This is a genomic window from Cryobacterium sp. SO2, from assembly GCF_026151165.2.
Lineage (GTDB): Bacteria > Actinomycetota > Actinomycetes > Actinomycetales > Microbacteriaceae > Cryobacterium.
Genome location: NZ_CP117849.1, coordinates 857977 through 913826 on the forward strand (window position 1 = coordinate 857977; position 55850 = coordinate 913826).

Genomic DNA, 55850 nt, shown 5'->3' on the forward strand with positions numbered 1-55850 from the left:
TCACCCGCACCGAATTCGAGCGGATCGCGCACCGGTACAACTCGCCCAGGGGTGCATTCTGGGTGCTCACCGGCATCGGCCAGCCGTCGCGGTGGCCGGAGCTGTCGGCCCAACGGGTGGGCGACGCCATCCTCGCACTGCGGCGGTGGGCGGACTACGTCGTGCTCGACACCGGATTCAGTCTGGAGAGCGATGAGGAGATCTCGAGTGACCTCTTCGCCCCGCGCCGGAATGCGGCCACGCTGGCGGCGCTCGGCTCTGCCGACCGGGTCGTCGCCTGCGGCCTGGCCGACCCCGTCGGCATGGCGCGGTTTCTGCGAGCCTGGGCCGATCTCACGGAGGTGATCACCACCAACCGGGTGCACGTCGTGATGAACCGGGTGCGGGCCAGCGCGGTCGGTCTCGGCCCTGCCGGCCAGGTGCAGAGCGCGCTGCGCCGGTTCGGCGGTATCGACGCGGCTGCGCTGGTGCCGCACGACCAGGCCGGTGTGGACGCGGCGGTGCTGACCGGGCGCACCCTGCGGGATGCCGCGCCGCGGTCGCCGGCCAGGCTCGGCATCCTCGATTTTGTGCGGGACGACCTGCTGCCGGCCCCGGACCCGCAACCGGCGGCCCGACGGCGGCGGCCATGGGGTCGGCCGGCCCGGTGGCGAGGACCGGCGTCGGCAACCTAGGACGTCGTCAGGAGCCCGCGGTGACGGGGAGGACGGTGAGAGCGCCGTCGGCCCCGACCACCAACACCACCCGCTCCCCGGATACGCCGGCGAGAGCCTCGACGACCTGGCCGGGCGTCGGCAGCGTGACCGGCGCCGATGGAGCGGCATCGGTGCGCTGCCAGTAGCTGACGCGGGCCCCGGTGAGCTCTCGCAGGTGCGCCACGACGGGCTCGGCTCCCGGGCCCATGATGAGGATCAGCTCGGCGATTCCGGGTCTCACCGCGGGCGCCGGCGGAGCGGGGAGGGGTGCGGCGGCAGAGCCGGCGGCTGCGGCCCGGTCGCCGCGCCAGACGCTGAAGTGGTACCCGGCGACAAGGCCGGTGGCCACCAGCAGGCCGAGAGGCGCGCGGATGCGGTCGAGCAGGCCGGCGTCCCCGCCGAGAACCGAATCGAAGAGGCGGAAGCCGATGACGAGCAGGGTGATCAGGGCGACGACGGCGCTGATGCCGAACACCACCACCAGGTACACGCCACGGCCGGGGGAGCGCCGGCGGCGGGGGTCCAGTGCCGTGCCCGGACGCCAGGTGACCCACCACAGCGGCCCGCCGACCAGCACAGAGCTGATCCCGCCGAGGAGCAGAGTGCGGGGGTCGGACGCGGCGAGCGGAGTCGTCAGGGCGGCCAGGAGCGCGTTCACGATGACACCGATCCCCGTTGCCGTCGCGACCAGGGCGATGCCGCTGGTCACCAGGCTCGCCGCCTCCCGCACCGGGCCTGGCCGGAGGCGCACCACACCGCGGTGGTAGACCCAGACCAGGCCACCCACCAGGGCGGCGGCGACGGCCAGGCCGAGGGGATCGATGAGCGCGGCGAGCGGCTCCGACCTGTCCACGGCGAGTCGCAGCAGCACGAACAGTGTTGTGCCGGTACCGGCCAGGGCCAGCAGGGCACCGCCCAGGATGCCGACGCCCACCAGCGCCACGGCGGCGAGAGGCGTGCTGGTGTGTCGTCCGTTCTCGTGCCACCAGTGCCACCACCAGATGAGTCCGCCGCCGACCGCCCAGACCAGACCCTGCACGGCCGGGAACCACCACGGGTCACCGGCCAGGGCGGGAGCACCGTCAAGAGCCCTGTCGAGCACGATCGTGAGCGCCGTGACGGCGCCGCCGGTGCCGAGCACCAGTCCGAACGTGCCGCCCAGCACCGCGGCGGTGCCGGGGAGCCGGGTCGGGCGCCTGCTGCTGCGTCGCAGCACGAACCTGTGCCCGGCCCACACGCCGGCCCAGACCAGCCCTGTCGTGGCCTCCGCGGTGAACTCGTCGCCGGTCACGGCGGCCGCGCCGGCCGTGAGCAGCGCGGTGCCGGCGACGACCACGGCCACCGTGACCATGCCGACCAGATACAACGCCCAGGCCAGCGAGTTCAGTTCAGCCGGGTCGGCCAACCGGCGCCAGGCGAACCAGCCCAGGATCCCGGCCAGCGGGCCGCCGATCAGGGTGAAGGTCAGCGAGACGGCCAGGCCGCCGGTGTCGCCCACAAGCGTCGTGCCCGTGGCCAGGTCGGCCAACCGGTTGAGCAGGTCGCCCAGACCGCTCGCCACCAGCACGACGAGCACGAAGAGGATCGTGTACACGACGATCCTGCGCACGAGCGGCGCGGCGGATGCCCGGGCCGGAGCCGTCGACGAGGTCACGGTCATGGGGCATCCTCCTGATCGGCCGGACACACGGCCAGCTGCCATGGTGCGTCGGCGATGAGCCACTCGCCGGCGACCTTCTCCAGGTCGAAGACGTCGTCGCTCTGGTACTCGTCGACCCCGAACGGGCCGCTCCCGTACGACGTGACGATCGACACCCGCACGTCGGCGCTGCTGTCCCGCTCCGTGGCGCCCTGAAAGATCACTCGGATGTCGTCCGTGGTCGAGGGGGAAGTGCGCTCGCAGCCGGCCAGGGCGCTCTCGGTGAGGTAGCCGGCCGCCAGGTCCTCATCGCCGGCCAGTACGGCCGTGGAGTATCGCTGCACGACTCCGCTCGGGGTGCCGGCGTCGAGCGGGGCAGGCTGGCCGCGGCTGAACACCACGATGAGGGCGAACACGACGAGCACCACGAGCAGCCCCAGCACCACCAGCAGCGCAGGGTCGCGCCCCGCGACCGGCCCGGCGGCCCGTCCGGGTTCGGTGGAGGTCATCTGACGAGCATGGCGCATCCGTTGTCTGGGCGCCAGCGTCTCGGCTGCCGCCCGGCGGGAAGATGACGGCGCCGTGCACGGACGGCCTGCGGCGGCCGTAGGCTGTTCACGTGTCGACGCTCAGTGATCTCGTACTTGCCCAGGGCCGCAACAATGCGGAGGACGTCGACTGGCTGCACATGCTCGTCGCCGACGGCCAGCTGCTGGCCGACCTCGCCTTCGCCGACATCGTGGTGTGGGTGCCCACCATCGGTGGCAGCTTCGTCGCCGTCGCGCACGCAAGGCCCTCCAGTGCCGCCACCCTGTTCTACCGGGACTTCGTGGGCCAGGACATCAAGGCCGAGTGGCGCAAGCAGGTCACGGAGGCGTTCGACACCGCCAAGATCATCGACACGACTGCGCCGGACTGGTACGAAGAGACCCCCACCAGGGTGCGGGCCATCCCGGTGCGCCGTCGGATCAGCTCCAGCGGTGCAGAGATCACGCCAGAGCCGATCGCCGTGCTCACCCGGCACACCAATCTCAGCGAGACGCGCACCCCCGGCCGCCAGGAACTGACCTTCAACGACTGCGCCAACGACCTGTTCGCCATGATCGCCTCCGGTGACTTCCCCGATCTCGGCGCCCCCACCGGCCCGCGCCGCGGCGCGCCCCGCGCGTCGGACGGCCTGATCCGGCTCGACCTGGACGGGGTCACCACATTCGCCAGTCCGAACGCGCTCTCGGCGTTCAACCGGATGGGCTTCGCCGACGAACTCGAGGGTGAGTCGCTCGCCGAGGTGACCACCAGCCTGCTCACCGGCAAGGCCGTCGTCGACGAATCCCTGCCCCTCGTCGTCACCGGCCGGGCACCTTGGCGCACCGACATCGAGGCCAGAGGGGTGACGGTGTCGCTGCGCGCGATTCCGATCCGCAACCGGGGCGAACGGATCGGCGCCATCGTGCTGTCCCGCGACGTCACCGAACTGCGGCACCAGGAACGCGAACTGATCACCAAGGATGCCACCATCCGGGAGATCCACCACCGGGTGAAGAACAACCTGCAGACCGTCGCGTCGCTGCTGCGGATCCAGGCCAGGCGCACCCATTCGGACACCGCTCGCGAAGCCCTCAACCAGGCCATGCGCCGGGTCGCGGCCATCGCCGTCGTGCACGACACCCTCTCCTCCGGCCTGAGCCAGAACGTGGACTTCGACGCCGTGTTCGACAGGGTGCTGCTGCTCATCGCCGAAGTGGCCTCCGCGCACAACACGACGGCGCACCCCACCTCCTCCGGCAGCTTCGGGATCCTGCCCAGCGCCTACGCGACCCCGCTGGCCCTGGCCTTGACCGAACTCGTCACCAACGCCGTCGAGCACGGGCTCGCCGGGCGGGAGGGCGAAGTGGCCATCGAGGCGGAGCGCAACGAGGAGACCCTCACCGTGCGCGTGCGCGACAACGGGTCCGGCATGCCGGAAGGCAAGGTCGGATCGGGGCTCGGGACCCAGATCGTGCGCACGCTCATCCAGGGTGAGTTGAGCGGCACGATCGACTGGCACACGATGATGGACAGCGGCACCGAGGTCACCATCGAGATCCCGCTGCGCTTCATGGAATTCGACTGATCCCACCGCTGAACCCACCGCGGGGTCAACTGCTGAGCCGCTCGACCGCGCCAACACACGTCAAAACGGGCGAGCAGCCGAAGCTGCTCGCCCGTTTCGGGCACATCGTGACGCGTCTAGGAGGCGCGGCGGGCGCGTGCGGCGCGACGCTTGAGCGCACGGCGCTCGTCTTCGCTCAGGCCACCCCAGACGCCGGAGTCCTGGCCGGTCTCGAGTGCGTACTGGAGGCACACCTCGGTGACGTTGCAGCGGGCGCACACGGACTTGGCCTTCTCGATCTGGTCGACTGCCGGACCAGTGTTACCAACCGGGAAGAAGAGTTCCGGGTCAGCGGTGAGGCAGGCAGCTTTATCGCGCCAGTCCATAGGGGTGCTCCTTTATTGCGGGGGGATGCCTGGCCGATCGGCCGAAGATGCGGGGGAAGCCCAGGTTTCAGGAGGTCGGATCTGCATGGAGATCCGCTCACCACCCTGTGAGCGTGAACCGGGCCTCAAATATGGTTGCATAATAGGGGTGTCAAATCAATAGTTTTGTATGGGATATCGCTGTGAGCCAACCGTTCGACCCCGGCCTGGACGGCCAGAATGAGCCCCGTCGGGCCCCCCGTCCCCGGGCGCTCACGCTCCTGGCTGCCCTGCTCTTCGCGGAGGCCGCCCTCCTCTGGGCCGCCGTCGTCTGGCTGATCCTGGAGCTGCTCACCGACCAGCCCAGCTCGTTCGCCAGCGCGGTCGCGATCCTCGTGCTCACCATCGTCGCCGCGGTCTGGGTCTCGACCATTGCGGTGGCCACCCTCCGGGGCAGGTCGTGGATCAGGGCGGCGGCCATGACCTGGCAGTTCGTGCAGGTCTTCATCGCGATCGGCTGCTTCCAGGGCCTCTACGCCAGGCCCGACCTCGGCTGGGCACTCCTCGTGCCGTCGGCGCTGGTCGTCGTGCTGCTCTTCACCCGCAGTGTGCTCGAGGCCACGAGCGCCCGCGACCGTCATTCCCCGTCACAGGATTAGTAACCCGCGGGCCCCAGGCCCGAGAATTGTAAGGTTATGACCGTTCCGTCCCCCACCCCAGCCGCCGCACCGGTACTGTCCGACGACATCGTTGCGACCGCCGCAGCCGGCTGGCCGCAGTGGCGTTCCGGCCGTCTGGCCTCCGTCACGGCGCCGACGGGCAACCTGGCCCTGGTCGAGACCCGGTGGCTCGCCGAGGACGGCCCAGACCAGGACGCCGCCGTCGCCGAGGCCGAGGCCGCCGTGGCACCGGGCGTCACCGTCACGACGCTGCAGCGCACAGACCTCAGCACAGGCCGGCCAGAGCGAGGCCTCCGGATCTGGGACGCCGCGTCACCCGGGATCGTGCACTTCGACACCGTGACCGGCTGGGAATTCGACCCCGCCTGGGTCGTCAGCGCCCGGTTCACCCCCATCGACGCCGCCAACACGGTGTCCTTCGAGCACATCAGGGACAACGGCGGCACCAGGGACCTGGTCGTTCCCGGCGACATCACCTTCACGCTGCACGGCACCGACCACCGGCTCAGCGCGTTCGACGACGGCGGAACCCTGCTCCTCGTCTTCGGCGACACCACCAACTCGGCCGACGACGACACGGCCAGCTACGAGGCCGGCCGGTTCCTCTTCGTCGAACGGCCCCCGCACGCGTTCGGCGAGGCCGGCGATGTCGTGCTCGACTTCAACCGGGCGTTCGTGCCGCCGTGCGGCTTCTCCGTGCACTACAACTGTCCGTTGCCGCCGCGCAACAACCGCTTCGGGTTCCCGGTCACAGCCGGCGAGAAGCTGGTGCGGTTCCGCGACGGCCACACCCTCTACTGACCGGCGCTACCGACCAGCGCTACCGACCCGCGGCCGGATCCCCTCCGGCCCGACCCACGTCGACGTCGACGACCCCGGCACCGGATGCCCGGCCTCGACCGGCCGTCCGGCACGCCGCCGCAGCATCCCCGAACACAGCATCCCCACACACAGCACCCGCAGGAGTAGTCACGTGAAAACATCCGTCACCGCCGCCATCATCGCCGCCGGAGCCCTCGTCCTGACCGGCTGCGCCGCGTCGCCGAGCTCCGAGACCTCGGCCGACAGCATCGAGATCGGCTCGCTGTACGAGCCGCAGAACCTCGACAACACGGCCGGAGGCGGCCAGGGCATCACCGAGGCATTCAACGGCAACGTCTACGAGGGGCTGTTCTCGCTCGCCGACGACGGCACCGTCGCACCGCTGCTCGCGTCCGGCTACACAATGAGCGACGACGGCCTCAGCTACACGTTCACCCTCCGCGACGACGTCACCTTCCACTCCGGGGAGCCGCTCACAAGCGCCGACGTCGCCTCGAGCATCGCCAGGGTCACGGTGGAGGACTCGCAGTCCGCCCGCAAGTCGAGCCTGGCGGCCATCAGCGACGTCGCGACCCCCGACGAGCACACCGTCGTCATCACCCTGGCCACCCGCTCCATCTCGCTGCCGTACCTGCTCAGCTACGTCTGGATCTCCGGCGCCGACGCGACCGACCTGCAGAGCTCGGAGGACGGCACCGGCCCGTACACGCTGGACGAGTGGAAGCGCGGCAGCTCGCTGAGCCTGTCCGCGTGGGACGGCTACTGGGGCGACGCCCCGAAGTCCGACGAGGTGGTCTTCAACTACTTCACCGACGCCACCGCGCTGAGCAACGCGCTGCTGACCAACCAGATCGACATCGTCACGAGCGTGCAGAGCCCGGATGCCCTGAGCCAGTTCGAGGACAACGCCGACTACGTCGTGAGCGACGGCGACTCGACCACCAAGGAGCTGCTCGTCTTCAACGACCGGGTCGCCCCGTTCGACAACGTCGATGTGCGCAAGGCCCTGTACTCGGCCATCGACCGGGAGAAGCTGCTGGACTCCATCTGGGGCGGCTACGGCACCCTGATCGGGTCGATGGTGCCGCCGACCGACCCCTGGTACGAGGACCTCAGCGACACCAACCCCTACGACGTCTCCCTGGCCACGGACCTGTTGGCCTCGGCCGGCTACGCCGACGGCTTCGAGTTCACGCTCGACACCCCCACCTACGACCCGCACCCCGCCGTCGCCGAGTTCATCAAGAGCGAACTGGCCAAGGTGGGCGTGACCGTCACGATCAACCCGATCAGCTCCGACGAGTGGTACACCAAGGTGTTCAAGGACCAGGACTTCACGGCCACCCTGCAGGAGCACGTCAACGACCGCGACGTGGTCTGGTACGGCAACCCCGACTTCTACTGGGGCTACAACAACCCCCAGGTGACCCAGTGGGTGGCGGAGGCCGAACAGTCCGGCACCGAGGCCGAACAGACCGCGACACTGAAGAAGGTCAACGAGCAGATCGCCGCGGATGCCGCCAGCGTCTGGCTGTACCTCTACCCGCAGATCGTCGTCGCGAGCAGCGACCTCGAGGGCTACCCGGTCAACGGGCTCAACTCGCAGTTCTACGTCTACGACATCGAGGCGAAGTAGCCGCCCGGGCACAGGAGCGAGGCCGACCGTGACCCGCTACCTGCTGCGCAGGTCGGCCTTCCTGGTCGCGTCCCTGCTCCTGGCCCTTGCGGTGCTCTTCGTGCTGCTGCGGCTGCTGCCCGGCGACCCGGCGAACGCCCTGCTGTCGGTCAGCGCGACCCCGGCGCAAATCGCTGCCGCCCAGGCACAGGTCGGCAGCGACCGGGGACTCTGGGAACAGTTCTGGCAGTGGCTGGTTCCGCTGCTGCGGCTGGACCTCGGCTCATCGTTCATCAGTTCGCTCCCGGTCGGGCCCGAGATCCTCGCCAGGCTCGCCGTGACGGTGCCGCTGACCCTGCTGGCCTTCGGGCTCGCCCTGCTGCTCTCGCTGCTGGTGGGGTTCGTGGCGGCCTGGCGCGCCGACCGCTGGTACGGGACGGCGCTGTCGGTGCTGTCGCAGCTGGGCATCGCCGTGCCCGCGTTCTGGGTGGGCATCCTGCTCGTGAGCGTCTTCGCGATCGGCCTGCGGATCTTCCCGTCCGGCGGCTTCCCCCGCGACGACTGGGCCGATCCGGCGGATGCGCTGCACTCGCTCACCCTGCCCGTGCTCACCGTCGCCATCGTGATGAGCGCGTCGCTGTCCCGCTACGTGCGGAGCGCGACCCTGGACGTGCTCGGCAGCGACTACCTCCGCAACGCCAGGGCCCTGGGCTCCGGCTTCGGCCAGGCCATGTGGCGGCACGGCCTGCGGAACGCGTCGGTGCCGGTGATCGCGATCCTCGGCATCGAACTGGCCACCACGTTCCTCGGCGCCGTCGTGATCGAGAGCGTCTTCACCCTGCCGGGCCTGGGCAGCATGCTGCTCACCGCGATAGCACAGCACGACTACCCCAACATCCAGGGCATCCTGCTCGTGAGCACGGTCGCGGTGCTGCTCATCGGCTTCCTGGCCGACATCATCCAGCGCCTGGTCGATCCGCGCCTGCGCGCACGGGCGGGGGAGGCTCGATGACCCGGTCGTTCACGCTGACAGCGGGGCTGGTGCTCACCGCCGCCGTGGCGCTGCTCGCGCTGGTCTCGGTGGTGTGGCTGCCGTATCCGGTCGCCGACACCTCAGGCGGCCGGCTGGAGGCCCCTGACGCGACGCACTGGCTGGGCACGGACAAGCTCGGCCGCGACCTGTTCAGCCAGCTGATGATCGGCGCGCGAATCGCACTCACCGTTGGCGCGGGCGCCGTGCTCATCGCGGCCGTGCTGGGCATCACCCTGGGCCTGGCCGCCGCGTTCGCCTCCGCCTGGCTCGACGACACCCTCTCGGCCGTCCTCGACATCCTGATCGCCTTCCCCACCCTGCTGCTGGCCATGCTCATCGTCGCCGCACAGGGCGCCTCGCTGTGGTCCGCGGTGCTCGCGATCGGCCTGGCCCAGTCGGCCATCGTGGCCAGGCTCACCCGGGTGCTGGCCAAACGGGTGCTCACGCAGCAGTACATCGTTGCGGCCCGCACCTCGGGGACCGGCTGGCCCGGTGTGATCCGCCGGCACGTGCTGCCGAACATCTGGCCGACCCTGGGCGTGAACCTCGCCCTGCAGTTCGGTGCAGCGGTGCTGGCCGAGGCGAGCCTGTCGTACCTCGGCCTCGGCGCCCCTCCGCCCAACGCGTCCTGGGGGCGGATGCTGCAGGAGGCGCAGGCCACCGTGCTCGTCGCCCCCGTCGGCGCCCTGGCGCCCGGCCTCGCCCTCGTCGCCCTGGTGATCGGGGTGAACCTCGTCGCCGATGGCATCCGCGCCGTCGCCGACCCCACCAGAAGGAGCACCAGATGAGCCTGCTCTCCGTGACCGGCCTCGCCGTGAGTCAGACCGGCCGCCGCCCCGCCGGCACCGTGAAGTCCGCCAGCCTGCTGCGGGACGTCTCGTTCGAGCTGGCCGCCGGCGAGAGGCTCGGGCTCATCGGCGAGTCCGGGTCGGGCAAGTCGCTGACCGCCCTGGCCCTCACCGGGCTGCTGGCCGGCGGCCTGGCCGCCACCGGCAGCGTGCTCCTGGACGGGGTGCAAGTGGTCGGAGCGGCCGAGCGCACTCTCGTCGGCCTTCGCGGCCGGGTCGCCGCCACTGTCTTCCAAGACCCGCTCACCGCGCTCGACCCGCTCATGCGGCTCGGCGCCCAGCTCGCGGAGCCCCTCCGGCGGCACCGGGGACTGCGCAAAGCGGCGCTGGCCACCGCGGTGCACGACGCGCTGGCCGAGGTGAGCCTCGACGAGACCGAGCGCATCATCCGGTCCTACCCGCACGAGATCTCCGGCGGGCAACGCCAACGGGTGGCGATCGCGATGGCGCTCGCCTGCCGCCCACAGCTGCTCATCGCCGACGAACCGACGACGGCGTTGGACGTGACGGTGCAGGACGGGGTGCTGGCGCTGCTGGACCGCATCGTCGCCGAGCGCGGCATGGCGCTGCTGTTCGTCAGCCACGACCTCGCCGTCGTGGCCCGTATGACCGACAGGGTGCTCGTGCTGCAGCGCGGCGACGTCGTGGAGAGCGGTCCGTTGCAGCGGCTGCTGCGGGCGCCGGAGCATCCGTACACGGCCGAGCTGGTGCGCAGCGCCCGCACCCTCGACACCGTGCTGGACGTGGCACCGCGAGCGGCCGGGGCGGCCTCGTGACCGCCATCCTGCAACTGGCCGAGGTCGGGTTCGCCTACCGGGGCGGCGCCGCAGCGCTGTCCGATGTGTCGTTCTCGGTCGAGGCTGGCCAGAATGTGGGCCTGGTGGGCGAATCCGGGGCCGGAAAATCGACGTTGCTACGCCTGCTGCTCGGCCTGGGCAGACCGAGCGAGGGCACGATCCTGTTCGACGGTGCGCCGCTGAACCCGCGCGACCGGGCCGGCATGCGCCGGTTCCGGCAGAGCGTGCAGGCCGTCTTCCAGGACCCGTACTCGTCGCTGGACCCCCGCCAGTCCGTGGGCGCCATCGTCGCCGAGCCGCTGCGGTCACTGGGCCTCAGCTCCGGTCAGGCGGCCAGGGACCGGGTGCGCGCAGTGCTCGAGTCTGTCGGGCTGCCCGCCGACGCCGCCGGCCGGTACCCGCACGCGTTCTCCGGCGGCCAGCGGCAGCGGATCGCCATCGCCAGGGCGATCGCTCCCCGGCCCCGGCTGCTGCTCGCCGACGAACCGGTGAGCGCGCTCGACGTGACCACCCGCATCCAGGTGATCGATCTGCTCGCCGAACTCGGTCTCAGCCACCAGCTCACCGTGGTGATGGTGTCGCACGACCTCGGCGTGGTGGCGGCGTTGTGCGAGCGGATGATCGTGCTGCAGAACGGCCGCGTGGTGGAACAGGGCGCAACGACCACCGTGCTCGGCGCCCCCGCGCAGCCGTACACGCGCCGCCTCCTGGCCGCGGTGCCGCGGCTGCCTCCCGCCGAGCCGGCAGCGTGAGGGCCGGTTAGAGGCCGAGCTTCTTACGCAGGCTGGCCACGTGGCCGGTGGCCTTGACGTTGTAGAGCGCCAGCGTCACCACGCCGGCCTCGTCGAGCACGAAGGTGGAACGGAGCACCCCGGTGACGATCTTGCCGTAGAGGTTCTTCTCTCCCCATGCGCCGTAGGCGCGGTGCACGGCGAGGTCTTCGTCGCTGAGCAGCGGGAAGGTGAGGTGCTCGGTCTCGGCGAAGGTGACCAGCTTGGCCTGGGTGTCCTTGGACACTCCCAGCACCTGGTAGCCGGCGGAGGCGAGCGAACCGAGGTTGTCACGGAAGTCGCAGGCCTGCGTGGTGCAGCCCGGCGTCATCGCGGCCGGGTAGAAGTACACCACGACCTTCTGGCCGCGCAACGAGGCCAGGCTGACGGCGCGGCCGGTCTGGTCGGTCAGGGTGAAGTCTGGGGCTGTGTCGCCGGCTGCGAGCCGGGGGAAATCCGTCATGGAACTACGCTACCCGGTCAGTTCTCACCCGGGCGGTGCGCAGGCGCTGCCGCAAAGGTCTCCAGCAGGCGCTGCAGGGAGTCCAGGCGCGCTTTGCCGGTGTCACCCAGGGTTCCGGCCGCCACGGCCTCGTTGATGGCGCAGTCGGGCGAGGAGGGCAGGTGCGTGCAGCCGCGCGGGCATTTCTCGGCGATGACAGCCAGGTCGGTGAAGGCGCGCAGGATGTTGTCGGTGTTGATGTGGCCGAGGCCGAAGGAGCGCACGCCCGGGGTGTCGATGACCCAGCCGCGGCCGGCATCCGTTTCGAGGCGCAGGGAGATCGTCGACGACGACGTGTGCCGGCCGCGGCCGGTGACGGTGTTGACGACCCCGACCGCGCGGTGGGCGTCGGGCACGAGCGCATTCACCAGGGTGGACTTGCCCACGCCGGAGTGGCCGACGAAGACGGTGTCGTGGCCGATCAGCGCGGCGGAGATGGCCTCGAGGGGCATGGCGTCGTCGCGGCTCTGGAACACCGGCAGGTCGAGCCCGGCGAAGTTGTCCAGGAACTCCGCCGGGTCGGCCAGGTCGGTTTTGGTGATGCAGAGGATGGGGGAGACCCCGGCGTCGTACGCGGCGACGAGGTACCGGTCGACGAGGCGGATGCGCGGCTCCGGGTTCGCCGCGGCGACCACGATGAGCATCTGGTCGGCGTTGGCGACGATCACGCGCTCCACGGCATCGGTGTCGTCGGCGCTGCGGCGCAGCAGCGTCTCGCGGCGCACGATCCGCACGATCCGCGACAGGCTGCCTTCCGCCCCGGTGGTGTCGCCGACGATGTCGACGCGGTCACCGGTGACGACGGCGTGCTTGCGCAGCTCGCTGGCGCGCGCGGCCGTGACCCGGCGCTCGGTGGGCTCGTTCTCGTCGAGCATCACCGTGTAGCGGCCGCGGTCGACCGAGAGGATGCGACCGGTCAGGGCGTCGCCGTGTTCCGGACGGGTCTTCGTGCGGGGTTTGCTCCCCTTGCGACCCGGGCGGATGCGCACACTGGACTCGTCGAACTCCGGCTCATCGTCGTCGGGGGTCGACCACCACGTCACTGAGTGCCCGCTCCGGAGACCAGGCCGTGCCACAGCTCGGCGAACTGGGGGAGGGTTTTGGCGGTCGTGCCGATGTTCTCCACCTCGACGCCGGGAACCACGAGGCCGAGCAGGGCGCCGGTGGTGGCCATCCGGTGGTCGTCGTAGCTGTGCCAGGTGCCGCCGTGCAGGGGCCTGGGGTCGATGGCCAGGCCGTCCGGAAGCTCGGTGACGTGGCCGCCGAGGTTGTTGATCTCGGTCGCGAGGGCCGCGAGACGGTCGGTCTCGTGATGGCGGATGTGCCCGATGCCGGTGATGGTGCTGGGCGAGTCGGCCAGCGCCGCCAGCCCCACGAGCGTCGGCGCGAGTTCGCCGCCGGTGGACAGGTCCAGGTCGACGCCCGTGATGCGGCCGGTGCCGGTGACCGTGAGCCTGTCGCCGTCGAGGGTGACGGTGGCGCCGAAGAGCGGCAGCAGCTCGGCCAGGTGGGCGCCGACCTGCGTGGTCGTGGCCGGCCAGCCCGTGATCGTCACGGTGCCGCCGGCGACGAGCGCGGCGGCGAGGAACGGGGCGGCGTTGGAGAGGTCAGGTTCGATGTCGACCTCCGCCCCCCTGATGGCGCCGGGGGCGACGTTCCAGACGCCGACCTCCGGGCTGGTCACGGTGACGCCGCGCTGGGCGAGGGTGTGGATTGTCATCTCGATGTGCGGCAGGCTCGGCAGGCGCTCACCGGCATGGCGGAGCGCCAGGCCGTTGTTGAAGCGGGCGGCGGCGAGCAGCAGGCCGGAGACGAACTGGCTGGACGAGGACGCGTCGATGGTGACGTCGCCGCCGTCGAGGCTGCCCGTGCCGTGCACGGTGAACGGCAGGGCGCCGCGGCCGTCGTCGTTGATGTCGGCGCCCAGGGCCCGCAGCGAACTGATCGTGGTGGACATGGGCCGCCGGCGGGCGCCGGCGTCACCGTCGAAGGTGGTGGGGCCGAGGGCGAGCGCCGCCACCGGCGGCAGGAACCGCATCACGGTGCCGGCCAGGCCGCAGTCGATGGTGGTGGAACCGAACAGTTCGCCGGGGGTGATGCGCAGGTCTGAGCCGTACTGGCCGTCGCCGTCGACGGACTCGATGGTGGTGCCCAACTGGCGCAGTGCGTCGACCATGAGGTCGCTGTCGCGCGAGTGCAGCGGGGAGCGCAGCAGGGAGGGCGAGTCGGCCAGGGCCGACAGCACGAGTTCGCGGTTGGTCAGCGACTTGGAGCCGGGCAGCGCCAGGGTCGCGGTGAGCGCGCGCGGTGCGACGGGCGCAGCCCACAGCGCATCCGTCTCCTCTGGCGAACTGTCGCCGTATGGATCGAACTCCGGCTTGGAATATCTCGAGATCAACATCGGTTATCAGAATAGTCGGGATCGCTTCACGCGGGACCGACTTCACAGGCAGTTGAGGAGACCGGGAGGTCATCAGTGGCAGCATCCATGCTCATGGAGCGCACGCTCGCGGTACCCCAGGGTGTCGACGGCTTAGAATTGCCCGTGATGACAACAGATACGACTGATATGCGGGACCTGTTCGAAGCACAGGCCATGCCGTTCATCGACCAGCTGTACGCAGCGGCGATGCGCATGACGCGGAACCCCTCAGACGCTCAGGACCTGGTGCAGGAGACCTTCGTCAAGGCTTTCGCGTCGTTCAAGCAGTTCGAGCAGGGCACCAACCTCAAGGCGTGGCTCTACCGGATCCTCACGAACACCTTCATCAACACCTATCGCAAGAAGCAGCGCGAGCCCTACCAGGGCACCATCGACGACCTCGAAGACTGGCAGCTGGGCGGTGCGGAATCCACGACGGCGACGTCGAGCCGCTCCGCGGAAGCCGAAGCGATCGACCACCTGCCGGACAGCGCCGTCAAGGACGCCCTCCAGTCGATCCCGGAGGACTTCCGTCTGGCGGTCTACTTCGCCGACGTCGAAGGCTTCTCCTACCAGGAGATCGCCGAAATCATGAAGACGCCCATCGGCACGGTGATGAGCCGGCTGCACCGCGGCCGCCGGCTGCTGCGCGACCTGCTGGCCGGCTACGCGCAGGAGCGCGGACTCGGCACTGGCCAGGCTGCTACGAGCAAGAAGACCTCCGGGAGTACAGGAAAATGACCGATTGCGGTTGCGAGAAGGCCAAGGCCGAACTCGAAGAATATTTGCACAATGAACTCCGTAAGGAGGACGCGTTCGACATCCGCGAGCACCTCGAACACTGTGTGGACTGCCGGAACGAGCACAATGTCGGGCTCACCCTCACCGAGGTGATGCAGCGGGCCTGCAAGGAGACCGCACCCGAGGACCTGCGCGACCAGGTCCTGCTGCGGCTGCGCGCCATCCAGTCAGCACACTGACCAACCGGCGCAGGAGCCGGCCGGCGTACTAGCCGATCCGCGCCACCGTGACCTCGATCGAGGTCACGGCCGGTTCGCCTGACGCGACGAAGTACTCTTCGATCGTCTCGTAGACCCGGCGGCAGACCTCCGTCGCCGCCTCCACGTCCGAGATCCCGATCGCGACGGATGCCGTCACACCGTCGTCGGATTCGGTGAGAGCCACCAGCTCCGGCTCCGTCGGCTTCTGCGTGAGAGCCCCCACCACGTGGTTCACAACCGTGGTGAGCACGGGACCGGCCGGATACAACTCGTCGACGCCGGGAACGTCCCCGACGGCTGCGGCGAGTTCCTCCGTGCGCTTCGTGGTGCTGCTCATGGGCGCCTCCAGTGTGACGGAACGAGTGGGACCAGATCAGTGTAGATCGTGCCCCGCGAAAAAACTTTCTGCCAATTCCGTGACGAATGCCCCGCACGCTGCGTCTGAACTATGACGATGCCAATCCTGCCCGCATTCGCGGGCTGGGAATCGGCCTTGAGAAATCGTCGACAACTTCCCCACATTCGTCACACTCCAGCCCCGATCCGGGCTGTGAAGACACCAGGAACGGCCGGTTGATCGCCGTTGTCCGCGGGTGTCTGCCATCCGAACCAAGGAGCACCAGATGACCAGCATCCTCCCCGACCCGCCGAGCGCCGCCACGACGCTGCCGGCGAACGCCGGCGCCGTCTCCGACGCTGCCGCCGACCGGGTCGGCGAGGGCGTGACCACGATCAAGGACGGCGTCATCGGCAAGGTGGCCGGCCTGGCCGTGCGGGAGATTCCCGGCGTGCACGCTGTGGGGAGCGTGCCCACCAGGGCGATCGGGGCGATCGTGGACGCCATCAGCAGCGCAGACGTCAATCCGGGTATCTCGATCGAGCTCGGTGACGAAGGTGTCACCGTTGAGATCGTGCTCGTGGCCGCCTATCCGGTGCCGCTCACCGCGCTGGCCGACCGGGTGCGCGCATCCGTCACCCGGGCCATTGAGGGCCTGGTGGGGATGACCGTGACCGCCGTGAACGTGACCATCACAGATATTTACGTGGCCGAGGAACCAGACGACAAGGACGTCGTCTAGGTTCCCGGCCGCGTAATCAAGCCGGCTCGCCAGAGCCCGGTCGGACCGCTCAGCAGGTCCGAAACACCAGCAGTACCCACAACACCAACAGAAATGAGACACTCCATGGGGTTCTTCGGATTCCTTCTTCTCGGCCTCCTCGCCGGTGCAATCGCCAAGCTGATCCTCCCGGGCAACCAGGGCGGCGGATGGTTCATCACCCTTCTGCTCGGCGTTGTCGGCGCACTGCTCGGCGGCTTCCTCGGTAGCCTCCTGTTCAACGCTCCGCTGCAGGACTTCTTCTCCATCCAGACCTGGCTCCTGGCCATCGGCGGATCCATCATCGTTCTCCTCATCTACGGCCTCCTCGTCGGCCGTCGCAAGGCGTAATTCCACCCGGGTTCGCCCAGGGATGACAGGCGGCACGCCGGACCATTCGGTCCGGGTGCCGCCTTTCTCCGTCCCGGCCGACCTTCCAACTTTCGGACGACGCCTGGACTGGGCGGTTGGCATATTCTCGGGACTGTGATGAAGACAACTGCCCCAGAGCCGCCCACGGATGCCGGTCGGCGGAGCCGGAAGACCGGCTCGCCCAGCAGGGTGCCGCTGTGGCTGCGCATCCTGATCCCCACCGCACTGATCCTGATCTGGTTCGTCATGTTCGGTGCCGGCGGAGCCTCCTTCGGCCGCATCAGTGACGTGTCCACGAACGACCAGGTGCAGCAGCTGCCCGCCAGCGCCGACGCGACGAAGGTGCAGGCGCTGCAGGCCGAGTTCCGCGGCGACGACGTGCTGCCCGGTGTGCTCGTGTACGAACGCGTCGGAGGCCTCACCGAGGCAGACCGCACGGCCATCACCGCGCAGGTCTCCGACCTCGCAGAACTGGACGGTGTCGTCACCGAGAGCGTGTCTCCGGCCATCTTCTCGGACGACGGCGAAGCGGCGGAGGCGATCCTCACCCTGGACACCCAGGTGAAACCGGCAGATACCGTGGAGTCGATCCGCGCCTATCTGGCCGACAACCCCATCGACGGGGTGGACACCTATGTGACGGGCCCGGCCGGGCTCATCGCCGACCTCACCGGCGCGTTCGCCGGCATCGACGGCATCCTGCTCCTCACGGCGCTGGCGGCCGTGCTGGTCATCCTCGTGATCGTCTACAGGTCGCCGCTGCTGCCGCTCATCGTGCTGTTCACCAGCCTCTCCGCCCTCTGCGCCGCGGTGCTCGTGGTCGTGTCGCTGGCCGCCGCCGACGTGCTGATCCTCACCGGGCAGACGCAGGGCATCCTGTTCATCCTGGTGATCGGTGCGGCAACCGACTACTCGCTGTTGTACGTGGCCAGGTTCCGGGAGGCGCTGCGTGACAACGACAAGAAGTGGGACGCCACCCTCGTGGCCCTCCGCGGGTCGTTCGAGCCGATCCTCGCCGCCGGCGGCACCGTGATCGTGGGCCTGCTCTGCCTGCTCTTCAGTGACCTCAACTCGAACAAGGCGCTGGGCCCGGTGGCGGCGATCGGCATCGCCTTCGCTCTGCTCAGCGCTTTGACCCTGCTGCCCGCGCTCATGCTCTGGGCAGGTCGCGCCGCGTTCTGGCCGGTGCGCCCCAAGCTCGGCTCCGCCCACCCCGGCCTCGACGGCGACAACGCCAAGGGCGTCTGGCCGTGGCTGGCGCGCCTGATCAGCCGCCGTGCCCGGCTCATCTGGATCGCCTGCACGGTCCTCCTGGCCGTGGCGTCCATCGGGGCGTTCCAGTTCAAGGCGGACGGGGTGTCCCAGAGCGAGTTCGTGCTGGGCACCTCGGAGGCCAGGGACGGCCAGGCCGTGGTCGGGGCACATTTCCCCGGCGGGTCCGGCACGCCGGCCGTCGTGGTCGGCTCGGAGTCCGAGCTGCAGGCGATGACGGATGTGCTGCTGGCCAACGACGGTGTCGACTCGGTCAGCGTGCTCTCAGAGGACTCCGTGAGCGGGTCGCTGCCGGTCACCGCCGACGGCGTGCAGGCGTTCGGCCCTCCCGGCACCCCCGCCGGCGACCCCACGGTGATCGACGGCGACGTCATGCTGCAGGCCACCCTCACCGACGTGGGGGACTCGGCGGCGGCCGAGGAGACGGTGCGTGAGCTCCGTACCGAGCTCGACAGCGTCACGGGCACCGTGCTCGTGGGCGGAACCACGGCGATCGCCGTGGACACCACCGACACCGCGATCCACGACCGCAACCTGATCATCCCGATCATCCTCGGCGTCATCCTGGTGATCCTGATGCTTCTGCTGCGCTCGATCCTCGCCCCGGTGCTTCTGGTGGCCACCGTCGTGCTCTCCTTCGCCGCAGCGCTGGGGGTGTCCTCCTGGGTGTTCGACGGGGTGCTGGGCTTCCCGGGGGCCGACCCCGTGGTGCCGCTGTACGGATTCGTCTTCCTGGTGGCGCTCGGGATCGACTACAACATCTTCCTGATGACCCGGGTACGGGAGGAATCGATCCGGTTCGGCACCCGCACCGGAATCCTGCGCGGGCTGGTGGCGACCGGTGGTGTGATCACCTCGGCCGGTCTGGTGCTCGCCGCGACGTTCGCCGCCCTCGGCGTGCTGCCGATCCTGTTCCTGGCCCAGTTGGCGTTCATCGTGGCGTTCGGCGTGCTGCTGGACACCTTCGTGGTGCGGTCGCTGCTGGTGCCCGCACTGGCCCACGACATCGGTCCGAAGATCTGGTGGCCCAGCAAGCTGTCCCGCCAGCCCTGATTCCCGCGAGCCGTGAGAAAAGCCCCAAAAAGTGGAACTTTTTGGGGCTCAACTCACGGCTCGCGTGTTTCGTGGTTAGAGGGTGAGGGCGCTTCTGATCAGCTCGGTCTGCTCGGCGGCGTGACGCTTCGCGGAACCGGCCGCGGGCGACGCCGAGGCGGCGCGGGAGAACAAGCGCACCTGACGGCCCAGCTTGTCCTTGCCGAGGCTGTTGGTCTGGAGGTAGAAGAACGGCCAGGCACCCTGGTTCTCCGGCTCGTCCTGCACCCAGGCCAGTTCGGCGTTCGGGTACTGGTCGGCGATCTGCTTGAGCTCGGCACCGGGAAGCGGATAGAACTGCTCCAGGCGCACCAGGGCGATCTCCGGGTTGGGGTTCTTCTCGAGGTCGGCCAGCAGGTCGTAGTAGAGCTTGCCGGCCATGAACAGCACCCGCTTGACGGCGGCCTTGTCCTGGATGCGGGCATCGTCGAGCACCGGTTCGAACTTGCCGGTGGTGAAGTCGGCGACCGGGCTGGTGGCCCCGCGCAGACGCAGCATCGACTTCGGCGTGAAGACGATGAGCGGGCGGCGGGGACGCATGTACGCCTGGCGACGCAGCAGGTGGAAGTACGACGCCGGCGTGGACGGCCGGGCGACGGTCATGTTGTTCTCGGCACACATCTGCAGGTACCGCTCGATCCGGGCGGACGAGTGGTCTGGACCCTGGCCCTCATAACCGTGCGGCAGGAGCAGCACGACGCTGGAACGCTGGCCCCACTTCTGCTCGGCCGAGGAGATGAACTCGTCGATGATGGTCTGGGCGCCGTTGGCGAAATCGCCGAACTGGGCTTCCCAGAGCACGAGGGCGTCGGCCCGTTCGACCGAGTAGCCGTATTCGAAGCCCATGGCCGCGTATTCGCTGAGCAGCGTGTCGTAGATCCAGAACCTGGCCTGGTTCTCGCTCAGGTTGGCCAGCGGCAGCCACTCCTGACCGTTGACCCTGTCGTGCAGCACGGCGTGGCGCTGTACGAAGGTGCCGCGACGGGCATCCTGGCCGGCGAAACGCACCGGGGTGCCCTCGAGCAGCACCGACCCGAGCGCGAGCAATTCGCCGAAGCTCCAGTCGATGTTGCCGTTGCGGCTCATGTCCAGACGCTTCTGCAGCAGCTGCTGCAGCTTGTTGTGCACGGTGAAGCCGGCCGGCTTGTTGTTGAAGGTGTCGCCGATCAGGTGCACGACGCTCTCCGGCACACCCGTGGTGACCGGTTCGCCGACGGCGTCGTCGGGCACGCCGGCGCCGGAGAGGCCCCTGGCCGCGGCGGCCGCGTCCCCGGTGATGATCGGGATGGACGACGTCTGGGCGGCGTGGGTCTCCATGAACGCCCGCTCGAGACGGTCCTGGAAGTCGGCGTGCGCGGCCTCGAACTCGGCCTGGGTGATGTCACCGCGTCCGACCAGGGCCTCGGTGTAGAGCTTCCGGACGCTGCGCTTGGCCTCGATCAGGTTGTACATCAGCGGCTGCGTCATCGAGGGGTCGTCGCCCTCGTTGTGCCCGCGACGGCGGTAGCAGACGAGGTCGATGACGACGTCGCGCTTGAATTCCTGCCGGTAGGCGAACGCCAGCTCGGCGACGCGGACGACGGCCTCCGGGTCATCGCCGTTCACGTGGAAGATCGGCGCCTGGATGGTCTTGGCGACGTCGGTGGAGTACACCGAGGTGCGGCCCTCGCCGGGAGGGGTGGTGAAGCCGACCTGGTTGTTGACGACGATGTGGATGGTGCCGCCGGTGCGGTAGCCGCGCAGCTGCGACATCTGCAGGGTCTCGAGCACGACGCCCTGGCCGGCCATGGCCGCGTCGCCGTGCACCAGCACGGGCAGGGTGGAGAAGGTGCCGATCGGCTTGCGGTCCTGCTTGGCCCGCACGATGCCCTCGAGCACCCCGTCGACGGCCTCGAGGTGGGACGGGTTGGCGGCCAGGTACACGGCCACCTCCTCGCCGTTCTCGCCGCGGAAGGTGCCCTCGGTGCCGAGGTGGTACTTCACGTCGCCTGAGCCCTGCACGCTCCGGGGGTCCTGGGTGCCCTCGAACTCACGGAAGATCTGACCGTAGGTCTTGCCGGCGATGTTGGTGAGCACGTTCAGCCGGCCGCGGTGCGCCATGCCGATGGCGACCTCGTCGAGGCCGGCATCCGCCGAACCCTGCAGGATCTGGTCGAGCAGGGCGATGGTGGACTCGCCGCCCTCGAGGCTGAAACGCTTCTGCCCGACGTACTTGGTCTGCAGGAACGTCTCGAACGCCTCGGCCTCGTTGAGCTTGCCGAGAATCCGCATCTGCTCGTCGTGGGTGGGCTTGACGTAGGTCTTCTCCATCTTCTCCTGTACCCACTTGCGCTGGGCCGGATCCTGGATGTGCATGTACTCGATGCCGGTCGTGCGGCAGTAGGAGTCGCGCAGCACGCCGAGGATGTCGCGCAGCAGCATGGTGCGCTTGGTGCCGAAGCCGCCGGTGATGAACTCGCGGTCCAGGTCCCAGAAGGTGAGTCCGTGGCTGGCGATGTCGAGGTCGGGGTGGGTGCGCTGCTTGTACTCGAGCGGGTCGATGTCGGCCATGAGGTGGCCGCGCACCCGGTACGCGTTGATGAGCTCCTGCACGCGGGCGGTCTTGTCGACGGCGCTGGCCAGGTCGACGCTGATGTCGGGGGCCCAGTGGATCGGGTCATACGGGATCCGCATGGCGGCGAAGATGTCTTCGTAGAAGTTGTGCTGGCCGATGAGCAGCTCGTGCACGATCTTGAGGAACTCGCCCGAGCCGGCGCCCTGGATGACCCGGTGGTCGTAGGTACTGGTGAGGGTGATGGTCTTGGAGATGGCGAGGCTGGTGAGCGTCTTGACGCTCGCGCCCATGAACTCGGCCGGGTAATCCAGGGCGCCGGCGCCGATGATGCAACCCTGCCCCTTCATCAGCCTGGGCACCGAGTGCACGGTGCCGATGCCGCCGGGGTTGGTCAGCGACACCGTGGCGCCGGAGAAATCGTCGGCGGTGAGCTTGCCCGCACGGGCACGGCCGACCAGGTCCTCATACGAGGTCAGGTACTCGCCGAAAGTCATGGTGTCGGCGCGCTTGATGGCCGGGACCATGAGCGAGCGGGTGCCGTCGGGCTTGGGCAGGTCGATGGCGATGCCCAGGCCCACGTGGGCCGGCGCGATGACCGAGGGCTTGCCGCCCTGCTCGTCGTAGTAGACATTCTGGCTGGGGAACATCTTGAGTGCGCGGATCAGCGCCCACCCGATGAGGTGCGTGAAGGAGACCTTGCCGCCACGGGCTCGCTTCATGTGGTTGTTGATCACGATGCGGTTGTCGATGAGCAACTTCGCGGGAATGGTGCGCACGCTCGTGGCCGTGGGCACGGTGAGGCTCGTGGCCATGTTGGCCGCCAGGCTCTTCGCCATACCGCGCAGCGGGGTCGCGACATCCTGCGGGGGAGTGGGGGCGGCGGCGGAGACCACCGGCTGCGGGTTGGTGATGGGCGCGTCGGCCGGAACCGGCTCGGGCTTGGGGGCGATCGAGGTGGTGCGCGCGGTGCGCGGCCCGCCGAGCACCGGGATCGGCGCGGTGATCGGGTGCGCGTCCGCGGTGGGCGTCGCGGGCGCCTCGGCCAGCGGCGGGACCTCCGCGGCGGCGGGCGCGGCAGCGGCGGCAGTGCCGGCCGATGCGGGCTCGGCGTCAGCGGATGCCTTCAGCGCCGTCGCAGTCTGGTGGTAACTGTCCAGAATCGGCCACCAGGACTGATCCACCGAGTTCTTGTCGATGAGGTAACGTTCGTAAAATTCGTCTACGAGCCATTCGTTGGCTCCGAATTCAGCAGAGGCCGTTTCTTCGGACCCACCGCCGGTCAACTGGTTCGACACAGCTGATCGCCCACTCTCTTCGTTGATTCTGATTCTCCATGGCGATCACAACCGCCGGGTCAGTGTGTTGATATCAAGACTAATCCCATCGAGGTGCTGCGCCGGTACGGCTTGTGGGGACTAGCGTTAAAAACATGCAGTTCTATGGAGCGGTGCCCCGCCACGATTTGACCTATTCCGACGTCTTCCTGGTGCCCAGCCAGTCGGCCATCAACAGCCGTCTCGACGTGTCCCTCGCCCCCGGCGACGGCACCGCGGCGACCATCCCGATCGTGTCCGCCAACATGAACTCGGTCACCGGACCTCGTCTGGCCGCATCGCTCGCCCGCCGCGGCGGCCTCGGCGTGTTGCCCCAGGACATGCACCTACAGGACCTCGACGCCGCCATCCGCTGGGTGAAGGCCCAGCCCGTGCAGTTCGACACCCCGTTCGTGTTCGCACCAGACGCCACCGTGGCCGACGCGCTCCGTCAGGTGCCGCCCGTCGAGGGCCAGGGCCTGGTCATCCACGACGGCGACGAGACCTACCTGGGCTGCATCGACGCCGCCAGGCTCGCCACGGCACTGCCGGATGCCCGCCTCGGCGACCTTCTGCACGGCCCTCTCGCCTCCCTCGACGCCGAGGACATCGACAGTGCGCGCGGCGCGTTCGACGTGATGAGCGCCGCCGACCTCGACTTCGCCCCCGTGCTGCTGCGCGGCAAGCTGGTCGGCACGCTCAGCCGCAAGAGCGCCCTGCGATCCACCCTGTACCAGCCGGCCGTCGACGCCTCCGGCCGGCTGCTCGTGGCCGCGGCCGTCGGCATCAACGGCGACGTCGCCGCCAAGGCCACGGCGCTGGCCGCCGCCGGCGTCGACGTGCTCGTGCTCGACACCGCGCACGGCCACCAGGACGGCATGATCCGGGCGTTGAAAACCGTCTCGGCGCTCAAGCTCGGCATCCCCATCGTCGCCGGCAACGTCGTCACCGCCGATGCCGTCGAGCACCTCGTGGGCGCCGGCGCGAACATCATCAAGGTGGGCGTCGGCCCCGGCGCCATGTGCACGACCCGCATGATGACCGCCGTCGGCCGGCCGCAGTTCTCCGCCGTGCTCGAGACCGCGGAGGCCGCAGGCAAGCTCGGCGCCCACGTGTGGGCGGATGGCGGAGTGCGCTACCCGCGCGACGTGGCGCTCGCGCTCGCCGCCGGTGCCGCCTCCGTGATGATCGGCTCCTGGTTCGCGGGCACCATCGAGGCGCCGGGAACCCTGGACACCGACGCATCCGGCGCCCTCTACAAGGAGAGCTGGGGAATGGCGTCGACCAAGGCCGTGCGCGAACGGTTCGACAGGCTCGACGCCTACGAGCTGGCCCGTAAGACCCTCTTCGCGGAGGGCATCTCCTCGTCGAAGATCTACCTCGACCCGCTGCGCCCCTCGCTCGAAGACCTGCTCGACATGATCACCTCCGGCGTGCGCAGTTCGTTCACCTACGCGGGGGCGGCCAGCGTGGCCGAATTCCACGACCGGGCGAAGGTCGGCATCCAGTCCGCCGCCGGTTACGAAGAGGGCAAGGCCCTAGTGGTTTCCTGGTAACGGGGCGTGAATTCGGTCAGGCTCTGCCGGTATAGTTGACCCTCTAATGGACGACCCCCCTTCTGCGAATTCACCCGACCATAAACCTTCGCCCGTGACCAGCGGCGGTGCTGCCCGTGTATGAGTGGATCATGCTCGGCTTCGGCCTGATCCTGACCCTGGGCACGGGCTTGTTCGTGGCCAGCGAATTCGCGCTGGTCAACCTCGACCGTTCCGATCTCGAGGCGCGCCGCGATCGCGGGGAGACCCGCCTGGCGAGCACCATCGCCGCGCTCAAGATCACCTCGACGCACCTGTCCAGCGCGCAGCTCGGAATCACCCTCACCACCCTGCTCACCGGGTATGCCCTCGAGCCGGCCATCAGCTCGCTCCTCGCCGGCCCGCTCACCCTGGTCGGGCTGCCCGCCGCCGCCGTCCCCGTCGTGGGATCCGCCGTGGCCATCGTGGTGGCCACCCTGATCTCGATGATCATCGGCGAGCTCGTGCCGAAGAACTTCGCCCTCGCCCTGCCGATCCAGACCGCGAAGTTCGTCATCCCGTTCCAGACGGTGTTCACCACGGTCTTCAAGCCCGCCGTGACGGTGCTCAACGGCAGCGCGAACGGCCTGCTGCGCGCCGTAGGCATCGAGCCGAAGGAAGAGATCTCCGGAGCGCGCACCGCCGAGGAACTCTCCTCCCTCGTGCGCCGGTCGGCCAGCGCCGGTCTCCTCGAGGAGGACACCGCCACCCTGCTGCACCGCACGCTGCTGTTCTCCGGCCACACGGCCTCCGACGTGATGACGCCGCGCCCGCGGCTGGCGAGCATCCAGCGCACCGCCAGCGCCCAGGCCGTCATCGACCTCACCCGCCAGACCGGCTACTCGCGCTTCCCTGTCATCGACGAGAGCGCCGATGACGTCGTCGGCATCGTGCACGTCAAGCAGGCGGTGGCGGTGCCCAGGTTCCGCCGGGCGGATGTGCCGGTGTCAGCCCTGCAGTCGGAGGCGTTGCGCGTGCCGGAGACCATGAAGCTCGACGGCCTGCTCAGCGAGCTGCGCGGCCGTGGCTTCCAGATGGCTGTGGTGGTCGACGAATACGGCGGCACCGCCGGGGTGGTCACCCTGGAGGACCTCGTCGAGGAACTCGTCGGCGAGGTCGCCGACGAGCACGACCGCACCAGGGCCGGCATCGTGCGCTCCCCAGGGTCGCTCACCTTCCCCGGCATGCTGCGCCCGGACGAGCTCGACGAGCGCGCCGGCCTGTCGGTGCCGGATGACGGCCCGTACGAGACCGTCGCCGGTTACGTGATGAGCGAACTCGGCCGGCTGCCCGTCGTGGGCGACACCGTGCGCATCACCACCGGCGAGCTGCGGGTGGAACGGCTTGACGGCCGTCGCATCGACCGCCTCCGCTACACCCCAGACCCCGTCGAACCCGGCGCACCCGCGACCGGCGCCGTGCGCACCATCCAGAAGGCAGCAGTGACCACTTCGTCTGAGACCACGCAGGAGGGCGGCCGATGAGCGACTGGGCCGGGCTCGGCTGGCTGGTCGTCCTCCTGATCGGCAACGCGTTCTTCGTGGCCGCGGAGTTCGCCGTGATCTCGGCGCGCCGCTCCCAGATCGAACCTCTCGCCGAGGCGGGCAAGCGCAGCGCGAAGACCGCGTTGTGGGCGATGGAGCACGCCACCCTGATGCTGGCGACCTCACAGCTGGGCATCACCGTGTGCTCACTGCTGATCCTGAACGTGTCGGAACCGGCCATCCACCACCTGTTGGAGATCCCGCTGAACCTCACCGGGCTGCCCGAGGAGTACATCGGCACGATCGCATTCATCATCGCGCTGTTCATCGTGTCGTACCTGCACGTCGTCTTCGGCGAGATGGTGCCCAAGAACCTCTCCTTCTCGATCCCCGACCAGGCCGTGCTGCTCCTGGCACCTCCGCTTGTGTTCTTCGGCCGCCTGGTGAAGCCCGTCATCGTGGCGTTGAACTCCACGGCCAACGGAGTGCTGCGGCTGTTCGGCGTGGCGCCCAAGCACGAGGCCACCAGCACCTACACCCTCGACGAGGTGGCCACGATCGTCAAGGAGTCCACCAAGGAGGGCGTGCTCGCCGACGACTCCGGGGCCCTCAACGCGGCTTTCGAGTTCACCACCCGCAAGGCCAGGGATATCGCTGTTCCGCTGGACCAGCTGGTCAGCCTGCCGGAATCCGCGACCCCCGCTGACGTGGAGAAGGCCGTCACCCGGCACGGGTTCTCCCGCTACGTGGTCAACGGCGCCAGCGGGGAGCCGGCCGGCTACATCCACCTCAAGGATGTGCTGGGCCTGAACGTCGACCCGGTCGAAATCGGGCGCAACGGCTATACCGACCCGATCCCGGCCAAGCTGATCCGCCAGCTGGTGTCGATCTTCGAGGACACCGACCTCGAGGACGCCCTGGCCACGATGCGGCGTTCCGGCGCACACCTGGCCCGAACCTTCACCGCCACCGGCGACGCAACCGGGGTGCTCTTCCTCGAGGACATCATCGAGGAGCTTGTCGGCGAAGTGCAGGACGCCACCCGGCGCCTCTAGGTCAGGCTGCTGTCAAGCCAGCTCGGGCGCGAGGTTCGGCAGTGCGGCGAGGATGCTCGTGATGACGCCCTCGTCGAGGTTCGACGGTGCCTGGTGCCTGGCGCGGGCACGGATGCTCTGGTGCGCGTTGGCGACCGCGTAGGAGTGCCCCGCCGCGTCGAGCAACTCGGTGTCGTTGAGGTAGTCACCGAACGCCATGGTCTGTTCCCGGCTGATGCCGAGGTGCTTCTGCAGCTGGATCAGCGCCTTGCCCTTGTTGGCGCCAGGGCGCATGATGTCGACCCAGTTCTCGCCGGAGATGACGACGTCGGCGGGCAGGCCGAGGGCGAGCACGGCAGGCCCGGTTCGGGTCTCCGCCCGGCCGGCGTCGAAGATGGCGAGCTTGAGCACGTCGTCGGCCGCCGCGGCTGCCAGCACGTCGTCGACGATCTCGAGGGCCGCGTAGTACGGGCGGACGTGGGCGACGAACGCCTCGTCGTCGCGTTCGATATAAGCACTCCGGGCGCCGCACAGGACGATGCCGAGGTCGGCGCCGGCGGCGGCCGTGGAGCGCACCCACTCGACGACGGGGGCGATGATCGCAGGGACGACGGTCTCCAAGGCGATGGTGGTGCCGTCCTGCACGATATTCGTGCCGTTCTCGGCGATGTAGACCAGCCCGGCCCTGTCGCCGAAGACGGCCTGCAGGGTCTGGTACTGGCGTCCGCTCGCCGGCACGAAGACGATCCCGGCCGCCAGCAGCCGGTCGAGCACCGGCCAGAAGTTCTCGGGCACCTGCCCGTCGGCGTCGAGCAGAGTGCCGTCCATGTCGGAGGCGATGAGGCGGATGTCGGCCGGCGTGGAAGAGGTCATTTGAGCCATTTTACCGCTGGGCGATCCGGCCCTCGCCGCCCCGGCACGCGCGGCGTACGCTGATCGGCAGAAAAGGAAGTGAGGTCATCTCATGTTGAGTCAATTGGAACCGGCCGCTGTCCTGCCGGCCAGGGACATCAAGCGGGCACGGTCGTTCTACAAGGAGAAGCTGGGCCTGGAGCCCGTTGACGTGCGCGAGGGGGAGATGCGTTTCCGCGCCCCGTCCGGCGCCGAGGTCCTGGTCTACGAGACCGAGAACGCGGGCACGGCCAAGAACACGGCCCTGCTCTGGATGGCCAAGGACGTCAACGCCGAGGTCGCGCGGTTGCGTGAGGCCGGCGTGGTGTTCGAGGAATACGACATGCCGGGGCTGAAGACCGAGAACGGCATCGCCACCACCGACCAGGAACGCGCCGCGTGGTTCAAGGACTCTGAGGGCAACATCATTTGTGTGGCCCAGGAGCTCTAGTGGGCCAAGAGCTCTAGCTCTCTACAGCTCGGGCCAGGCCGCCCGCAGGTATTGGCCGGGCCAGTAGTCCAGCTGCACGCCGAGTTCATGCGCTGCCCGCAGGGGGAAATGCGGGTCGCGCAGGAACTCTCGGCCGAGCATCACGGCATCCGCCGCGCCGGACGCGACGATCGCGTTGGCCTGGCTGGCCGTGGTGATCAGGCCGACGGCGTTCACCGGCACAGCGGCGTTGTCCTTCACGAATCGCGCCAGCGGAACCTGGTAGCCGGGCGCGAGCGGGATGCTCACACCGGTGACGTTGCCGCCGGAGGAGATGTCGAAGAAGTCGGCACCCGCCTCGGCGGCCCAGCCGGCGACGACAGCGGTCTCCTCCACGCTCCAGCCGTCCACCGCGTAGTCGGTGGCCGAGAACCGCACGAGCAGCGGAACACTCTCGCCCACCTCGGCGCGGACGGCCGCCACGACGCGCAGCAGCAGCCTGGCGCGGTTCTGCAGCGACCCGCCGAACTCGTCGGTGCGCCGGTTGCTGAGCGGGGACAGGAACTGGTGCAGGAGGTAGCCGTGCGCGGCATGCAGTTCGAGCACGTCGAAACCGGCGGTGAGGGCGCGCCTCGCCGCGGCGACGAAGTCCGCGACGACGGCATCGATGCCGGCCGGGTCCAGCGGCGCCGGGTCGGCATAGCCGGGGAAGGGGACGGCAGAGGGAGCGAGGGTGGGCCAGCCGCCCTGGGCGGTGGGTACCGTGCCGCGCTCCGAGGCGCCCCAGGCCGGCCAGGTGGAGGCCTTGCGTCCGGCGTGGGCGAGTTGCACACCGGCGGCCGCACCCTGGGCGTGCAGATGGGCGACGATGCGTGCCCAGGCCGCGGTCTGCTCGTCGTTCCAGAGGCCGGTGTCCCGGTCGGTGATGCGACCCTCCGGGCTGACCGCCGTCGCCTCCGCCACAATCAGGCCCGCACCGCCGGCGGCCAGCGACCCGAGGTGCACAAGATGCCAGTCGGTGGGAACGCCGTCGCGCTGCTGCACCGAGTACTGGCACATGGGCGCGACCCAGAGCCGATTGCGGATGTCGACGCCACGCAGTGTGATCGGGTCGAAGAGCGAGACGGCGGGGGCTGCGCAGGTTTCAGACACCGAAACAACCTATCGTGAGTGCATGGCGAAACCACGACGATGGCTGGAATGGGAAGCCGAGCAGGCGCGCGACTGGATCGCGGTGCCGCAGGCCACCGACGACAAGTACAGTCGCGGCGTGCTCGGCGTGCGGACCGGGTCCACCGCGTACCCCGGTGCCGCGGTTCTCGGGGTTGAGGCCGCGAGCCGCACCGGCGTCGGCATGCTGCGCTACCTCGGACCCAAGCGGGTCGCCGCCCTGGTGCTGCAGCGCCGCCCGGAGGTGGTGACCGCGGACGGACGGGTGCAGGCGTGGCTGCTGGGCTCGGGGATGGACGCCGGCGCGCGCAGTGCGGAGACCACGACGCGCCTGCAGAAGGCGTTGCGGCAGGGCTTGCCGACCGTGCTCGACGCCGGCGCGCTCGACCTTGTCGCCGCCGGCACCGGCGCGAGGGTGATCACCCCGCACTACCGGGAACTGGCCGGGCTGCTCGCCCGCTCCGGTGAGACCGTGCAGGCGGAGGAGATCGCGCGGGATCCGGGGGAGTGGGCCATCCGTGCCGCCGGTCTGCTGGGGGTGACCGTACTGCTGAAGGGCGGCACGACCTACCTCGCCTCACCGTCGGGGATTCGGTTGACGGTGTCCGGGGCGCCGCCCTGGTTGGCGACGGCCGGGTCGGGGGACGTGCTCGGTGGCATCCTCGGCGCCCTGTTGGCGACCCACGCCGCACGCATCGACGCGGATGCCGACGCCCTGGCGGCCCTGGCGGCCACGGCGGCGTTCCTGCACGCGTCCGCAGCCAGCCGGGCCTCGGGCGGCGGACCCATCGTGGCGCTGGACATCGCCGAGGCGGTTCCGGCGACGATCGCGGCGCTGCTGGCCTGAGCCGGTGCCCCACGTCGCCGTGCCTGGCAGCCGCGCCCCTGTGCCACAGTGGAACGTGCCCGAATCCCCGCCTCCCGCCCGCCCGGCCGTGACACCGGCGTCGCGGTCGCTGCTCCGCCGACCCGTGACCCTCTGGGCCGGTTTTGTGCTCGTGCATGTCGTGCTCGTCGCACTCAACCTGAGCGGGATCGGCTGGCCGCTCGGCGATGTGGAGCGGGTCTACCTGGGCTGGGCAGAGGGCACGGTGTCCGGGGCCGTGCGGCTGGGCATCGACACCGACTTCGTCTACCCGATCCTGGCCCTCGCCCCGATCCTCGCGGCGCTGGTTTTCGGCGCGCCGCTGTACGCGCTCACCTGGCTGGGCCTGGTGACTCTCCTCAACGGCGTAGCGTTCGGCGTGCTGATCGGCCGCCGGCCCGGCCGGGCCGCGGCCGCCGCCGCGTGGTGGTGGCTGGCCTTCCTGCTGCTGCTCGGACCCGTCGGGCTCGCCCGGATCGATTCGGTGACGGCGCCGCTGGCGATCCTCGGACTGCTGTGGCTGCGTACCCGGCCGTTCTGGGGCGCGGTGCTGTTGAGCGTGGCCACCTGGGTGAAGGTCTGGCCGGTCGCGGCGATCATCGCCCTCGCCGTGGCGTCGAAGCGGCGCTGGCAGGTGATCGGCGCATTCGCCGGCACCTCGGCGATCATCATCGGCGTGGCCATGCTGGCCGGCAGTGGGCTCACCATCCTCAGCTTCGTCACCGAGCAGACCGACCGGGGTCTGCAGATCGAAGCCCCCGTGGCCTCCTGGTGGCTGTGGTCATCCGCTCTCGGGTTCCCCGGCACCGTGGTCTACTACGACCAGGAGATCCTGACCTACCAGGTCATCGGTGCGGGCACCGACGCCGCGATCGCGTTGATGACCCCGCTGCTGGTGCTCTGCGTCGCCGCGGTGCTGCTGCTGGGCTGGCGGGCCCAGCGCGCCGGCGCGAGCGTGGATGTGTTGTTCCCGCCGTTGCTCCTCGCGCTGGTGCTCACGCTCATCTCCATCAACAAGGTCGGCTCGCCCCAGTTCATGACCTGGCTGGCCGCGCCGATCATCCTCGGCCTGGTGTCCTGGCCGCGCGCCTGGCGGGGACCTGCGGCCGTGGCCCTCGTGGTGGCCGGACTCACCCAGCTGGTCTACCCGTACTTCTACAACGGCCTGCTCGCCACGACCCCCACCATGGTGTTCGTGTTGTCGCTGCGGAACCTGCTCGAACTGGTGCTGCTGGTGTGGATGGGCGTGCGCGTCTGGAAGCTCGGCACCGCCACCCCCGTACCCGGTGCCGACCGGCACCGTCCGATCCTGAAGGAGTAATCATCGTGCTTGTCGCATTCTCAGTCGCCCCCTCCGGCGGTCACTCCGATTCCGTGCACGACGCCGTGGCCGCCGCCGTGCGGGTGGTGCGCGAATCCGGCCTGCCCCACCACACCGACTCCATGTTCACCACCATCGAGGGTGACTGGGACGAGGTGTTCGCCGTCGTCAAAGCCGCCACGGATGCCGTCGGCGCGTTCGGCACGCGGGTGTCCCTGGTGCTCAAGGCGGATATCCGCCCCGGCTACACCGGCGAACTGACCGCCAAGCTCGAGCGGCTCGAGGCGGCCATCGAGGAGTCCGCCGACGGGGCGCCCGCCGGCGCGTAACCCGGCCGGCACAGTCGGCCCGTAGTCTGGGTCGATGCCCTCAACTTCCTCAGGGGCGGCGCCCCTGTCGCCGGCCCGCATCCGTCTTGCCCTGCTCGCGCTCGCGCTCGGCGGCTTCGCGATCGGCTCGACGGAGTTCGTGGCGATGGGGCTGCTGCCGAACCTGGCCGCCGACCTGCTGCCCGGCCTGTACGCGTCGTCGCCGGACGCCGCGAACGCGCAGGCCGGCTGGCTGATCTCCGCCTATGCCCTCGGCGTGGTGGTCGGGGCGCCCACCATCGCGGCGGCGGCGGCCAGATGGCCCCGCAAGCAGCTGCTGCTGGCCCTGCTCGCGGCCTTCACGGTTGCCACGCTCGCCTCCGCGCTGCTGCCCAGCTTCGGCCTGGTGCTGGTGGCCCGGTTCGTGTCCGCGCTGCCGCACGGAGCCTACTTCGGGATCGCGTCGCTCGTCGCGGCCGAGCTGATGGGGCCGGGCAAACGGGCCCGCGGGGTGGCCATCGTGCTGTCGGGGCTCACCATCGCCAACGTCATCGGGGTGCCGTCGATCACCTGGCTCGGGCAGGTCGCCGGCTGGCGGGTGTCATACGTGGCGGTCGCCGCCCTGTTCGCCGTGACGTTCGTCGCCGTGATCGCGGCGGTGCCGTTCCAGTCCGGCAACCCTGGCGCCACCATGCGGAGCGAATTGCGAGCCTTCGGTCGTCTGCAGGTGTGGTTCGCGCTGTTGATCGGGGCCGTCGGCTTCGGCGGCCTGTTCGCCGTCTACACCTACGTGGCGCCCCTCGTGATCGAGATCACCGGACTACCCGCCGTGGCGGTGCCGCTGGTGCTCGTGGTGGTGGGCCTGGGCATGACGGTGGGCAACTTCGTCGGCGGCGCGCTCGCCGACCGCAGTGTGCGGCGCACCATGTACACGTTCTTCGGGGTGATGCTCGCGGCGCTGCTGCTGCTGGCTTTCTCCGCGCAGACCCTGGCCGGGCTGCTGATCGGCGTGTTCCTGGTCGGCGGGTCGGCGTCGGCGCTGTCGCCGACCATCCAGACCCGGCTGATGGATGTCGCGCACGAAAGCCAGTCGATCGCGGCCGCCCTCAACCACTCGGCGCTCAACCTCGGCAACGCACTGGGTGCGTACCTGGGCGGGGTCGTGGTCGCCGCCGGGCTCGGCTACCTGGCGCCGATCTGGGTCGGCTTCGGCCTGAGCGTGCTGGGGGTCGGGCTGGCCGCGGCGACGTTCGCCATCGACCGCAACCGTCGGCGCCGCGGCGTGGACGTGCCCTACGGGACGCAGCTGATCGACGTCATCAGCCCGAACTGAGGTGGTCGGCGCCGCCGTGCCGTCTAGTCCGACTGCAGCAGGATACCGTCGTGGATGGCGCGCTTGCGCAGCGCGACCTTGGTGCCCACGTCGAATCCGGCCAGGCGGTACTTCTCGCGGATCCGCTTGAGGTACGACTTCGCCGTCTCCTCGGAGATGCCGAGCTGGTGCGCGACGGCCTTGACCGGCTCCCCGGCTCCGTACAACGCCATGACCCGGCGTTCCTGGGCGCTGAGCCGCGGCGAGGTGCCGGCCGACCCGCTGTGCAGGGCGAGGTCGAGTTCGGCCGAGATGTACGACTCGCCCTCATTGGCGGCGTGGATGGCGTCGACGATCGTGCCGGCCTCCTCGGTCTTCACGAGGTAGCCCAGCGCCCCGGCGGCCAGGGCCTCACGCACGAGGGCCGGTTCGGAGTACGTGCTCATCAGGACCGTTTTCACCCCCGCCGTCTTGAGGGTGGAGATCTTCAGCGACACCGGGATGTTGTCCTTGAGGTCGAGGTCCAGGAGCACAACGTCGACGGGGAACTCCGGGTGGGTGAGGAGCTCCGGCCAGGTGGTCACGGCGGCGACCATGTTGATGTCGTCCGCTGCGCCCCTGATCCATTCGGTCAGTGCCCCGAGGAGCATTCGATGATCATCTACCAGCGCCAACCGGATGGGATTGCCGATGAGCGTCACTGCTGCGTTCGTCACTGCTGCCTCCTGTTGCCTTGTTCCCCCGTCAAATGGCACTCGCGCCGGCTGGCGCGGCTACGCATCCGCGGGATTGTCAATACTGCATTCGATATCGACGTGGAGTTGTCCACTTCGTACCGAATCGATATGAGGGCCGACCGCTCGGATCGCCTGCCACGTCTCCGGGTCGACGCGCCGCCGAGGTACGCCCTCGATGACAATCTGGATCGGAAACCGCAACATCTCGCCGATGGCGTGGCCGCTGGTGCGGCCCAACGGCCCGAACACAAGCGAAACCGTCGGCTCCGCCCCATCCGTGTCGCTGATCAGAAGCCATATTGCCAGAAGAAGGGCGTCCCGCTGCACCGGGGAGAGCTGGCCGGCCAGCCCGGCGGGGTCGTCGAGGTTCACGGCGGGGCCGAGAAACTCGGACTCGGTGAGCGCGTGGTGCAGCCAGGTTTCCCGGCGTCCCTCGATGAGATGCAGGCGCAGCTGGGTGGCCAGTGCCGCGGCCGCCGCTGACTTCGCGGCGCTCAACGGCAGGGCGGTGCGGCCTGTGGCAACGTCATCGAGCAGTGTCTCGGCGTCGAGGTCGATGCGAGCGAGCTCCTCGGACGCCAGCATGCCGACCGCCGACGAGGACTGGGTGACGGTGCTCTGCACGAGCACCAGGTCGAGTTCGCGCTGCACCATCCGCCGGAAGACGCGCACAACGGATACCCCCAGCAATGGGGGGAAGATGCACAGCCCGATTGTGAGGATCGCGGGAGCCAGGACCAGCGAATCGGTGCGCGCGGCCGTGAGCGACCCTGCCGCAACGACGGCGCCGAGCACGAGGGTCGCCGCCACGATGTCGCGTCCGCGCCGCACGGTGACGAGGACGGTGAACAGCGCGCCGACGGCGGCCGCGGCCGTGGGGAAGGTGCCGACGGCATCGCCCCGGCCGTAGCCGGCCAGGTCGAGACCCACGATGAGTTCGCCGGTGGCCAGAACGGTGAGGAACAACCAGGTGGGCATCCGGTTGGGCAGCCGGTTGATGGCGACCAGGGTGGCGGCGCCGGCGGCGAGCAGGACCGCCCACGCGACCAGTGTGGGCATCGGGTTCGGGTAGAGCTCCCACTGCACCGCGAAACGCCAGAGCAGGAAGAGGGCGACGAACGCTCCGCTCAGCGAGACGCCGACGCCGAGGTGGCGACCGCCGAGGCCGGTGCGGTTCGCACGGGTGGTGTCGACGGTGCGCTGGGGCCGGCGGAAGGTGCGCCGTCTCTCGTCGCGCTGGTCATCGAGCAGCTGCCGGTGGGCTCGTTCGGCGGGGCCGTTGCCGGCCTCCACTGACACGGCTCCGGGCATCACTTGGGCACCTCGAGGACCACCGTGGTGCCGGACCCGGGGGAGGAGAACAGGCGAGCGCTGCCGCCGACATCGCGCAGCCTGGCCACCACGGATTCGGCGAATCCGAGCCGTTCGGTGCTGACGGCTGTGAGATCGAAGCCCTTGCCGGCATCCGTGACCATGGCACGCACCGTGGTGTCGTCGTCGGAGATCGTGACGTCGGCGCGGGTGACGCCGGAGTGCCGGCGGACGTTCTCCAGGCACTCGCCCAGGGCCAGCAGGAACGAATCGAGCACGTCGCTGGGCAGCAGCACCTGGCCGCTGCCGTGCCAGTCCACCTCGAGGCCCATCCGGCCGAAGCGTTGCTTGACCGACTCCAGGGTGCTGCCCAGGGTCGACGTGCTCGCCGGCTCAAGGGTGTACACGCCGGAGCGGCTGGGGGTGGGCAGTCCGCCCAGCCGCAGCTGGCGCAGCAGCCGGGCGTCGTCGCCGGACTGCTGCCGGAGGGCGGCCGGGCTCACTCCGACACCGGAGTGCGCGAGCAGGGTGAGGGTGGCCAGGACGGTGTCGTGCAGCAGCCTGGCACCCTGCCGGCGTTGTGCCTCCAGCTCGCTGGCGTGCCGTTCGGCCTGGTGGGCCCGGCCGATCGCCGCGATGCGCTGCAGCACGCGGGGGACGCTCTGGGCGATCCACCAGCCGCCCAGCGACAGCGCCGCCCAGCCGCACACGGTGAGGGCGAGGGGCAGCACAGAGCCGCCGGCCGAGATCGTGACCAGGGAGACGCTGGCCACCGTGATGCCGAAGGAGGCGAAGAGCACGATCTGGCGGCGCGGCCCGACGACCAGGACGGGGGCGACGCAGCTGACCATCGCGGCGGCGACACTGCCGATGACGGCTTCCTCGACCACGTTGAGGCCGATCTGCGCCGTCGACATGAGCCCGACGAGGAGCACGATGGCGGTGCCCAGCACCACGATCGGTACGATCCAGCGGATGGCGCCGGTGCGGCCGAGCAGATACTGGCAGCCGAGGATCAGCAGCGTCAGCGGCACGACCACCAGGACCACCGGCACCCTGACACCGCCGGGAACCGCGAGGTAGGCGAGCGTCGTCACCGATCCTGCCGCGCCGGTCACCCGGGCGGCCCGGCGAAGGACGCGGTCTCGCTCTTTGGCGATGCGTGGCATGGATGCTGGCTCCTCGTGAGTGCTCTAACAGCACCCTAGCGGCCTCGTTGTCTTTTAGACCGGTTGACTAGGACTTTTGGTTCGCAGTATGCCCACAAGGACCAGCCCGCTGGTGAGAGCCATGCCGACCGCCATGAGGACCCCGGCGAGCATGCCGATCAGCAGGACGACGGCGGCCGATTGGCCAGGTTGCCACAGCGGAGTCGCGACAGCGAAAAAGACCGCCAGTCCGGCGCACCAGGCCGCCGCGCTGCCGGCGATCCACCAGCCGGCGGCCCGCCGGTGCCTCTTCAGCTCCGTCCACTGGGCGATGCCGATGCTGGTGAGCAGCAGCACCCCGGCGGCCAGACCGACGCCGAGTTGTGCGGGTGCCGGCCAGCGCTGCCAGACATCGGCCCATTCGGCCGGCAGCAGGCCGATGAACCACGCCACCGAGGCGCCGATGGCGGTGGCGCCCACCCAGCGGGACCTGGACAGCGCGGGTATCCGGCTGCGGAGCACCGTCGCCTGGGTCCAGCCCAGAACTGTTCCCTCCAGCGCCCCGGCGAGGATCAGCGCCGGAACCCGGACGGGCGCGTCGCCGAAAGCCAGCTGGGCCAGCGCGGGGGCGAGGAAGCCGACACTCTCGCCGAGACTGACCCAGAAGAGCCAGTACCGCAGGAACCTGTCGTCGGGGTGCGGGCGGACCGCGGAGGCTGCGCCCTGCCTATCGACCGTCATGGGGCGCAACGATAGTGCCGGGGTCGACCGGTCCCTGGTCCAGCCGGAACGGCGGGTACTCGTCGCGCATCAGGGCCGTGTAGACGATCACCCGGTAGACCCAGCGATTGAGGCCGAGGATGAAGTTGAAGAGACCGCGCCGGTACCGCCCGCTGAACAGCAGGATCACGGCGGCGATGAGCACGAGCAGCCCGAGGAGGGAGAAGCCGGTGGTCCTGGTCCAACCGTCGGCCGTGCTCCGTGTCCAGGCCTGCGTGCCGCCCGTGATGATCGCCACGATGAGCAGGTGCGGGATCGCCAGGAGCCACCACTTCACCAGCACCAGCCCGTGTGAGAGCCGCTCGGGGTAGTCCACTTCGAAGTCTGCGGGGTAGTCGGTGGCAGCGAGGCTGAACGGCGGGTACCTGTCGGTGCCGAGCGCGGAGTACGCGTAGAAGCCCACCCGCCAGTTCCAGCGCAGCACGCCCACGTTGTAGTTGAAGATGGCACGCGGGTACCGGCCGGTGAAGAGGATGGCGAAGCCGGCCACGATCGTGCTCACCGCGAAACCGACCCAGAGGAAGAACAGCACGATCACGTGTGGGATCACCAGAATCCACTTGACCAGCCAGAGCGCCCGCGACAGGTCGGGGTCCAGTCCGCCGTTCAGCCGGGCGGGGTAGTCGGCGCCCGGCCGGTCGGGGTCAGTCGGCACGGCCGGCACAGCCGGTGCGGCCGGTCCGGTGCGGCTCGACGGCGCCGGCCCTCCGCGGCCCAGCCCGATGACGCCCAGCACCACCAGCACCAGTCCGATGATCAGGGTGAGGATGCCGATCGCCAACAGCACCGCCGCGGCGGGAGCCAGCAGCCCACTGCGCACCCCGGCGCGGAGCTCGACGTCGACGGGGCGGCTGGCATCGGCGTTCATCACCACGACGGCCCATGAGCCGGGCTGCACCTGCCAGGTGATGTCCTGGGTGCCCGGCCCGGCCGCCGACGCCACCCAGATGTCCTGCTGCGCCGGTGCCGCGGGGCGCTCCGACCCCGCGATGTCCCTGTACCGCACCCGGAACGGGTTGGTCTGGATGCTGCGCACCTCGGAGTGGGCGACTCCGGCGAGGTAGTCGTCGACATCGGCTTGCGGGGCGATCCCGATGAACACCGCGGCAGAGTCGGAGCCCGTCGCCTCCAGCCTGATCCTGGCGATGTCCAGGTTGAGCGGGGCCGGGGTGTCTGTGCTGGTGACCGGTCCGAGGGGCGGGCTGGTGAGGGCATAGCTCTCTGTCGCGAACGACGCGGAGCGGCTGGTGAAGTAGCCGTTCTGGCCCTGGGCCCCATTGGCTATCGCTGCGATTGTGCCGACCGTGACAAGCCCGACACCGAGCAGAGTAAGGATTGTGCCGATCAGCAGCATGATCAGGGGGCCGGGTTTCATGACGACGGATCCTTTCCGCGCGGGCCGAATTCACTCAGACTTCTCCCGAACAGCGCTGCTGTCAACCCGCCGCCGTCGCACCGCCGGCAGCCTGGTCAGTCGAGCAGCCGCCGCAACTGTGCGCCGATGGCCGCGTTCTCGATCAGGAATCCGTCGTGGCCGTAACCGGACTCGAGCACGACGGGCGTGCCGGGCACCGGCCCGACACCGAGCGCGTGCGGCACTCCCGCCGCGATGACCCGCTGTCCCTCGACGGGGAACAACCTGTCGCTGTCGATGCCGACAACGAGGGTGCGCGCCTGGATGCGCCCCAGGGCTGCCGCGACCCCGCCGCGGCCTCGGCCGATGTCGTGCGAATTCATCGATTCGACCAGGGTGATGTAACTGTTCGCGTCGAACCGGCGGGTGAACTTGTTGCCGTGGAAGTCGAGGTACGACTCGACGGCGAACCGGCCGTTTCCGCCGAGCGGGCTGATGTCGCTCTGCCAGCTGCGTTCGAAGCGCACATTGAGCTCGGAGGGGCTGCGGTAGTTCAGCAGCGCCATCCGCCGGGCCAGGGCCAGGCCGCGGCTCGGGCCGTCGCCGGGATCGGCGTCGTAGTAGTCACCCGCCCGGAACAACGGGTCGGTGCGGATGGCCTCGATCTGCACCGAGTTGAGGGCGACCTGATCGGCGGTGGTGACCGGCGGAGCGGCCAGGACGCCCAGCCGGGCGACCCGGTCGGGCTGGTCGATGCCCCATTCGAGCACGTGCATGCCGCCCATCGACCCGCCGATGATGGCGGCCCACCGGTCGATGCCGAGCCGGTCGCTGAACGCGACCTGCGCGGCGACCTGGTCGCGGATGGTCAGGTACGGGAACCGGGGCCCCCACTCGGAGCCGTCCGGGGCGAGGGAACCCGGCCCGGTGCTGCCCTGGCAGCCGCCGAGCATGTTCGGCGCGACCACGAACCAGCGGTCGGTGTCGATGGCCAGGCCGGGACCGACGATGCCGCTCCACCAACCGGCGGTCGGATGCCCCGGCCCGGACGCGCCGACCAGGTGACTGTCTCCGGTGAGGGCGTGCAGCACGAGCACGGCGTTGTCACCCGCGGGGGAGAGCTCACCCCAGGTCTCATAGGCGATCCGCGCCGCGCCGAGGCGACCGCCCGCCTCCAGGTCCAGGGCCCCGATGTCGAGGAAACGGCGCGCCCCGACGGGGTCACCGTCCCGCCATCCGCCCGTCACGGGCGGTTTGCCCAGCAGCGAGCGCACCTGTGCGTCAGTGACGAAGGTGGACGGGACGGTGTCCTCGGAGAATTGCCATTCCATACGGCTCCATTGTGGCCAGTAATGCTGCGGAGCCGGGGTTTGTTACGTCACACAGCCGCTACGCGTTCGCGCGGGACGCGGCGACCACGGCTCTGGCGGCCGCGAGGCCGGCCTCGAGGTCGGCCGTGAGGTCGGCGAGGTTCTCGATGCCCACCGAGAGCCGCACCAGGCCCGGCGTCACACCGGCGGTGAGCTGCTGCTCCGGCGTGAGCTGCGCGTGCGTGGTGGAGGCCGGGTGGATCACCAGCGAGCGCACGTCGCCGATGTTGGCCAGGTGGCTGAACAGCGTGAGGTTGTCCACCAGCGCGCGGCCGGCATCCACCCCGCCCTTGAGCTCGAACGAGAGCACGGCGCCGACGCCCAGCGGGGCGTACTTGTTGGCCGCGGCGTACCAGGGGCTGGACGGCAGGCCGGCGTAGTTGACCGACGCGATGTCGGGGTGGTTCTCGAGGAACTCGGCGATCGCCTGCGCGTTGGACACGTGCCTCTCGAGGCGGAGGCTCAGCGTCTCGATGCCCTGGATGAGCTGCCAGGCGCTCGCCGGGGCGATGGCGCTGCCCAGGTCGCGCAGCAGCTGCACGCGGGCCTTGATGATGTAGGCGAGGGCGTCGCCGACCGCGGTGGTGTAGCTGGCGCCGTGGTACGACGGGTCGGGTTCGGTGAGCCCCGGGAACTTCTCGACGTTGGCCGACCACTCGAACAGGCCGCCGTCGACGACCACGCCGCCGATGATCGTGCCGTGGCCGCCGAGGAACTTGGTGGCCGAGTGCACGACGATGTCGGCCCCGTGCTCGAACGGGCGGATCAGGTAGGGCGTCGCGATGGTGTTGTCGACGATGAGCGGCACCCCGTTGGTGTGCGCGACCTCGGCGACGAGCGCGATGTCGAGGACGTTGATCTTGGGGTTGCCGATGGTCTCGGCGAAGAACAGCTTGGTGTTGGGCCGCACCGCGCGCGCCCACTCGGCCGCGTCGTCCTGGTCCTCGACGAAGGTGGTCTCGATGCCGAGCTTGGCGAGGGTGTACTTGAAGAGGTTGTACGTGCCGCCGTAGATCGAGCTGGACGACACGATGTGGTCGCCGGCCTGGGCGATGTTGAGCACGGCGAAGGTCGACGCCGCCTGGCCACTGGCCACCAGCAGCGCGCCGGTGCCGCCCTCGAGCGCGGCGACGCGCTCCTCGACCACGGCCTGGGTCGGGTTCTGGATGCGGGTGTAGATGTTGCCGAATTCGGCCAGCGCGAACAGGTTCTGGGCGTGCTCTGCGCTGTTGAAGACGTAGGAGGTGGTCTGGTAGATCGGCGTGGCCCGCGCGTTGGTGACGGGGTCGGGGCGGGCCCCGGAGTGGACCTGCTTGGTTTCGAACTTCCAGTCTGCGGAATCGCTCATGGGTCGGTCTCCCTGTTCGTGCCCGGGGTGGCTGCCCCGAGTGATTTACGGTGCGGAGCTGACCGCTCCGTCTCTCTGCAGCAACCATAGGCAGCACAGCCGGAGCCGACAACGGTGTGTGCAACACGGCGTCATCTGTTGGGCGCCTCAGCGGCTCGGCTACGGTTTGGCAGGTCCGTGCGGCAAAACAATGGTGCCCGTGTGGGTCGACGGTTCCTGCCGGAACAGCCACCGCAGCCTCGGTTCCACCAAGGGCCTGAAGACCCGTTTCACCACCGGGAGCGAGAGCAGCACCGAGATGCCGATGGCCAGCAGGATGATGGCCGGGAGCACCCAGACCGGCTGGGGCCCGTCGAGCACCCCGGTTTCCCGCAGCGGATAGAGCAGGAAGGTGTGCAGCAGGTAGATGTACATGGTGGCGGCGCCGAGCGGCGTGAACCAGGTGGCCCGGCGCGGCATCAGCATGAGGAAGGCCAGGATGAATCCGAACGAGGCGAGCATCAGGCCCAGCCGGATGACGCCGGCCCAGAATTCGTTGTAGCCGAACTGCCAGTAGGCCTCGTCGTAGAGCGTGAAACTGCGCAGCCGCAGGTCCCGCACGCCGACGATGTTCACGCCGATGCCCAGCGCCAAGGCGCCGAAGAGGGTGATGGCACCCGCCCGCCACCGCCAGACCAGGGCTGGAGACAGGTGCATCCAGGCGGCGGTGAGCGGCCACTGCCGCAGCTTCCAGCCGAACACGAAGAACGGCAGCAGCCCGAGGGTGCGCGACAGCGAGAAGGTGCTGTCGATGTCGCCGACGTAGCCGGCGCCCACCGAGATGGCGATGCTGATCAGCAGCGGGTAGCGCATCAGCACCAGGTAGGGCAGCGCGACCCGCCAGATCGCCAGGGCGATCAGGAACCAGAGCGTCCAGGACGGGCTGGAGTAGTCCACCTGCAGGGGGCCGCCGAGTCCCCAGGTGATGAGGGTCCAGATGCTCTCGAAGATCAGGTACGGGAAGATGACGTCGGTGACCAGCCGGTGCATCTGGCGCGGGCCGGGCGGCCCCGACTTGGCGAAGTAGCCGCTGACAGCCACGAACACCGGCACGTGGAACGCGTAGATGAACAGGTAGACGCCGTAGGCGGTGTCGGATTCGCCGATCAGCTTCAGGATCGCGTGACCGATCACCATGAGCGTGATGGCGATCCAGCGGGCGTTGTCCCAGAGGGGAACGCGGCGCTTGTGCTTGTGGGGTGCGTCGGTTGGCGAACTCATCGGGTCCATTCTCCGGGCAGAATAGGGCAATGGGCAAAAGAAGAGTCGTCGTCACCGGTGCGAGCAGCGGAATCGGAGCGGCCACAGTGCGCTTGTTCCGCGAGCACGGCTGGGATGTGGTGGGCGTGGCACGGCGGGCGGACCGCCTGCAGGCTCTCGCGGAGGAGACCGGCGCGGCCGTGTTCACAGCCGACCTCACCGTGCAGGCCGACGTGGACGCGCTGCGCGACTTCCTCGCGGCATCCGGTGAGGTGAACGCGCTGGTCAACAACGCCGGCGGCGCCAAGGGGCTCGACTCGGTCGAGACCGGACCCGTCGAGGACTGGGCCTGGATGTACGAGATCAACGTGCTCGCCGTGAAGCGGGTCACCAGCGCGCTGCTGCCGTTGCTGCGCGCGTCGGTCGCGACGGATGCCGCCGGCCCAGCCGCCGACGTCTCCGCCGACATCGTGAACATCACCTCCACCGCCGGGCACACCGCGTACATCGGCGGCGGCGGCTACAACGCCGCGAAGTTCGCCGCGCACGCCATGACCGAGGTGCTGCGCCTCGAGCTCAACGGGGAACCGATCCGCGTGATCGAGATCGCGCCCGGCATGGTGCAGACCGAGGAATTCGGCCTCGTGCGCTTCGGCGGCGACCCCGAGAAGGCGGCCGCCGCATACAACAACGTGGCCAACCCGCTCGTGGCCGAGGATGTGGCCGCGACCATCGTGGCCGCTGTCGAGATGCCCGCGCACGTGAACCTCGACCTCATCGTGGTCAAGCCCGTCGCCCAGGCCTCCACCACCCTGATCGCGCGCGGCCCGCTCGCCCCGCGCGTCTAGCCGGCTCGTCACCGACTGTTCCCCGAACGGACAATTGCGCCCGGCGCACCGGGCGGAATTGTCCGTTTCGGCCACAGTTGCGGCCTGTCGGACGGGCTAGTGCTCGCTCGCCTTCTCGGCGCCAAACCCGGTGAGGGAGCGCACGGCCATCTCCGCCGCCAGCGCGGGGTTCTCCCTGCGGGTGCTCGTGACCGAACCGAGCCAGCCGAGGACGAAGCCCAGCGGGATCGAGATGATGCCGGGGTTGTTCAGCGGGTAGAGCGCGAAGTTCACTGACTCGCCGAACATCGAGGTGGGCGTGCCTGAGAACACCGGCGAGAACACGATCAGCAGTATCGCCGAGCCCAGGCCGCCGTACATGCTCCACAGTGCCCCGCGGGTGGTGAACCCGCGCCAGAACAACGAGTACAGGATGGTGGGCAGGTTGGCGCTCGCCGCGACGGCGAAGGCCAGTGCCACCAGGAACGCGATGTTCTGGCCCTGCACGCCGATGCCGCCGGCGATGGCGAGGATGCCGATCACCACCACTGTGCGCCGGGCGATCTTGACCTCGCCGTCCGGGTCGCCCGTGCCCTTCTTGATCACGCTGGCGTAGATGTCGTGCGCGAACGAGGTGGCCGCCGTGATGGTGAGGCCGGCCACGACAGCGAGGATGGTGGCGAACGCGATGGCGGAGATCAGCCCGAGCAGCAGCGGACCGCCCAGCGCCAGCGACAACAACGGTGCCGCCGAGTTCACCCCGCCGGGGGAAGCGAGGATGGTGTCGGAGCCGACCAGGGCCGCCGCGCCGAAGCCGAGCACCAGGGTGAACAGGTAGAACGCGCCGATCAGGAAGATCGCCCAGACCACCGAACGGCGGGCCTCCTTGGCGCTGGGAACTGTGTAGAAGCGCATCAGCACGTGCGGCAGGCCCGCGGTGCCGAGCACCAGGGCGATCGCCAGGGAGATGAAGTCCAGCGGGTTGTGGCCGTACTGCAGGCCCGGCGAGAGGATGGCGTCTGCCGGGGTGGCTGCGGAGTTCGCGACAGCGGCGTCGAGCAGGGTGGACAGGTTGAACCCGTTGATCACCAGCACCCACACCGTCATGGCGCCCGCGCCGATGATGAGTAGGAACGCCTTGACGATCTGCACCCAGGTGGTGCCCTTCATACCGCCGATGAGCACGTAGAGGATCATCAGGCCGCCGACGACCGTGACCACGATGGACTGGCCGAGCTTGTCGGTGATGCCCAGCAGCAGCGACACGAGTCCGCCGGCGCCGGCCATCTGGGCGAGCAGGTAGAAGAAGCACACCGCCAGGGTGGTGGTGGCCGCGGCCACGCGCACCGGCCGCTGCGCCAGCCGGAAGGAGAGCACATCCGCCATGGTGAACTTGCCGGTGTTGCGCATCAGCTCGGCCACGAGCAGCAGGGCGACGAGCCAGGCCACCAGGAAACCGATCGAGTAGAGGAAGCCGTCGTACCCGTTCACGGCGATGGCGCCGACGATGCCGAGGAACGATGCCGCCGAGAGGTAGTCGCCGGCGATCGCGAAACCGTTCTGCGGCCCGGTGAACGAGCGCCCGCCGGTGTAATAGTCGGCGGCGGTGCGGTTGTTGCGCCCGGCGCGGATCACGATCACCAGGGTGACGGCCACGAAGGCCAGGAAGATCGAGATGTTCAGCACCGGGTTGGTCTCGGCCTGCTCGACCGCCGCTGTGACAGCGGCCACGGTCGTGCCCAGGGCGCTCATGCGGCGGCCTTCTGCTCGAGCTCTGCGCGCAACTCGGCGCCGAGCGGATCGAGGACCCGGTTGGAGAAGCCGACGTACCAGATGGTGATGGCGAACGTCGTGACGAACTGGCCGAGGCCGAGCACGAGGCCCAGGTTGACGCTGCCGGCCACCTGGTACGCCATCACGTCGGGCAGGTAGGCGGCCACCAGAACGAAGGCGAAGTACCAGACCAGGAAGAACACGGCGAGCGGGATCACGAACCGCCGCCGGCGCCGCTGCAGGTTGACGAATCGTTCAGAGGTCTCGAAGGTGACGTAGTCGATCGATCCTCCCGGCCTGGTGTCTTTCAGTGATTCCTTCATGGGGGCTCCTTTGCTCCGGTGAGATGGGATTGCTGATGAAACGGTTAGTCGGGACGCACGGCTCGGGTGAGGGCGTCGAGCACCGTGGGGTCTTCGATGGTCGGTGGCACCTTGTACGGCTCACCGTCGACGATCTGGCGGATGGTCTTGCGCAGGATCTTGCCGGAGCGGGTCTTGGGCAACCGGTCCAGGATGGTGACGTCACGGAACGCCGCCACCGGGCCGATGTGCTCGCGCACCAGGTTCACCAGCTCGGCCGTGAGGAGGTCGTTGTCGACCACCCAGCCGGCCTTGAGCGTGACGAACCCGGCGGCGCGCTGGCCCTTGAGCGCGTCGTGCACGCCGAGAACGGCGCACTCCGCGATCGCCGGATGCCGGGTGAGCACCTCCTCGAGGGAGCCGGTGGAGAGCCGGTGCCCCGCAACGTTGATCACGTCGTCGGTACGGCCCATCACGTAGAGGTAGCCGTCGGCGTCGAGGTGCCCGGAGTCGCCCGTGGCGTAGTAGCCGGGGAACGCGGTCAGGTAGGCGCTGGCGAAGCGGTCCTCGCCGCCCCAGATGCCGAGCAACCCGCCCGGCGGCAGCGGCAGCCGGATGGCGATGTTGCCGTCCTTGCCCGGCTTGGTGACGGGCTGGCCCTTCGAGTCGAGGATGGCGATGTCGTAGCCGGGCACGGGCACCGCGGTGGAGCCGGGCTTGGTGGGCAGCTCCTGGATGCCGCGCGGGTTTGCGCAGATGGCCCAGCCGGTCTCCGTCTGCCACCAGTGGTCGACGACGGGGCAGTGCAGGCTGTCGTTGACCCAGTGGAAGGTCTCCGGGTCGAGGCGCTCGCCGGCCAGGAACAGCGCGGTGAGGCTGGACACGTCGTAGCGACCCAGCTCGGCCAGCTCCGGGTCCACCCGGCGGATGGCGCGGATGGCGGTGGGAGCGGTGAACAGCACGGTCACCCGGTAGTCCGCCACGACGCGCCAGAAGGCGCCGGCATCCGGGGTGCCGATCGGTTTGCCCTCGTAGATCACCGTGGTGGCGCCGGCGAGCAGCGGCGCGTAGACGATGTAGGAGTGGCCGACCACCCAGCCGACGTCGGACGCCGCCCAGAACACGTCGTCGGGACCGATGTCGTAGATGCCCCGCATCGACCAGGTCAGCGCAACGGCGTGGCCGCCGTTGTCACGGATGATGCCCTTCGGGTTTCCCGTCGTGCCGGAGGTGTAGAGGATGTACAGCGGGTCGGAGGCGGCCACGGTGACAGGGTCGGCCGGCACGGCGCCGGCTTCGGCCGCCGCCCAGTCCAGCCAGCGCACGGCTGCAGCATCGCCGGCATAGTCGCCGGCCGATCCGGGGATGCTCTCGCGGTTCCGCACGATCACGGTGTGCACCGAACCTGCGCTCAGCTCGAGAGCCTTCTGCACCAGCGGCAGGTACTCCACGGCCTTGCCCGGCTCCAGGCCGCCGGACGCCGTGACGAGCACGGTCGGCCTGGCGTCGTCGATGCGCACGGCGAGCTCGCTGGCCGCGAAGCCGCCGAAGACCACGGAGTGCACGGCCCCGAGCCGGGCGCAGGCGAGCATCGCCACCACGGCCTCCGGGATCATCGGCAGGTAGACGATCACCCGGTCGCCCCGGCCCACCCCGACGGCGCGCAGTGCCCCGGCGAACCGGGCGACCCGCTCGAGTAGTTCGCTGTAGCTGAGCCGCGCACGGGTGCCGGTCATGGCGGAGTCGTAGATGAGCGCGGTGTGATCGCCGCGGCCGGCGAGAACGTGCCGGTCGAGGGCGTTGTAGCTGGTGTTGAGGGTGCCGTCGTCGAACCAGCGATAGTCGGTGGGGGAGCGCTGGGTGAGTGCCGTTGTCGGCGGGTCCACCCAGTCGATGAGGCCGGCCGCCTCGAGCCAGAAATCCTCGCGTTCGTCGATGCTGCGCCGCCAGACATCGCGGTACGAACTGTGGTCGATCATGGTGTGAACCTCTCCATCGAAGCTCTCATGTATACACAAGGTGCGGTTAGTCTTGCACAACCGCGGCAATAGGGGAATAGAATGCGGTTGTGTATACAGAGACCGTGAAGTCCGCGCCGGAGCGGGCCAGTGACCGGGCCTACCGGGTGCTGCGCGACGAGATCCTGGACGGGCTGCTTCCCGCCGGCACCGTACTGCTGGAGGTCGAACAGTCCGCCAGGCTGGGCGTCTCCCGCACCCCGTTGCGCTCCGCCGTGGCCCGGCTGGTGGCCGACGGCCTCGTCGCCGGACGCAGCGGCCGCGGCTTCTCGGTGACCTCGATGTCGGTCGAGTCCATCAACGCCCTCTACGAGCTGCGCGAGGCCCTCGAGGAGCGCGCGGCAACGCTGGCCGCCCGCGGCGCCGACCGCTCGGCATTCCGGATGCTGCGCGAGCGTTTCCTCGCCGCCCCCGCCCTGCTCGACGCCGGTGAGCACGGCATCCACGATTACTACGCCCTGATCGACGAGTTCGACGCGGCGATCGACAACGCCGTCGACAACTCCTTCCTCGTGGGCGCCCTCGACACCGTGCGCACGCACCTGGCGCGCATCCGCCGCGTCGCCCGCGGCAACCCGGTGCGGCTGCGAGCCGCCGCGGCCGAACACCTGCTGATCCTCGACGCGATCATCGACGGTGACGCGGCGCTCGCCGCGCACGCCACCCACGTGCACCTGCACCTCAGCCTCGCGAGCGTGCTCGCGGTGCTGGCAGCGCCCGTCCACGCAGTGCACGACCAGACTTCGTAACCCACCCGACCGAGAGGACCATCCGTGCAGCCCATCACAGTGCGCGTTCATCCGAGCGACGACAGCCCCGCCCGCACCGAACAGCTGGCCTGGAAGATCGCCGCCTGCGCGGCCGACCCGGTGGCCGTCGACGCGGATGTGACCGAGATGATCATCAACCGGGTCATCGACAACGCCGCCGTCGCTGCGGCCTCCCTCACCCGCGACCCCGTCGCGGCGGCCAGGTCGCAGGCCCTGGCGCATCCGCGGTCGGCGGGTGGCGACGGCGCCACCGTCTTCGGCCCGCCGAGCGGCCGCAGGGTCTCTCCGGAGTGGGCGGCCTGGGCCAACGGCGTTGCCGTGCGGGAGCTGGACTATCACGACACCTTCCTCGCCGCCGAGTACTCGCACCCCGGCGACAACATCCCGCCGCTGGTCGCCGTGGCCCAACACCTGGCCGCCGCCCGCGGCCTCACCGGCCACGACCTCGTGCGCGGCATCGCCACCGGCTACGAGGTGCAGATCGACCTGGCCCGCTCGATCAGCCTGCACAAGCACAAGATCGACCACGTCGCGCACCTCGGCCCGTCCGCCGCCGCCGGAATCGGCACCCTGCTCGGCCTCGACCCCGACACGATCTTCCAGGCCATCGGCCAGGCGCTGCACACCACCACCGCCACCCGGCAGTCCCGCAAGGGCGAGATCTCCAGCTGGAAGGCGTACGCGCCGGCGTTCGCCGGCAAGATGGCCGTGGAGGCCGTGGACAGGGCCATGCGCGGCCAGACCAGCCCCACCCCGATCTACGAGGGCGAGGACGGCGTGATCGCCTGGTTGCTCGACGGGCCGGATGCCTCATACGACATGGCGCTGCCTGGCGCCGGCGAGCCCAAACGCGCGATCCTGGACAGCTTCACCAAGGAACACTCCGCGGAGTACCAGGCGCAGGCGCTCATCGACCTGGCCCGCAAACTGCACCGCGAGCACCCGGAGATCCTCACGCCGGGGGCGATCCGGAGCATCGTCATCCACACCTCGCACCACACCCACAACGTGATCGGTTCCGGCGCCAACGACCCGCAGAAATACGACCCGCGGGCCAGCCGGGAGACCCTCGACCACTCGGTGCCGTACATCTTCACCGTGGCGCTGCAGGACGGCGCCTGGCACCACGTGGACTCGTACCTGCCCGAGCGGGCCAGACGCGCAGACACCGTGGCCCTGTGGAACACCGTGAGCACGAGCGAAGACGCCGAATGGACCCGCCGCTACCACTCCAGCGACCCCGCCGAGAAGGCGTTCGGCGGTCGGGTGGAGATCCTCCTCGCCGACGGCACCCGCCTGGTCGACGAGCTCGCCGTGGCCGACGCGCATCCGCTCGGCGCCCGCCCGTTCGTGCGGGAGGACTACATCGAGAAGTTCCGGCTGCTGGCCGCCGACGCCCTGGAACAGCCGGAGATCGAGCGGTTCCTTTCTGTCGCCCAGCGGCTGCCTGAGCTGACCGCTGCCGAACTCGGCACCCTCACCCTGGTGGCCCGCCCCGGTCTCTTCGACACCCTGCCCAGCCTGAACGGAATCTTCTGATGCTCTACTCCGGCCTCACCCCCGCCGCCAAGCGCGCGAAGCTCCGCGCCGACCTCGCCGGCGGCAGCCTGCTGCGCTTCCCCGGCGCGTTCAACCCGCTCTCCGCCAAGATGATCCAGGCCAAGGGCTTCGAGGGCGTGTACATCTCCGGCGCCGTGCTCGCCGCCGACCTCGGCCTGCCCGACATCGGCCTCACCACGCTCACCGAGGTGGCCGGCCGCAGCCAGCAGATCTCCCGGATGACCGATCTGCCGACCCTCGTCGACGCCGACACCGGCTTCGGTGAGCCGATGAACGTGGCCCGCACCGTGCAGACCCTCGAGGATGCCGGCGTCGCCGGGCTGCACATCGAGGACCAGGTCAACCCGAAACGTTGCGGGCACCTCGACGGCAAGCAGGTCGTCGACACCGACACGGCCCTCAAGCGCATCCGCGCCGCCGTGGACGCCCGCCGCGACCCGAACCTGCTCGTGATGGCGCGCACCGACATCCGCGCCGTCGAGGGGCTGTCCGCCGCGATCGACCGGGCCAAGGCTCTGGCGGATGCCGGCGCCGACGCGATCTTCCCCGAGGCGATGGGCACCCTGGCCGAGTTCGAGGCGATCCGGGCGGCGGTCGATGTGCCGATCCTGGCCAATATGACCGAGTTCGGCAAGAGCGAGCTGTTCCGGGTGGACCAACTCGAAGGCGTCGGGGTGAACATCGTCATCTTCCCGGTGTCGCTGCTGCGGCTGGCCATGGGGGCGGCCGAGGACGGGCTCGACACGATCATCGCCGAGGGCTCGCTGACCAGCCGCCTGCCGCGGATGCAAACCCGTGCGGAGCTCTATCAGTTGCTCGACTACGAGGCCTACAATCGCTTCGATTCGGGGATCTTCAACTTCACCCTGAGCGGCCACGAAGGCTAGCCCAGCACCACACCAGCAGAACAGCACGGCCAGTTTCATCAGGACGCAAGGGAGCGAAATGACCATCAACCAGCCCATCCAGACGCCCGCGGTGCAGAGCCCTGCCGTGCCGGAGATCCACAAGGGGCTGGCAGGGGTGGTGGCGGACGCCACGGCGGTCTCCAGGGTCAACCCCGACTCCAACTCCCTGCTCTACCGCGGCTACCCGGTGCAGGAACTGGCCGCTCAGAAGAGCTTCGAAGAGGTCGCCTACCTGCTCTGGTACGGCGAACTGCCGACGGATGCGCAACTCGCCGACTTCGAGGTCGCCGAGCGCTCGCTGCGCCGCCTCGACCATTCCGTGCGCCGGGTCATCGACGAGATCCCCACCTCCGCCGACCCGATGGACGTGCTGCGCACGGCCGTGAGCGTGATCGGCGCCAACGACCTGACCACGCCGGACTCCTCGGTGGAGGCCAACCTGGCCAAATCGCTGCGCCTCTTCGCGCAGCTGCCCGCCATCGTGTCGTACGACCAGCGTCGCCGGCACGGCCTCGAGCTCGTGGAACCGCGCGACGACCTCGGCTACTCGGCGAACTTCCTCTACATGACCTTCGGCGAGGTGCAGGAACTGGCCGTGGTCGAGGCCTTCGACGTGTCGATGATCATGTACGCGGAGCACTCCTTCAACGCGTCCACCTTCACGGCCCGGGTGATCACCTCCACGCTCTCCGACCTCTACTCGGCCGTGACCGGGGCGATCGGAGCGCTCAAGGGACCGTTGCACGGCGGCGCCAACGAGGCCGTGATGCACATCTTCACCGAGATCGGCCTGGGCGACGGCTCCGCAGAACGCGCCCAGCTGTGGCTCGATGACACCCTCGCGCACAAGCGCAAGGTGATGGGCTTCGGCCACCGCGTCTACAAACACGGCGACTCGCGGGTGCCCACCATGCACACGGCGCTGCTCACCCTCATCGAACACTATGACCGGCCCGACCTGCTCGCCCTCTACGAGGCGTTGTCCGCCGGTATGACCGAGCGCACCGGCATCCTGCCCAACCTGGACTACCCGTCCGGTCCCGCGTACCACCTGATGGGGTTCGACACCGCCACCTTCACGCCCATCTTCGTCGCCGCGCGGGTGACCGGTTGGACGGCGCACGTGATGGAGCAGCTGGCCGCGAACGCGCTGATCCGGCCGCTGTCGTTCTACAACGGCACGCCCGAGCGGCACCTGCCGGCCCCGGCAGAGGGCGACATGCTCTGACCCGTGCTCCGCCCGGTGCGCTGAGTGCCCCCCGCGCAGCTCCATACTGGGGGGATGACTGTACTGATTGCCGGATGCGGCGACCTCGGCACCGAGGTGGGCCTCCGCCTGGTCGCGCTCGGCCAGCACGTGATGGGCCTCCGCCGCCAGGCCGGGGTGCTCCCGGCCGCCCTGAACGGCCAGTCCGTGGACCTCAGCCGCGAGCGGCCCGAGGTGCCGGCGGACACCGACCTCGTGATCGTGGCGATCGCCGCCGGCAACCCGGACCCCGCCGTGTACCGGGCCGCGTATGTGACCGGCCTGGCCAACCTGCTCGACGCCCTCGATGCGGCCCTGGTCACCCCGCGCCGGTTTCTGATGGTGTCCTCCACCGCGGTCTACGACGTGAACGACGGCAGCACCGTCGACGAACAGACGCCGGCGACTCCCGGCTCCGGCACCGACTCGATCCTGCTCGAGGCCGAGCAGCTGCTGCGCAGCCGGATCCCGTCGGCGGTCGTGCTGCGTCTGGGCGGCATCTACGGCCCCGGCCGGGAACGCCTGATCAGCCAGGTGCGTGAGGGGCGTGCCACTGTCGGCGAACGGTCACGCCTCACCAACCGGATCCACCGTGACGACGCCGCCGCCATGATCGTGCACCTGATGCTGCGGGCGAAGGCGCCGGACCGGCTCTACCTCGGTGTGGACTCGACGCCGGTGCCTGCCGCTGAGGTGCTCGCTTTCGTGGCCGGTGAACTGGGCCTGCCTGTTCCCGAGATCGTCGAGACCGGGAGCCGGCGGGGCGGCGACAAGCGTGTGAGCAACCAGCGCATCCTGGAGACCGGGTTCTCGTTCCGCTACCCGAGTTACCGCGAGGGCTACCGGGCCGTGCTGGCCGGTGACGGCGTCAGGCACCCGTAGCCGAGAGCGGGAGGCTGCTGCGCAGCCGCGCCGGGCCGAGCCGTAGGATCCCGTCGGTCAGCGGTTCGCAGCGCATGCCACCGCGTCCGCGCAGGGCCCGGTGAGCCCCGGGGGCGAGCGTCACGTCCATCCAGGCACAGGGATTCGCCGGCCGGTTCGCCAGGAACTCGACCGGGCCGTCGCCGCTGTCGAGCGAGAACCTGGCGCCGCGCAGAGCGTCGACATCCACACCGCGCAACAGGATGTTGCGCCGGGTGGCGGCCGGGTCCAGGGTGCGCGGCAGCCCGAGGTCATCCGCCACGCGGTCGAGCACGGCGGCGTTCATCACCGTGACCGACGCGTGCGCGTGCGCCCGCTGCCCGAAGTGACGGTCGCCCACGATGCCCAGGCCCGCCCGCAGGTGAATGCTCGGGTGGGTCTCCGCGCCGACCGCGGGCAGCGGCCCGTCGGCCGGGCGCCCCTCGTAGCGGTGCACGGACGAGGCCAGGAGCAACACGATCTCCACCTCGGCGCTGAAGGGCAGCGGGCTCATGACACCGTTACGGGGCCATCCCGGCCGTGACCGGCACGAACTCCACGTTGTTGGTGGCGTGCACGGTCTTGGCCGGCGAGCGGGAGAATCCCTTGGCGTCGAGGCGGTTCTCGGCGCGGAACGTGGCCAGGGCCAGGTCGTAGAGCCCGTTCAGCCGGGCGCCGGTGTACTCGCCGGTGCTGCCGTCGGTGAAGAGAATAATGATGGGGGTCTTGCCGGGGAAGTGCCGGTTCATGCGGACGAAGCCGTCGGCATCCTGCTGCAGTGTGATCATGCGTCAATTCTCCTGTAACCGGGGCGCCGCCGGTGAACCGGGCCCTTCGTCCGCGCGCGGCGGGCGCGCGAGGTTCTACCATTGACAAATGCAACCCGACCAGCCGTCCATCGCCCCCGTCACCGTCGACCCGCCCCGCGAGGTGCTGGAGTGGACCGAATTCGCCGACGCCTCCAGGTCACTGGCGTCCACGGTGCTCGAGAGCGGGTTCCAGCCCGACGTTGTCATCGCCATCGCGCGCGGCGGCCTGCTGCTGGCCGGGGCGATCTCCTACGCCCTCGGCACCAAGAACTGCGGCTCCATCAACGTGGAGTTCTACACCGGCATCGACGAGCGCCTGCCGGAGCCCGTGCTGAGCGGGCCGATGCTCGACGCCCCGGCACTTGCCGGCAAGCGCGTGCTCCTGGTCGACGACGTCTCGGACTCCGGCCACACCCTTGCCCTCGTCGTGGGCATCCTCAAGGAATCGGCCGGCGAGGTGCGCTCGGCCACGCTGTACACCAAGCCCCGCACCGTGCACGTGCCCGACTTCACCTGGCGTGAAACCGACGGCTGGATCGTCTTCCCGTGGTCGGCGCTGCCGCCCGTCACCGCCACCCCGCTGACGACGGCGGTCGACGCGTGAGCATCCACCTCGTCGGCGGCGGCTGGAGCCCGCACGAGTCCACCGAAAACGATGCGGCGGTCTACGGGCCGTTCCTGGCCGAGGCCACCCTGCGCGCCGGCGCCGCAGGCCGCACCGAGCCGCGCATCGCGATCATCGTCGTGCGGGGCGCCGACGGCGACGACCACGCCGCCAAGCTCGTGGCCGCGCTCGAAACCGCCGGCCCGCTCGAACCCGTGATCACGTCGTTGGCCCTCGATGGCCTCGCGACCCTGCTGGCCGTGGCGGATGCCGACGGCATCGTCATCGGCGGCGGCCTCACCCCCGCCTACCTCGCGGCCGTGGCCCCGATCGCCGGCGAGATCCGCCGCCAGGTGGCCGCGGGCATCCCCTACCTCGGCTACTCCGCCGGCGCCATGATCGCGGCCGAACGGGCCCTGCTCGGCGGCTGGCGCATCGGCGGCGTGCCGGTGAGCCCGCAGGACGCCTCCGAGGAGCTGGACGAGATCACCATCGAGAACGGCATCGGCCTGCTCGACGTGACCGTGGACGTGCACGTCGCCCAGTGGGGCACCCTGTCGCGCATGGTGGCCGCGACCGAGGCCGGACTCATCCGCGGCGGCCTGGCCGTGGACGAGGGCACCGTGCTGATCGTGGGCCAGGGTACCCTCGGCGTGGCCGGTGCCGGCAGCGTCTGGACCGTGAGCGAGTCCGAGGGCGGGGTGCTGGTCAGCACCTTCGGCGCCTAGCCGGATGACCCAGCCGACGTCACCGGCGCTGATCGAGCCGGGCTGGGCGCGTGCCTTCGGCCTGCCCGGCGCCGGGGAGGCGCCGGTCGACGTCAGCACAGCGGCGCCGTTCGCGGCCCCGCTGGCCTTCGCGCGAGCGGAGGCCGCGGCCGGCCGCACGGTGCTGCCGGCGCCGGAGAACATCCTGCGCGCCTTCCGGCAGCCGTTCGACGACGTGCGGGTGCTCATCGTGGGCCAGGACCCGTACCCGACCCCCGGGCATCCGGTGGGCCTGGCGTTCTCGGTAGCCGCGGATGTGCGCCCGGTACCGCGCAGCCTCGGCAACATCTTCACCGAACTGCACACCGATCTGGGCATGCCGACACCGGCCGACGGCGACCTCACCCCGTGGACCCGGCACGGCGTGCTGCTGCTCAACCGGGTGCTCACGGTGCGGGCCGGCGAGGCCGGGTCGCACCGGCGGCACGGCTGGGAGGCCGTGACCGAGCAGGCCATCCGGGCGCTCGCCGCCCGCGGCACCCCGCTGGTGGCCATCCTCTGGGGCAAGGACGCCGCGAACCTGGCCCCGCTGCTTGGCGACACCCCCACCATCGTCTCCGCCCATCCCAGCCCGCTGTCGGCGCGCCGGGGCTTCACCGGGTCGCGCCCGTTCAGCCGCGCGAACGCGCTCTTGGCCGAGCAGGGTGCTGTGCCCGTCGACTGGTCGCTCACGGTAATCTGAACAGCGTTACGAGAGGACACCCACGGT

The 55850-nt window shown here is 69.7% G+C and carries 55 protein-coding genes (2 of these 55 only partly in view); 32 read left to right on the plus strand and 23 right to left on the minus strand.

The window, feature by feature from the left end; all coding sequences use genetic code 11:
- A protein-coding gene (locus tag BJQ94_RS03870) for a hypothetical protein (RefSeq protein WP_265400956.1) crosses the window boundary here: on the plus strand, nt 1-674 show its end. Its footprint begins 787 nt before the window's first position; only the last 674 of its 1461 coding nucleotides appear in the window; the start codon falls outside the window, past its left edge; its stop codon occupies nt 672-674.
- A 7-nt stretch (nt 675-681) separates the two neighbouring features.
- On the opposite strand, the gene BJQ94_RS03875 is transcribed toward BJQ94_RS03870, so the two are convergent.
- Both BJQ94_RS03875 and BJQ94_RS03880 read right to left on the minus strand, forming a co-directional pair.
- Nucleotides 682-2355, minus strand: coding sequence for a DUF5671 domain-containing protein (locus BJQ94_RS03875; RefSeq protein WP_265400760.1), 1674 nt, complete (start codon nt 2353-2355; stop codon nt 682-684).
- A complete protein-coding gene (locus tag BJQ94_RS03880) occupies nt 2352-2843 on the minus strand; it encodes a hypothetical protein (protein ID WP_265400761.1) in 492 nt (163 codons plus the stop codon). Before BJQ94_RS03880 ends, BJQ94_RS03875 begins: the two co-directional genes overlap by 4 nt.
- Before the next feature lie 110 nt (nt 2844-2953).
- Here BJQ94_RS03880 and BJQ94_RS03885 point away from each other — a divergent pair, with 110 nt between their 5' ends.
- Nucleotides 2954-4447, plus strand: a complete 1494-nt coding sequence (locus tag BJQ94_RS03885; protein WP_265400762.1) for a PAS domain-containing sensor histidine kinase — start codon at nt 2954-2956, stop codon at nt 4445-4447.
- Between the two features lie 116 nt (nt 4448-4563).
- On the opposite strand, the gene BJQ94_RS03890 is transcribed toward BJQ94_RS03885, so the two are convergent.
- Entirely contained in the window at nt 4564-4812 is a 249-nt protein-coding gene (locus BJQ94_RS03890; protein WP_035837005.1) for a WhiB family transcriptional regulator, read from the minus strand.
- Between the two features lie 182 nt (nt 4813-4994).
- Between BJQ94_RS03890 and BJQ94_RS03895 the strand changes: the two genes are divergently transcribed.
- The 7 genes from BJQ94_RS03895 (at nt 4995) to BJQ94_RS03925 (ending at nt 11338) form a co-directional block, all read left to right on the plus strand.
- Nucleotides 4995-5450 (plus strand): hypothetical protein, encoded by a 456-nt coding sequence (locus BJQ94_RS03895; protein ID WP_265400763.1) that lies wholly within the window; start codon nt 4995-4997, stop codon nt 5448-5450.
- A gap of 36 nt (nt 5451-5486) precedes the next feature.
- Nucleotides 5487-6272 carry a DUF1684 domain-containing protein gene (locus BJQ94_RS03900; protein ID WP_265400764.1) on the plus strand — a complete coding sequence of 262 codons (786 nt, stop codon included), beginning with the start codon at nt 5487-5489 and terminating at the stop codon, nt 6270-6272.
- A gap of 172 nt (nt 6273-6444) precedes the next feature.
- Nucleotides 6445-7929 carry an ABC transporter substrate-binding protein gene (locus BJQ94_RS03905; protein WP_265400765.1) on the plus strand — a complete coding sequence of 495 codons (1485 nt, stop codon included), beginning with the start codon at nt 6445-6447 and terminating at the stop codon, nt 7927-7929.
- A gap of 28 nt (nt 7930-7957) precedes the next feature.
- Nucleotides 7958-8920 carry an ABC transporter permease gene (locus tag BJQ94_RS03910; RefSeq protein WP_265400766.1) on the plus strand — a complete coding sequence of 321 codons (963 nt, stop codon included), beginning with the start codon at nt 7958-7960 and terminating at the stop codon, nt 8918-8920.
- Nucleotides 8917-9729 (plus strand): ABC transporter permease, encoded by an 813-nt coding sequence (locus BJQ94_RS03915; protein WP_265400767.1) that lies wholly within the window; start codon nt 8917-8919, stop codon nt 9727-9729. The genes BJQ94_RS03910 and BJQ94_RS03915 overlap by 4 nt, the downstream gene beginning before the upstream one ends.
- Nucleotides 9726-10565 carry an ABC transporter ATP-binding protein gene (locus BJQ94_RS03920; RefSeq protein ID WP_265400768.1) on the plus strand — a complete coding sequence of 280 codons (840 nt, stop codon included), beginning with the start codon at nt 9726-9728 and terminating at the stop codon, nt 10563-10565. Before BJQ94_RS03915 ends, BJQ94_RS03920 begins: the two co-directional genes overlap by 4 nt.
- The gene (locus BJQ94_RS03925; protein WP_265400769.1) at nt 10562-11338 is read left to right on the plus strand and encodes an ATP-binding cassette domain-containing protein; all 777 of its coding nucleotides are present in this window, start codon (nt 10562-10564) and stop codon (nt 11336-11338) included. Before BJQ94_RS03920 ends, BJQ94_RS03925 begins: the two co-directional genes overlap by 4 nt.
- A 7-nt stretch (nt 11339-11345) precedes the next feature.
- Here BJQ94_RS03925 and bcp read toward each other — a convergent pair whose 3' ends face one another.
- Genes bcp through aroA form a run of 3 tightly spaced genes read right to left on the minus strand, consistent with a single transcriptional unit; the run spans nt 11346 to nt 14259 of the window.
- Entirely contained in the window at nt 11346-11819 is a 474-nt protein-coding gene (gene bcp, locus BJQ94_RS03930) for a thioredoxin-dependent thiol peroxidase (protein ID WP_265400770.1), read from the minus strand.
- Between the two features lie 17 nt (nt 11820-11836).
- A complete protein-coding gene (rsgA, locus tag BJQ94_RS03935; protein ID WP_265400771.1) occupies nt 11837-12901 on the minus strand; it encodes a ribosome small subunit-dependent GTPase A in 1065 nt (354 codons plus the stop codon).
- Nucleotides 12898-14259: a 3-phosphoshikimate 1-carboxyvinyltransferase gene (gene aroA, locus BJQ94_RS03940; protein ID WP_265400772.1), complete on the minus strand. Its 1362-nt coding sequence runs from the start codon at nt 14257-14259 to the stop codon at nt 12898-12900. Before aroA ends, rsgA begins: the two co-directional genes overlap by 4 nt.
- Before the next feature lie 147 nt (nt 14260-14406).
- On the opposite strand from aroA, the gene BJQ94_RS03945 reads away from it, so the two are divergent.
- Nucleotides 14407-15021, plus strand: a complete 615-nt coding sequence (locus BJQ94_RS03945; protein WP_265400773.1) for a sigma-70 family RNA polymerase sigma factor — start codon at nt 14407-14409, stop codon at nt 15019-15021.
- Complete coding sequence (locus BJQ94_RS03950) at nt 15018-15260, plus strand: zf-HC2 domain-containing protein (RefSeq protein ID WP_265400774.1); 243 nt, start codon at nt 15018-15020, stop codon at nt 15258-15260. Before BJQ94_RS03945 ends, BJQ94_RS03950 begins: the two co-directional genes overlap by 4 nt.
- Before the next feature lie 28 nt (nt 15261-15288).
- Here the strand turns inward: BJQ94_RS03950 and BJQ94_RS03955 are convergent, their stop codons facing one another.
- Complete coding sequence (locus BJQ94_RS03955; protein ID WP_265400775.1) at nt 15289-15618, minus strand: hypothetical protein; 330 nt, start codon at nt 15616-15618, stop codon at nt 15289-15291.
- 286 nt (nt 15619-15904) lie between these two features.
- Between BJQ94_RS03955 and BJQ94_RS03960 the strand changes: the two genes are divergently transcribed.
- The 3 genes from BJQ94_RS03960 (at nt 15905) to BJQ94_RS03970 (ending at nt 19075) form a co-directional block, all read left to right on the plus strand.
- Complete coding sequence (locus BJQ94_RS03960) at nt 15905-16360, plus strand: Asp23/Gls24 family envelope stress response protein (protein ID WP_265400776.1); 456 nt, start codon at nt 15905-15907, stop codon at nt 16358-16360.
- A 105-nt stretch (nt 16361-16465) separates the two neighbouring features.
- The gene (locus BJQ94_RS03965; RefSeq protein ID WP_265400777.1) at nt 16466-16729 is read left to right on the plus strand and encodes a GlsB/YeaQ/YmgE family stress response membrane protein; all 264 of its coding nucleotides are present in this window, start codon (nt 16466-16468) and stop codon (nt 16727-16729) included.
- Between the two features lie 138 nt (nt 16730-16867).
- Entirely contained in the window at nt 16868-19075 is a 2208-nt protein-coding gene (locus BJQ94_RS03970) for an MMPL family transporter (protein ID WP_265400957.1), read from the plus strand.
- 75 nt (nt 19076-19150) lie between these two features.
- On the opposite strand, the gene BJQ94_RS03975 is transcribed toward BJQ94_RS03970, so the two are convergent.
- Nucleotides 19151-22963, minus strand: coding sequence for a multifunctional oxoglutarate decarboxylase/oxoglutarate dehydrogenase thiamine pyrophosphate-binding subunit/dihydrolipoyllysine-residue succinyltransferase subunit (locus tag BJQ94_RS03975; RefSeq protein ID WP_265400778.1), 3813 nt, complete (start codon nt 22961-22963; stop codon nt 19151-19153).
- Nucleotides 22964-23097: 134 nt separating this feature from the next.
- Between BJQ94_RS03975 and BJQ94_RS03980 the strand changes: the two genes are divergently transcribed.
- From BJQ94_RS03980 to BJQ94_RS03990, 3 genes are all read left to right on the plus strand, one after another.
- Nucleotides 23098-24537 (plus strand): GuaB1 family IMP dehydrogenase-related protein, encoded by a 1440-nt coding sequence (locus BJQ94_RS03980; protein ID WP_265400779.1) that lies wholly within the window; start codon nt 23098-23100, stop codon nt 24535-24537.
- 131 nt (nt 24538-24668) lie between these two features.
- Complete coding sequence (locus tag BJQ94_RS03985) at nt 24669-26039, plus strand: hemolysin family protein (RefSeq protein WP_265400958.1); 1371 nt, start codon at nt 24669-24671, stop codon at nt 26037-26039.
- A complete protein-coding gene (locus BJQ94_RS03990; RefSeq protein ID WP_265400780.1) occupies nt 26036-27094 on the plus strand; it encodes a hemolysin family protein in 1059 nt (352 codons plus the stop codon). Before BJQ94_RS03985 ends, BJQ94_RS03990 begins: the two co-directional genes overlap by 4 nt.
- 12 nt (nt 27095-27106) lie before the next feature.
- On the opposite strand, the gene BJQ94_RS03995 is transcribed toward BJQ94_RS03990, so the two are convergent.
- A complete protein-coding gene (locus tag BJQ94_RS03995) occupies nt 27107-27946 on the minus strand; it encodes a Cof-type HAD-IIB family hydrolase (RefSeq protein ID WP_265400781.1) in 840 nt (279 codons plus the stop codon).
- A gap of 91 nt (nt 27947-28037) precedes the next feature.
- On the opposite strand from BJQ94_RS03995, the gene BJQ94_RS04000 reads away from it, so the two are divergent.
- Nucleotides 28038-28415: a VOC family protein gene (locus tag BJQ94_RS04000; RefSeq protein WP_265400782.1), complete on the plus strand. Its 378-nt coding sequence runs from the start codon at nt 28038-28040 to the stop codon at nt 28413-28415.
- 21 nt (nt 28416-28436) lie between these two features.
- Here BJQ94_RS04000 and BJQ94_RS04005 read toward each other — a convergent pair whose 3' ends face one another.
- A complete protein-coding gene (locus tag BJQ94_RS04005) occupies nt 28437-29546 on the minus strand; it encodes an NADH:flavin oxidoreductase/NADH oxidase (RefSeq protein WP_265400783.1) in 1110 nt (369 codons plus the stop codon).
- 22 nt (nt 29547-29568) lie between these two features.
- Here BJQ94_RS04005 and BJQ94_RS04010 point away from each other — a divergent pair, with 22 nt between their 5' ends.
- Genes BJQ94_RS04010 through BJQ94_RS04025 form a run of 4 tightly spaced genes read left to right on the plus strand, consistent with a single transcriptional unit; the run spans nt 29569 to nt 33391 of the window.
- Entirely contained in the window at nt 29569-30411 is an 843-nt protein-coding gene (locus BJQ94_RS04010; protein ID WP_265400784.1) for an ADP/ATP-dependent (S)-NAD(P)H-hydrate dehydratase, read from the plus strand.
- Nucleotides 30412-30466: 55 nt separating this feature from the next.
- Entirely contained in the window at nt 30467-31750 is a 1284-nt protein-coding gene (locus BJQ94_RS04015) for a glycosyltransferase 87 family protein (protein ID WP_265400785.1), read from the plus strand.
- Between the two features lie 5 nt (nt 31751-31755).
- The gene (locus tag BJQ94_RS04020) at nt 31756-32079 is read left to right on the plus strand and encodes a thiamine-binding protein (RefSeq protein WP_265400786.1); all 324 of its coding nucleotides are present in this window, start codon (nt 31756-31758) and stop codon (nt 32077-32079) included.
- 34 nt (nt 32080-32113) lie between these two features.
- Nucleotides 32114-33391 carry an MFS transporter gene (locus BJQ94_RS04025; protein WP_265400787.1) on the plus strand — a complete coding sequence of 426 codons (1278 nt, stop codon included), beginning with the start codon at nt 32114-32116 and terminating at the stop codon, nt 33389-33391.
- A gap of 23 nt (nt 33392-33414) precedes the next feature.
- Here BJQ94_RS04025 and BJQ94_RS04030 read toward each other — a convergent pair whose 3' ends face one another.
- From BJQ94_RS04030 to BJQ94_RS04065, 8 genes are all read right to left on the minus strand, one after another.
- Nucleotides 33415-34086, minus strand: a complete 672-nt coding sequence (locus BJQ94_RS04030; RefSeq protein WP_265400788.1) for a response regulator transcription factor — start codon at nt 34084-34086, stop codon at nt 33415-33417.
- 57 nt (nt 34087-34143) lie between these two features.
- Nucleotides 34144-35418 (minus strand): hypothetical protein, encoded by a 1275-nt coding sequence (locus BJQ94_RS04035; RefSeq protein WP_265400789.1) that lies wholly within the window; start codon nt 35416-35418, stop codon nt 34144-34146.
- The gene (locus BJQ94_RS04040; RefSeq protein WP_265400790.1) at nt 35418-36587 is read right to left on the minus strand and encodes an ATP-binding protein; all 1170 of its coding nucleotides are present in this window, start codon (nt 36585-36587) and stop codon (nt 35418-35420) included. The genes BJQ94_RS04035 and BJQ94_RS04040 overlap by 1 nt, the downstream gene beginning before the upstream one ends.
- Nucleotides 36588-36641: 54 nt before the next feature.
- Nucleotides 36642-37307, minus strand: coding sequence for a hypothetical protein (locus BJQ94_RS04045; protein WP_265400791.1), 666 nt, complete (start codon nt 37305-37307; stop codon nt 36642-36644).
- Nucleotides 37294-38721 carry a DUF4389 domain-containing protein gene (locus BJQ94_RS04050; protein ID WP_265400792.1) on the minus strand — a complete coding sequence of 476 codons (1428 nt, stop codon included), beginning with the start codon at nt 38719-38721 and terminating at the stop codon, nt 37294-37296. The genes BJQ94_RS04045 and BJQ94_RS04050 overlap by 14 nt, the downstream gene beginning before the upstream one ends.
- A 95-nt stretch (nt 38722-38816) precedes the next feature.
- Nucleotides 38817-40031 carry a homoserine O-acetyltransferase gene (locus BJQ94_RS04055; protein WP_265400793.1) on the minus strand — a complete coding sequence of 405 codons (1215 nt, stop codon included), beginning with the start codon at nt 40029-40031 and terminating at the stop codon, nt 38817-38819.
- 58 nt (nt 40032-40089) lie between these two features.
- Nucleotides 40090-41418, minus strand: coding sequence for a bifunctional o-acetylhomoserine/o-acetylserine sulfhydrylase (locus BJQ94_RS04060; protein WP_265400794.1), 1329 nt, complete (start codon nt 41416-41418; stop codon nt 40090-40092).
- 159 nt (nt 41419-41577) lie between these two features.
- Nucleotides 41578-42678 carry an acyltransferase family protein gene (locus BJQ94_RS04065; RefSeq protein WP_265400795.1) on the minus strand — a complete coding sequence of 367 codons (1101 nt, stop codon included), beginning with the start codon at nt 42676-42678 and terminating at the stop codon, nt 41578-41580.
- Nucleotides 42679-42707: 29 nt separating this feature from the next.
- On the opposite strand from BJQ94_RS04065, the gene BJQ94_RS04070 reads away from it, so the two are divergent.
- Nucleotides 42708-43505, plus strand: coding sequence for an SDR family NAD(P)-dependent oxidoreductase (locus tag BJQ94_RS04070; protein ID WP_265400796.1), 798 nt, complete (start codon nt 42708-42710; stop codon nt 43503-43505).
- 96 nt (nt 43506-43601) lie between these two features.
- Here the strand turns inward: BJQ94_RS04070 and BJQ94_RS04075 are convergent, their stop codons facing one another.
- From BJQ94_RS04075 to BJQ94_RS04085, 3 genes are read right to left on the minus strand one after another with little or no spacing between them, the layout of a single operon-like run.
- Nucleotides 43602-45236, minus strand: a complete 1635-nt coding sequence (locus tag BJQ94_RS04075) for a cation acetate symporter (protein WP_265400797.1) — start codon at nt 45234-45236, stop codon at nt 43602-43604.
- Nucleotides 45233-45580, minus strand: a complete 348-nt coding sequence (locus BJQ94_RS04080; protein ID WP_265400798.1) for a DUF485 domain-containing protein — start codon at nt 45578-45580, stop codon at nt 45233-45235. The genes BJQ94_RS04075 and BJQ94_RS04080 overlap by 4 nt, the downstream gene beginning before the upstream one ends.
- A 44-nt stretch (nt 45581-45624) precedes the next feature.
- On the minus strand, nt 45625-47538 hold the full coding sequence (locus BJQ94_RS04085; protein WP_265400799.1) for an AMP-binding protein: 1914 nt from the start codon (nt 47536-47538) through the stop codon (nt 45625-45627).
- Between the two features lie 89 nt (nt 47539-47627).
- Between BJQ94_RS04085 and BJQ94_RS04090 the strand changes: the two genes are divergently transcribed.
- From BJQ94_RS04090 to BJQ94_RS04110, 5 genes are read left to right on the plus strand one after another with little or no spacing between them, the layout of a single operon-like run.
- Nucleotides 47628-48326, plus strand: coding sequence for a GntR family transcriptional regulator (locus BJQ94_RS04090; protein ID WP_265400800.1), 699 nt, complete (start codon nt 47628-47630; stop codon nt 48324-48326).
- Nucleotides 48327-48350: 24 nt separating this feature from the next.
- The gene (locus BJQ94_RS04095) at nt 48351-49886 is read left to right on the plus strand and encodes an MmgE/PrpD family protein (RefSeq protein ID WP_265400801.1); all 1536 of its coding nucleotides are present in this window, start codon (nt 48351-48353) and stop codon (nt 49884-49886) included.
- Nucleotides 49886-50794 carry a methylisocitrate lyase gene (gene prpB, locus BJQ94_RS04100; protein ID WP_265400802.1) on the plus strand — a complete coding sequence of 303 codons (909 nt, stop codon included), beginning with the start codon at nt 49886-49888 and terminating at the stop codon, nt 50792-50794. The genes BJQ94_RS04095 and prpB overlap by 1 nt, the downstream gene beginning before the upstream one ends.
- Nucleotides 50795-50852: 58 nt before the next feature.
- Nucleotides 50853-52043, plus strand: a complete 1191-nt coding sequence (locus BJQ94_RS04105) for a bifunctional 2-methylcitrate synthase/citrate synthase (protein ID WP_265400803.1) — start codon at nt 50853-50855, stop codon at nt 52041-52043.
- A 54-nt stretch (nt 52044-52097) separates the two neighbouring features.
- Complete coding sequence (locus tag BJQ94_RS04110) at nt 52098-52943, plus strand: NAD-dependent epimerase/dehydratase family protein (RefSeq protein ID WP_265400804.1); 846 nt, start codon at nt 52098-52100, stop codon at nt 52941-52943.
- On the opposite strand, the gene BJQ94_RS04115 is transcribed toward BJQ94_RS04110, so the two are convergent.
- Nucleotides 52930-53475 (minus strand): MOSC domain-containing protein, encoded by a 546-nt coding sequence (locus BJQ94_RS04115; RefSeq protein WP_265400805.1) that lies wholly within the window; start codon nt 53473-53475, stop codon nt 52930-52932. The two genes, BJQ94_RS04110 and BJQ94_RS04115, sit on opposite strands and share 14 nt — an antisense overlap.
- A gap of 7 nt (nt 53476-53482) precedes the next feature.
- The gene (locus tag BJQ94_RS04120) at nt 53483-53749 is read right to left on the minus strand and encodes a hypothetical protein (protein ID WP_265400806.1); all 267 of its coding nucleotides are present in this window, start codon (nt 53747-53749) and stop codon (nt 53483-53485) included.
- An 88-nt stretch (nt 53750-53837) separates the two neighbouring features.
- Here BJQ94_RS04120 and BJQ94_RS04125 point away from each other — a divergent pair, with 88 nt between their 5' ends.
- The 4 genes in view from BJQ94_RS04125 to BJQ94_RS04140 are tightly spaced (at most 25 nt apart) and all read left to right on the plus strand, a layout consistent with a single transcriptional unit that may run on beyond the window.
- The gene (locus tag BJQ94_RS04125) at nt 53838-54374 is read left to right on the plus strand and encodes a phosphoribosyltransferase (RefSeq protein ID WP_265400807.1); all 537 of its coding nucleotides are present in this window, start codon (nt 53838-53840) and stop codon (nt 54372-54374) included.
- Nucleotides 54371-55102: a Type 1 glutamine amidotransferase-like domain-containing protein gene (locus tag BJQ94_RS04130; RefSeq protein ID WP_265400808.1), complete on the plus strand. Its 732-nt coding sequence runs from the start codon at nt 54371-54373 to the stop codon at nt 55100-55102. Before BJQ94_RS04125 ends, BJQ94_RS04130 begins: the two co-directional genes overlap by 4 nt.
- Before the next feature lie 4 nt (nt 55103-55106).
- A complete protein-coding gene (locus BJQ94_RS04135; protein ID WP_265400809.1) occupies nt 55107-55823 on the plus strand; it encodes a uracil-DNA glycosylase in 717 nt (238 codons plus the stop codon).
- Between the two features lie 25 nt (nt 55824-55848).
- Nucleotides 55849-55850 carry a 2-nt sliver of a GNAT family N-acetyltransferase gene (locus BJQ94_RS04140; protein WP_265400810.1) on the plus strand. Its footprint extends 577 nt past the window's final position, so a 2-nt sliver of its 579-nt coding sequence is all that appears in the window; its start codon straddles the right edge of the window (only 2 of its three bases are visible, at nt 55849-55850); the stop codon falls past the right edge of the window.

Bases quoted from the DNA above. Each gene is read 5' to 3' on its own strand.
- BJQ94_RS03875 (WP_265400760.1), bottom strand. From the start codon at position 2,355: ATGACCGTGACCTCGTCGACGGCTCCGGCCCGGGCATCCGCCGCGCCG.
- BJQ94_RS03880 (WP_265400761.1), bottom strand. From the start codon at position 2,843: ATGACCTCCACCGAACCCGGACGGGCCGCCGGGCCGGTCGCGGGGCGC.
- BJQ94_RS03890 (WP_035837005.1), bottom strand. From the start codon at position 4,812: ATGGACTGGCGCGATAAAGCTGCCTGCCTCACCGCTGACCCGGAACTC.
- BJQ94_RS03900 (WP_265400764.1), top strand. From the start codon at position 5,487: ATGACCGTTCCGTCCCCCACCCCAGCCGCCGCACCGGTACTGTCCGAC.
- BJQ94_RS03915 (WP_265400767.1), top strand. From the start codon at position 8,917: ATGACCCGGTCGTTCACGCTGACAGCGGGGCTGGTGCTCACCGCCGCC.
- BJQ94_RS03920 (WP_265400768.1), top strand. From the start codon at position 9,726: ATGAGCCTGCTCTCCGTGACCGGCCTCGCCGTGAGTCAGACCGGCCGC.
- bcp (WP_265400770.1), bottom strand. From the start codon at position 11,819: ATGACGGATTTCCCCCGGCTCGCAGCCGGCGACACAGCCCCAGACTTC.
- aroA (WP_265400772.1), bottom strand. From the start codon at position 14,259: ATGTTGATCTCGAGATATTCCAAGCCGGAGTTCGATCCATACGGCGAC.
- BJQ94_RS03945 (WP_265400773.1), top strand. From the start codon at position 14,407: ATGACAACAGATACGACTGATATGCGGGACCTGTTCGAAGCACAGGCC.
- BJQ94_RS03950 (WP_265400774.1), top strand. From the start codon at position 15,018: ATGACCGATTGCGGTTGCGAGAAGGCCAAGGCCGAACTCGAAGAATAT.
- BJQ94_RS03955 (WP_265400775.1), bottom strand. From the start codon at position 15,618: ATGAGCAGCACCACGAAGCGCACGGAGGAACTCGCCGCAGCCGTCGGG.
- BJQ94_RS03960 (WP_265400776.1), top strand. From the start codon at position 15,905: ATGACCAGCATCCTCCCCGACCCGCCGAGCGCCGCCACGACGCTGCCG.
- BJQ94_RS03965 (WP_265400777.1), top strand. From the start codon at position 16,466: ATGGGGTTCTTCGGATTCCTTCTTCTCGGCCTCCTCGCCGGTGCAATC.
- BJQ94_RS03970 (WP_265400957.1), top strand. From the start codon at position 16,868: ATGAAGACAACTGCCCCAGAGCCGCCCACGGATGCCGGTCGGCGGAGC.
- BJQ94_RS03980 (WP_265400779.1), top strand. From the start codon at position 23,098: ATGCAGTTCTATGGAGCGGTGCCCCGCCACGATTTGACCTATTCCGAC.
- BJQ94_RS03985 (WP_265400958.1), top strand. From the start codon at position 24,669: ATGCTCGGCTTCGGCCTGATCCTGACCCTGGGCACGGGCTTGTTCGTG.
- BJQ94_RS03990 (WP_265400780.1), top strand. From the start codon at position 26,036: ATGAGCGACTGGGCCGGGCTCGGCTGGCTGGTCGTCCTCCTGATCGGC.
- BJQ94_RS03995 (WP_265400781.1), bottom strand. From the start codon at position 27,946: ATGACCTCTTCCACGCCGGCCGACATCCGCCTCATCGCCTCCGACATG.
- BJQ94_RS04000 (WP_265400782.1), top strand. From the start codon at position 28,038: ATGTTGAGTCAATTGGAACCGGCCGCTGTCCTGCCGGCCAGGGACATC.
- BJQ94_RS04010 (WP_265400784.1), top strand. From the start codon at position 29,569: ATGGCGAAACCACGACGATGGCTGGAATGGGAAGCCGAGCAGGCGCGC.
- BJQ94_RS04025 (WP_265400787.1), top strand. From the start codon at position 32,114: ATGCCCTCAACTTCCTCAGGGGCGGCGCCCCTGTCGCCGGCCCGCATC.
- BJQ94_RS04035 (WP_265400789.1), bottom strand. From the start codon at position 35,418: ATGCCCGGAGCCGTGTCAGTGGAGGCCGGCAACGGCCCCGCCGAACGA.
- BJQ94_RS04040 (WP_265400790.1), bottom strand. From the start codon at position 36,587: ATGCCACGCATCGCCAAAGAGCGAGACCGCGTCCTTCGCCGGGCCGCC.
- BJQ94_RS04045 (WP_265400791.1), bottom strand. From the start codon at position 37,307: ATGACGGTCGATAGGCAGGGCGCAGCCTCCGCGGTCCGCCCGCACCCC.
- BJQ94_RS04050 (WP_265400792.1), bottom strand. From the start codon at position 38,721: ATGAAACCCGGCCCCCTGATCATGCTGCTGATCGGCACAATCCTTACT.
- BJQ94_RS04055 (WP_265400793.1), bottom strand. From the start codon at position 40,031: ATGGAATGGCAATTCTCCGAGGACACCGTCCCGTCCACCTTCGTCACT.
- BJQ94_RS04060 (WP_265400794.1), bottom strand. From the start codon at position 41,418: ATGAGCGATTCCGCAGACTGGAAGTTCGAAACCAAGCAGGTCCACTCC.
- BJQ94_RS04065 (WP_265400795.1), bottom strand. From the start codon at position 42,678: ATGAGTTCGCCAACCGACGCACCCCACAAGCACAAGCGCCGCGTTCCC.
- BJQ94_RS04070 (WP_265400796.1), top strand. From the start codon at position 42,708: ATGGGCAAAAGAAGAGTCGTCGTCACCGGTGCGAGCAGCGGAATCGGA.
- BJQ94_RS04075 (WP_265400797.1), bottom strand. From the start codon at position 45,236: ATGAGCGCCCTGGGCACGACCGTGGCCGCTGTCACAGCGGCGGTCGAG.
- BJQ94_RS04080 (WP_265400798.1), bottom strand. From the start codon at position 45,580: ATGAAGGAATCACTGAAAGACACCAGGCCGGGAGGATCGATCGACTAC.
- BJQ94_RS04085 (WP_265400799.1), bottom strand. From the start codon at position 47,538: ATGATCGACCACAGTTCGTACCGCGATGTCTGGCGGCGCAGCATCGAC.
- prpB (WP_265400802.1), top strand. From the start codon at position 49,886: ATGCTCTACTCCGGCCTCACCCCCGCCGCCAAGCGCGCGAAGCTCCGC.
- BJQ94_RS04105 (WP_265400803.1), top strand. From the start codon at position 50,853: ATGACCATCAACCAGCCCATCCAGACGCCCGCGGTGCAGAGCCCTGCC.
- BJQ94_RS04110 (WP_265400804.1), top strand. From the start codon at position 52,098: ATGACTGTACTGATTGCCGGATGCGGCGACCTCGGCACCGAGGTGGGC.
- BJQ94_RS04115 (WP_265400805.1), bottom strand. From the start codon at position 53,475: ATGAGCCCGCTGCCCTTCAGCGCCGAGGTGGAGATCGTGTTGCTCCTG.
- BJQ94_RS04120 (WP_265400806.1), bottom strand. From the start codon at position 53,749: ATGATCACACTGCAGCAGGATGCCGACGGCTTCGTCCGCATGAACCGG.
- BJQ94_RS04125 (WP_265400807.1), top strand. From the start codon at position 53,838: ATGCAACCCGACCAGCCGTCCATCGCCCCCGTCACCGTCGACCCGCCC.
- BJQ94_RS04135 (WP_265400809.1), top strand. From the start codon at position 55,107: ATGACCCAGCCGACGTCACCGGCGCTGATCGAGCCGGGCTGGGCGCGT.